Source organism: Streptomyces sp. NPDC041713, from assembly GCF_055591085.1.
Genome location: NZ_JBVIZY010000001.1, coordinates 114,578 through 172,248, shown reverse-complemented (window position 1 = coordinate 172,248; position 57,671 = coordinate 114,578). Strand labels below are relative to the sequence as shown.

Genomic DNA, 57,671 nt, shown 5'->3' with positions numbered 1-57,671 from the left:
GGGAGCCGCCGAACTCCTGCACGGAGAGCGCGGCGGTCAGGCCCGCGAAGGCGAGGCGGTCGGCGAGCGGCCAGTCCGCGAGCGTCCCGGTGACGAAGCCCGCGACGAAGACGTCCCCCGCCCCGGTGGGGTCGAGCGCCTCGACCGCGATGGCCGGGACCTCGGCGGTCTCGCCGGTCCTGCGGTCCACCGCGTAGGCGCCCTCGGCGCCCAGCGTCACCACGGCCAGCGGCACGTGTTCGGTGAGGGCGCGGGCGGCGGCGCGCGGGCAGGAGGTGCGGGTGTAGCGCATCGCCTCCTCCGCGTTGGGCAGGAACGCCTCGCAGTGGCGCAGGTCGGGCAGGGCCGCGAGGTCCCAGCGGCCGGTGTCGTCCCAGCCGACGTCGGCGAAGATCCGCGTCCCGCTCCGGGCGGCCTGCGCGATCCACGGGGCGGCGCCGGCGCCGGGGGTGAGGGAGGCGACGGCGGCGCGGGCGCGGGGCGGGCACGCGGGGGCGCCGCCGTCCGGCGCGTCGGCGTCCGGCGGGGGCTCGTGGCCGTGGCTCACCATGGTGCGCTCGCCCTCGTACGCCATGGAGACCGTCACCGGCGAGTGCCAGCCGGGCACGGTCCGTGACGGGGTGAGGTCGATGCCCTCACCCTGTTCGAGGGCGTCCCAGCAGTACTCCCCGTAGTGGTCGTCCCCGAAGGCCGCGGCGAGCGAGGTGTGCAGGCCGAGCCGGGCGAGCGCGGTCGCCATGTTCGCGACGCCGCCGGGGCTCGACCCCATGCCGCGCGCCCAGGACTCGGTCCCGCGCACCGGCGCGGAGTCGAGGCCGGTGAAGATGATGTCGAGGAAGACCGTGCCGGTGAGGTAGACGTCGCAGTCCGGATCACCGGCTCTGCGGGCCGCCTTCAGCGGGTCGATGGTGGGCTGTACGGGTACGACCATGCAGGCAACGTAACGGACGGGCGCTACCAGCGCGGCACGGCAGGGGTCTCCCACGCGGGGTCGGCCACCCGCATCGCCGCCGCGTCGTCCCGCTCCCGCATCGCCCGGAACTCCGCGTCGAGCCAGCGCGCGTGCAGGGCGGCGAGCCGCTCCCGGTCGAGCTCGACGCCGAGGCCCGGCGTGTCGGTGACGGCCACCCGGCCGCCGTCGAACCGCAGCCGCTCGGTCAGGACGTCCTCGCTCTGCCAGGGGTAGTGCGAGTCGCAGGCGTGGCGCAGGCCGGGCACGGTGGCCGCCACGTGGGTCATCGCGGCCAGGCTGATCCCCAGGTGGGTGTTGGAGTGCATGGAGAGGTCGACCCCGAAGGTGCGGCAGAGCGCGGCCAGTTCACGGGTGCGCCGCAGCCCGCCCCAGTAGTGGTGGTCGCAGAGCACCACCTGGACGGCCTTCTTCGCGAAGGCCTCCGGTATCTCCTCGAAGGTCGTCACGCACATGTTCGTGGCGAGCGGCACGCGCGTGCCCGCGGCGACCTCCGCCATCGCGGGCGTGCCGAGCGCCGGGTCCTCCAGGTACTCCAGTACGTCGCCGAGTTCGGCCGCGACCTTCAGCGAGGTCGCCGTGGACCAGGCGCCGTTGGGGTCGAGCCGCAGCGGCAGGCCGGGGAACGCGTCGGCGAGGGCGCGGATCGCGGCGATCTCCTCGTCGGGCGGGAAGACGCCGCCCTTGAGCTTGAACGAGGTGAAGCCGTACCGCTCGGTGAAGAGCCGGGCCTGGGCGACGACCCCGGCCGGGTCGAGCGCGGCGCCCCACCCGTCATCCGGCTCGCCCGCGGCGCCCGCGGCGTGGTCGGCCCACCCGTAGGAGGCGGGGTGGTCGGCCCACTTGTAGAAGAGGTAGGCGCTGTACTCCACGGCGTCGCGCACCTTGCCGCCGAGCAGCGCGTGCACGGGCAGTCCGAGCGCCTTGCCGAGCGCGTCGTGGCACGCCACCTCGAACCCGGAGACGACGGAGAGCCGCAGCTTGTCCGCGGTCAGCACGCCGCGCAGCCCGCCGACGTCCAGGGAGTCGTCGACCCGTGCGGCGTCGACGGCCAGCTCGTCCGCGAGCGTGAACAGCCCGTTCATATCGCTGACTTCGCGCCCGACGAGCCGCTCGGCGAAGGGCCGCGCCAGGTCCAGGTACCCGGTGTCGCCGTACGTCTCCCCGACACCCGTCACCCCGCCGGCCGTGACCACCTCGATGATCAGCCGGGGTGTGTAGGGCTGGTGCACGCCCTGGGTGTTGAGGAGCGGCGGATCGGCGACGAGGACGGGGGTGAGACGGACGTCTTCGATGACGAGACTGCCGGAGCGCTGTCCATACATGAGAACGGAGACTAGATACGCGAACACGTGCCGTCAATGGGACAGTTCCCCGAGCCCTGACAGGGGGCTCGGGGAACTGCGAGAGGGGGCGCTACAGCTCGGCCTCGATCAGGTCGGCGGCCCTGGCGGCCCCGCCCTCCGCACGGACCTCCGCCCGCAACTCGGCGCACGTGCGCGCGACTTCGGGGTCAGAGGTCAGCGCGAGCAGCGCGTCCCGCAACACGCCCGCCGTCGCGGACCCCGTGTCGACACGGCGGGCGACCCCCAACTCCACGAGCCGGTCCGCGTTCATCGGCTGCTCCGCGCCCTGCGGCACGGCGATCATCGGCACCCCGTGGAAGAGGCCCTCGGAGCTGCTGCCCATGCCCGCGTGGGTGACGAACGCGTCGGCCTGCTCCAGGACCGCCAATTGCGGCGCCCAGGAGCAGACTTCGATGTTCCCCGGCAGGCCGGGGCCGAGCTCCGCGGGATCCACGTGCTTGCCGATCTGCAGCACCACGTGCCAGCCGGGGAGGTTCCCGAAGGCGGCCACGCACTGGCGGTAGAACTCCGGCTGCGCGGTGTACGAGGAGCCGAGCGAGACGAAGAGGATCTTGTCCGCGCCCGCCGGGCGGGTCCAGCTCTGCTGCCGGGCGCGGTCGCCGAGGCAGGGCCCGACGAAGTCGATCCGGTCGGGGTCGACGGTGTCGGCGTGCGGCTGCATGGCCCGCGGGACGGTGGCGATGCCCCGCGGCGGTACGCCGGAGAACTCCCCGACGTCCAGCGTGGTGGCCCCGCACCCGGCGAGCCACTTCTTGAACCGCGCCTCCAGGGCGTCGGCGCCCGGCAGTTGGGCGAGGGCCGCGCCCACGTCCTCCTGATAGCCGCCCCAGGCCACGAAGGTGGGCGACAGCTGGACGAGCGGCCTGCCCTGCGCCTCGGCGAGCGCACGGGCGACGTAGGCGCCGATGTCGTACAGGTACAGGTCGGCGGGGTCGTCGTCGAACGCCGCGTGGAGCTGCGGAAGCACCGCCATCGCGTCGTCGAGGAAGAGCGAACTGGCCGCGATCGGGTCCTCGGGCCAGATGTTGTCGCGGAACGGGAGCGTCGAGTCGCAGGCGACGAGTTCGGCGCCGGTGGGCTCGATCAGGGCGGCGGTCGCCGGGTCGTTGGCGTAACTGACCCGGTGGCCGCGCGCCACCAGCTCACGGATGACCTCGAGACCGGGCAGCACATGGCTGACCATCGGGACGCCGATCATGGCGATGTGGGCACGGTGACGGGCAAGTCGACGGGATGACATGGGAGTTCCTTCGCGTATGGAGAGCTACGGATGCGGACACGACGGCCCGCCGCCACGGCCCCGGGGCGCGCGAGGGCACGCGGGGCGGGCGGGGGCCGATGAGCCGTGTCAGCCGTAGATCTGCGCGATGGTGTCCATGGGCGGGACCGTAACCCGGCATCCGGCCGTCAGTCGAACGAATAAGCCTCGACCTCGGCGAGGTACCGCGCCCGCAGCGCCTCGTCCGCGGCGTCCCGGTCGAGGAACGCGGCCTCGAAGGAGTTCCGCGCGAGCGTGCGCAGCCGCTCCTGGTCGAGCCCGAGGGCCTCGCGCACGGCGTGGAAGTTGTCCTCCGCGTAGCCGCCGAAGTAGGCCGGGTCGTCGGAGTTGACCGTGCACATGAGGCCCGCGTCCAGCATCTGCGGCAGCGGGTGGTCCTCCAGAACGTCGATGGTGCGCAGCCGGACGTTCGAGAGGGGGCAGAGCGTGAGCGGGACGCGGTCGCGGACCAGGCGCTCCACGAGGTCCGGGTCCTCCATGCAGCGCAGGCCGTGGTCGATGCGCTCGACCCGCAGCACGTCGAGGGCCTCCGTGATGTACGCGGGCGGTCCCTCCTCGCCGGCGTGCGCGACGAGGCGCAGGCCGCGGGCGGCGGCGGCCGCGTACACCTCCTTGAACTTGGCGGGCGGGTGGCCGACCTCGGCCGAGTCCAGGCCGATGCCGATGATCCGGTGGAGGTGGGGTTCGGCGGCCGTCAGGGTCTCCAGGGCGGAGTCGGCGGACTGGTCGCGCAGGAAGCACATGATGAGCCGCGTGGAGACGCCGTGCCGCTCCTCGCTGCGGTCCAGGGCTCGGGAGAGCCCCTCGATGACGGTGGCGATCGGGACGCCGCGCGCCGTGTGCGCCTGCGGGTCGAAGAAGATCTCCGCGTGGCGCACGCCCTGGGCGGCGGCGCGGGCGAGGTAGGCGTCGGCGAGTTCCTCGAAGTCGGCCTCGGTGCGCAGCACGGCCATCAGCCGGTAGTAGAGGTTGAGGAAGCTCTGCAGATCGTCGAAGAGGTAGGCCTTGCGGAGCTCTTCGGTGTCGGCGTAGGGGAGTTCGACGCCGTTGCGTGCGGCGAGGGCGAAGGCCAGCTCGGGTTCGAGGGTGCCTTCGATGTGCAGGTGGAGTTCGGCCTTGGGGATCGGCATGGTGCGGTCTCGCTCAGTTCGGGGAGGGGTGGTTCAGGTCCGCTTGGGCAGCGGGACGCGCAACAGGTCGCGGGCGACGGTGAGTTCACCGTCGAAGCCGGCGGCGCGGGCCTGCTGTTCGTAGGCGGTCGGGTCGGGGTAACGCTGGCTGAAATGCGTCAGGACGAGGTGGCGCACGCCCGCGTCGATCGCCACCCGGGCGGCCTGACCGGCCGTCAAGTGCCCGTGGTCGGTGGCGAGTCGTTCGTCCTCGTCGAGGAAGGTCGACTCGATGACGAGCATGTCGCAGCCCTCGGCGAGCGCGTGCACGCCGTCGCAGAGCCGGGTGTCCATCACGAAGGCGAACCGCTGCCCGCGCCGCACCTCGCTGACCTCGTCGAGGGTGACGCCGCCGAGGCGGCCCTCCTTCTGGAGCCGTCCGACGTCGGGGCCCTTGATGCCGTGCGCGGCGAGCCGCTCGGGCAGCATCCGGCGCCCGTCGGGCTCGGTGACGCGGTAGCCGAAGGACTCGACCGGGTGCGAGAGCCTCATCGCGTCGAGGGTGTACGAGGCGGTGGTGGCCAGCGGCCCGTCCTCGGCCACCGGCACCTCACCGAGCCGCACGGTCTCGCGGTAGGCCGTCGCGTACCGCAGCCGGTCGAAGAAGTGCTGCCCCGACGCCGGGTAGTGGGCGGTGACGGGGTGCGGGACGCGGTCGAGGTTGATGCGCTGGATCACTCCGGCCAGGCCCAGACTGTGGTCGCCGTGGAAGTGCGTGACGCAGATCCGGTGCAGGTCGTGGGCGGCGACCCCGGCGCGCAGCATCTGCCGCTGGGTGCCCTCGCCGGGGTCGAACATGATGCCCTGGCCGTCCCAGAGCAGCACGTAGCCGTTGTGGTTGCGGTGCCGGGTGGGGACCTGGCTGGCGGTGCCGAGCACCACCAGTTCGCGTACGGACAAGGAGTGCGGCCCCGCTATCCGGGGGGCCACTGGAGGCCGCGGCCGCCCAGGACGTGCGCGTGCGCGTGGAAGACGGTCTGGCCGGCGCCGGTGCCGGTGTTGAAGACGATGCGGTAGCTCTCCGCCTTCTCCTCGGCGGCGACGACGCCCGCCTCGCGGAGCACGTCCGCGGCGATCTGCGGTTCGGCGGCGGCCAGCGACGCGGCGTCCGGGTGGTGCACCTTGGGGATCACCAGGACGTGGGTCGGCGCCTGCGGGTTGATGTCGCGGAAGGCGAGGGTCGTCTCGGTCTCCCGGACGACGGTCGCCGGCACCTCACCCGCGACGATCTTGCAGAACAGGCAGTCGCTTTGCGCTTCGCCCGCCATGGGCCGCCTCCTAGCTGGACATGAGCACGATGGGAAAGATCAGTACCTTCGGCATGCTATCGGCCCGGGCAGGGGCGCCCTGGTCCGGGCACGGACACCCCCGGCCCGGCGCGTGGTCCGGGCACGGGCGCCCCTGGCCCGGGTAAGTACGGGCGCACGGCGCGAGGTCACTCCGCCTCCGGCAGGGCCGGCGCCGTCTTCGCCGGGTTCTCCGCCAGCGCGGCGAGGGCCAGCCGGATCGCCTCGTCCAGCTGCGGGTCACGGCCCGCCGCGTGGTCGTCGGGGGTGGTGACGACCTCGACGTCGGGGTCGACGCCGTGGTTCTCGACGCCCCACCCCTGTCCCTCCAGCCAGAACGCGTACTTCGGCTGCGTCACCAGGGTCCCGTCGACCAGGTGGTAGCGGCTGTCGATGCCGACGACCCCGCCCCAGGTGCGGGTGCCCACGACGGGGCCGATGCCGAGCGCCTTGATCGCGGCGTTGACGATGTCGCCGTCGGAGCCGGAGAACTCGTTGGCGACGGCGACGACCGGGCCGCGCGGCGCGTCCATCGGGTAGCTGGAGGGGCGCGCGCCGCGGGGCGAGTCCCAGCCGACGACACGGCGCGCCAGCTTCTCCACGACGAGCTGGGAGGTGTGGCCGCCGCGGTTCTCCCGTACGTCCACGACCAGGCCCTCGCGGGCGACCTCGACGCGCAGGTCGCGGTGGATCTGCGCCCAGCCGGGCGCCTGCATGTCGGGCACGTGGAGGTAGCCGAGCCGGCCCTCGGAGCGTTCGTGGACGTAGGCCCGCCGGTCGGCCACCCAGGCGTGGTAGCGCAGCGGCTCCTCGTCGTCGACGGGGATCACCACGGCGTGCCGCGGATCGCCGCCCCCGGAGGGCGAGATGGTCAGCTCGACGGGCTTGCCCGCGGTGCCGACGAGCAGCGGTCCCGGGCCCACGACGGTGTCGACGGGACGGCCGTCGACCTCGATGACCGCGTCGCCGGGGCGGACCGCGACGCCGGGCGCGGCGAGCGGGGAGCGCGCCGCCGGGTCGGAGGTCTCCGAGGGCAGGATCCGGTCGATGCGCCACAGACCGTCCTCGCCGCGCGTCAGGTCCGCGCCGAGCAGCCCCTGGCGGTGCGCGCCGCCGTGGCCGCCCGGCACGACGTACGCGTGGGAGGTGCCGAGCTCGCCGTGCACCTCCCACAGCAGGTCGACGAGGTCGTCGTGGGTGGCGACGCGGGCCAGGACGGGGCGGTAGCGCTCCAGGACGCCGTCCCAGTCGACGCCGCCCATGTCGGGCCGCCAGAAGTTGTCCCGCATGAGGCGGCCCGTCTCCTCGTACATCTGGCGCCACTCGGCGGCCGGATCGACCAGGTGCCGGACCCGGGAGAGGTCGACGGTGATGTTCGAGTCGCTGTCGTCGTCGCCGGAGGCGCGCCGGTCGCTCGGCACGACCTTCAGCTTGCCGTCGGTCCGCAGCAGCACCCGCTTGCCGTCGCCGGTGACCGCGAAGTGGTCGGCGTCCGCGGCGAGTTCCTCGATGCGGTGCCGGCCGAGGTCGTACCGTTCGAGCGCGGTCTTCGGGTCCGGGTCGTGCGGGGTGGCGCGGGAGGCGCCGAGGACACCGCGCACCGGGTGGCGCAGCCAGAGCAGGCCGTCCTTGGCGGCGCGCAGGGTGCTGTAGCGGGCGGCCTCGACGGGGAAGGGCACGATGCGGTCGGCGAGCCCGTCGAGGTCGATGCGGGTGACGGGCGCGCCCTCGCTGTCGGGGGTCTCGGCGCCCGCGCCGTCCTGCGCCTCGAAGGGCCTGCCGTGCCGCTGCGGTCCGAAGGGCGAGGGGGTGGCCGCGGCCAGGGTCATCAGGTGCGGCCGTGAGCCGCCGACGAAGGCGAGGTCGAAGACGTGCTCGTCGTAGACCGGGTCGAAGGCGCGGGCGGAGAGGAACGCCAGGTGTTTGCCGTCGAGGGTGAACGCCGGGGCGTAGTCGCGGAAGCGCAGCGGGGTGGCCTCGGAGACCGACAGGTCGGCGGTGTTGGCGAGCTTGAGCTGGCGCAGCGGCTCCGGCCCCGGGTGCGACCAGGCGAGCCACGCGGAGTCGGGCGAGAAGACGAGCCCGGAGGCGTCGCCGTGCTCGCTGCGGTCGACCTCGCGGACCTCGCCGGTCTCCCGCTCGACGAGCAGCACCCGGCCGTCGTGCGAGGCGACGGCGGCGCGGGAGCCGTCGGGCGCCATGGCCAGCGAGAGGACCCGGCCGAGCTGTCCCGCGGCGAGCCTGCGGGGCGTGGCGCCGGGCGCGGGCCCGGTGGCCGGCGCGAACTCCAGGGCCTCGTCGCCCTCGGCGTCCGTCACCCACACGACGTGTTCCTCGCCCTGCACCCGGAAGGTGCGGGGCAGCCGGGCGCGCACGCCGGGCTCGGCGGCGAGCGCGCGGGCGGGTCCCTCGCGGTGGGTCACCCAGTGCACGGAGCCGCGCAGGGAGACGGCGCTGCCGCGTCCGGTGTGGTCGGGCACGGCGGCGCCGAACGTGCGGGCGGCGGAGATCCGGTGCGGCTGCAGGTCGGTGCGCTGTCCGCCGAGCCGGATGTCCAGCGGCCGCGGTTCGGCGTCCACCAGGTCGTCCAGGAGCCAGAGTCGGCCGGCGGACGCGTACACGACGCGGGTGCCGTCGGTGGCCGCGTGGCGCGCGTAGAACCCGTCGACGCCGCTGTGCCTGCGCAGGTCCGAGCCGTCGGGCAGCGAGGAGTAGACCGCGCCGACGCCCTCGTGGTCACTGAGGAAGGCGATGCGCTCGCCGACCCAGAGCGGGTACTCCATGTTCCCGTCGAGCTCTTCGTGGACGCGTACGAAGGGGGCGTCACCGTCGTCCCCTTCGTCACCGGGCCGCCGGATCCACAGTTTGCCCGCGGTGCCGCCCCGGTACCGCTTCCACCAGGCGGCCTCGCGCCCCATCGGCGCGGAGAGCAGCAGGACCTGCCCGTCGGGGCCGTGTGCGACGTCGCCGACGATGCCGTACGGCAGGGTGGCCGCGGGTCCGCCGTCGAGCGGGACGGCCCGCGCCCAGGTGCGGCGCAGCGAGGCCTGGCCCGCCGAACTGACCGCGAGGACCCGCCCGTCGGGGGTCCAGCCGCGCACGGCGGTCTTCCCGCTCCCCCAGTACGTCAGCCGCTCGGAACGGCCGCCATCCAGGGGCGCGACGTGCACCTCGGGGGCTCCGTCGCGGGTGGAGGTCCAGGCGACGGTCGTGCCGTCCGGGGATATCCGGGGGTGGTCCACGGGCATGTTGTCGGCGCTGACCCGCCAGGCGCGGCCGCCGTCGAGGGGGGCGACCCAGACGTCGTCCTCGGCCGTGAAGGCGGCCAACTCGCCGTGGATGTGCGGGAATCGGAGATACGCGGTGGTGTGCGCTGCCTCTGTCACACCGTCCAGCCTAGGCAGCGTCGGCCTGCCCCGACAGCGGTTTCGATCACTTGCCCGACACCGCGCCCGGTGCGGCCCACCCCCGCCACCGGCTCATTTGCCGGGCAGGCAGGTGCAGGTGGGCCGGGGCGGCGGGTCCGCGGTGACGGTCACGGTGACGGTGGTGGTGGGGGCGGGCCGGGGCTGCTCGTGGGAGGGCGGCGGGCGGTGGGTGAGGGTCGGCCGGGGCGGGGTCGGCCGGGACGGCTTGGTCCCGCCGCCCCCGCCGTTGTCACCGTCGCCCTCGGCGCAGTTGCCCAGCACGTCGACGCGGAACCACTGCTTGCCGTCGATCCAGGCCGTGAGGTCGCCGCGGACGCAGTCGCCGTCGACGAGCGAGCGCACCGTGCCCTTGAGGGTGATCTTCTTGCCGTCGTCGGTCTCGCCCTGGCAGTCGACGCGGATCGCGGTGCCGCGGGCGGACTTCCGGTTCCCCGGCGTCACCTTGCCGTCGAACCGGCCGGTGCAGCTGAGCCAGGCCACCCCGGTGTGCTGCCGCTCCAGCGCTCTGGTGGCCACCTGGTCGGTGGTGAACGCGACCGCCGAGGTGTTCATCCCGCCGTCGACCGGATCGCACGCGGTCATGCCGAGCGCGGCGGCGGTCGCGAGAGCGGCCGCGATCCCCAGCCGCCGCGCGCGGACCGGCCGTGACGGTGAGCGGTACGCCGATCGGTGTCGTATGCGCCTCAATGCCCCCATGTGCGGCAGGGTGCCACCGCGGGCGGCGGGGCGGTAGACCGGTTTGCGTCCGATGCGCCCGAGGCTTCCCGGGGCCCGGAGGCCTTCGGCGGGCCCGCTTCCTCAGGAACGCAGCAGCTGCCACTCCTGGAGCTCCACCACGTTCCCCTCGGGGTCCTTGAGATGGGCCACCCGCATGCGCTCGGTCATGGGGGCAGGGCCGTGCGCGAGGACGCCCCCGCGCTCGACGATCCGCGCGCAGTACGCGTCCAGGTCGTCGACCCGCAGCACCACCAGCGAGCGGTGCCCGGACGCCTGCTCGGCCAGTTCGCCGAGGAGTCCGGCCATCATCGAGCGGTCCTGCAGCGCGATGCCCGCGGAACCCACGGCCGGGCTGAACTTCTCGTACGGGCCCTCCTCGGCGCCCGACTGGGGCTTGAGGCCGAGGACGTGGGCGTAGAAGCGGTAACAGGCGGGGAAGTCCGTGACGAGCAGCCGGACTTGGGCGAGTTCCAACGTGGCCTCCAAGGTGGCCGTCAGCCTTCAAGGGGTGGGGTCAGGACCAGCGGCCCGTCCGCCCGAGCAGCAGCGCGGTCGCCGCCGTCCCTGCCGTCGACGTGCGCAGCACACTGCGTCCCAGACGGTACGGCTTCGCGCCCGCGTCCGCGAACGCCGCCAACTCGTCCGGCGAGACGCCCCCTTCGGGGCCGACGACCAGCACGATGTGTCCGGCGGCGGGGAGTTGGGCGGTGGCCAGCGGTTCGCTGCCCTCCTCGTGCAGGACGGCCGCGAAGTCGGCGTCCGCGAGGAGGGCGGCGACCTGCTTGGTCGAGGCGGCGTCGGCCACCTCGGGGAAGCGGACACGGCGCGACTGCTTGCCCGCCTCGCGCGCGGTGGCCCGCCACTTGGCGAGGGCCTTGAGCCCGCGGTCGCCCTTCCACTGCGTGATGCAGCGCGCGGCGGTCCACGGGACGACGGCGTCGACGCCGGTCTCCGTCATGGTCTCCACGGCCAGTTCACCCCGGTCGCCCTTGGGCAGGGCCTGCACGACGGTGATGCGCGGCGACTCCTCGGGCTCCTCCGACACGGCGTCCATGGACAGTACGAGCCGGTCCTTGCCCTCCGTGCCGATGACCTCGCACCGGGCCCACCGCCCGGCCCCGTCGGTCAGAACGACGTACTCACCGGCGCGCAGCCGCTTCACGGAGACGGCGTGCCGGCCCTCGGGCCCGTCCAGTACGTACCGTCCGTCGCCGCCCGGGGTGACGTCCTCGACGACGAAGACGGGCGCGGTCATGCCGCACCGCCCGGCGTGCCCTGAGTGCCCGGAGTGCCCGGGGTTCCAGGGATGCCGGAAGCGTCGCCCGCCGACGCGGCCCTGGCCTCGGCGAGTTCGGCGGCGAGCACCTCCACGAGCTGTCCGGCGGGCAGCTCCCTGGCGAGCCGGTGGCCCTGCCCGGCCCAGAGCGCCATGGCCTGGGCGTCCCCGGCCTTCGCCGCGGCCTTGCGCAGACCGCTGGTGAGGTGGTGGACCTGCGGGTAGGCGGCGGGGGCGTACGGGCCGTGCTCGCGCATGAAGCGGTTGACGAGGCCGCGGGCGGGCCGGCCGGAGAAGGCGCGGGTCAGCTCCGTGCGGACGAACAAGGGGTTGGTCAGGGCCTGCTTGTGCAGCGGGTTGGCGCCCGACTCGGGGGTGACCAGGAAGGCGGTGCCGAGCTGCGCGGCGTCCGCGCCGGCCGCGAGCACCGCGGCGATCTGCGCGCCGCGCATCAGGCCGCCCGCCGCGACGATGGGGATCTGCACGGTCTCGCGGACCTGGGTGATGAGGGAGAGCAGCCCGATCCCGGCGCCGTCCGTCTCGGGGTTGTCCCGGTGCGTCCCCTGGTGGCCGCCCGCCTCGATGCCCTGCACGCAGACGGCGTCGGCGCCGGCCCACTGGGCGGTCTGGGCCTCCTCGGCCGTGGTGACGGTGACGACGGTCTGGGTGCCGACCCGGGCGAAGGCGTCGAGGACGTCGCGGGTGGGGCAGCCGAAGGTGAAGGAGACCAGCGGCACGGGGTCGTCGAGCAGGATCGCGAGCTTGGCGTCGTAGCCGTCGTCGCGTCCGCTGTCGGGGTCGCCGAGCTCCGTCTCGTACCAGGTCGCCTCGCCGGCGAGCTGGCTGCGGTAGACCTCGACGGCGGCGGCGTCCGCGGTGTCGGGCTGCGGCATGAACAGGTTGACGCCGAAGGGCCGCGAGGTCAGCCCCCGCACCTGTTTGATCTCCTGGTACATCCCGTCGGCGGTCTTGTACCCGGCGGCGAGGAACCCGAGCCCACCGGCCTCGGCGACGGCGGCGGCCAGCTGCGGCCCACTGGCGCCGCCCGCCATGGGCGCCTGCACGATCGGGTGGCGGCAGAGATCGGTCGGTGCGGAGCTCATGCACGCATCGTGCCACGCGCTCTCGGTCGCACCGAATCGCGTACCCCACGCCGGGCGTGCGCCGCCTCGTCTGCCCCCTGGCCCGCGTCCGGCGGGTGTGGGCCGTACCGGGTTGCTCGCGCAGTTCCCCGCGCCCCCTGGCGGGGCGCGCAGCGGCCCGTTCAGGGGCGCGGGGAACTGCGCGCCAAGCCCCCACCACCCGCAGAGAACCGACAAAGCCCCCAGCAACGGAACGAACCGTCGCCGGGGGCCGAAGTCACCGCTCCAGGCGCTACCGCCCGTTGAACGCATCCTTGAGGCGAGAGAAAAGCCCCTGCTGCCCCGGCTGGAACTGCCCCGTGGGCCGTTCCTCCCCCCGCAGCTGCGCCAGCTCCCGCAGCACCCGCTCCTGCTCGGGATCGAGCTTGGTCGGCGTGAGGACCTCGACGTGCACGATGAGGTCACCGCGACCGCCGCCGCGCAGGTGCGTGATGCCGCGGCCGTGCAGCGGGACCGACTGGCCGGACTGCGTGCCCGGCCGGATGTCGATCTCCTCCATGCCGTCCAGCGTCTTCAGCGGCACCTTCGTGCCGAGCGCCGCCGCCGTCATCGGGATGGTCACCGTGCAGTGCAGATCGTCGCCGCGCCGCTGGAAGACCTCGTGCGGCAGCTCGTGGATCTCCACGTACAGGTCGCCCGCGGGGCCGCCGCCGGGGCCGACCTCGCCCTCGCCCGCGAGCTGGATCCGGGTGCCGTTGTCGACACCGGCCGGGATCTTCACGGTGAGCGTCCGCCGCGACCGGATGCGGCCGTCGCCGGCGCACTCGGGGCACGGGGTGGGCACGACCGTGCCGAAGCCCTGGCACTGCGGGCAGGGCCGCGAGGTCATGACCTGGCCGAGGAAGGACCGCGTGACCTGCGACACCTCACCGCGACCGCGGCACATGTCACACGTCTGGGCGGACGTCCCCGGCGCGGCACCCTCACCGCTGCAGGTCGTACAGACCACGGCCGTGTCGACCTGGATGTCCTTGGTGGTGCCGAAGGCCGCCTCGTCGAGGTCGATCTCCAGGCGGATCATGGCGTCCTGGCCGCGGCGCGTGCGCGAGCGGGGCCCGCGCTGCGACGCCGTACCGAAGAACGCGTCCATGATGTCGGAGAAGTTGCCGAAGCCACCGGCGCCGAAGCCGCCCGCGCCTCCGCCGCCGCCCGCCTGGGACAGCGGATCCCCGCCGAGGTCGTAGACCTGCTTCTTCTGCGGGTCCGACAACACCTCGTACGCGGCGTTGATCTCCTTGAAGCGCTCCTGAGTCTTCGGGTCCGGATTCACGTCCGGGTGAAGCTCACGCGCCAGCCTGCGGAAGGCCTTCTTGATTTCGTCCTGGGAAGCGTCGCGGCGCACGCCGAGTACGGCGTAGTAGTCCGTGGCCACTTACGACTCCGCCAGGATCTGTCCGACGTAACGTGCCACTGCGCGTACTGCTCCCATCGTTCCCGGATAGTCCATGCGGGTCGGTCCGACCACGCCGAGTTTGGCGACTGCCTCGCTCCCCGAACCGTAGCCGACCGAGACCACGGACGTGGAGCTGAGTCCCTCATGGGCGTTCTCGTGACCGATCCGTACGGCCATACCCGAATCCTGTACCTCACCAAGCAACTTGAGGAGCACGACCTGCTCCTCCAGTGCCTCCAGCACGGGCCGGATGGTGAGGGGAAAGTCATGTCCGAAGCGGGTGAGATTGGCGGTGCCGCCGATCATCAACCGCTCCTCTGTCTCCTCCACGAGCGTCTCGAGGAGGGTGGCGAGGACCGTCGACACGGTGCCGCGGTCCTCGGTCTCGAAGGCCTCGGGCAGATCCTGCACGAGCTGCGGCACGTCCGTGAAGCGGCGGCCCGCCACCCGGCTGTTGAGCCGCGCCCGCAGATCCGCGAGCGCGCTTTCGCCGAACGGCGCCGGGCAGTCGATCATCCGCTGCTCGACCCGGCCGGTGTCCGTGATCAGTACGAGCATCAGCCGCGCGGGAGCCAGCGAGAGCAACTCCACGTGCCGCACCGTGGACCGCGTGAGCGAGGGGTACTGCACGACGGCGACCTGCCGCGTCAACTGCGCGAGCAGCCGCACCGTGCGCCCCACCACGTCGTCGAGGTCGACGGCGCCGTCGAGGAAGTTCTGGATGGCCCGGCGCTCGGGCGCGGTCATCGGCTTCACACCGGCGAGCTTGTCGACGAACAGGCGGTAGCCCTTGTCCGTCGGGATGCGCCCGGCACTGGTGTGCGGCTGGGCGATGAACCCCTCCTCCTCCAGCGCCGCCATGTCGTTGCGGACGGTGGCCGGGGAGACCCCCAGACGGTGCCGCTCGGTGAGCGCCTTGGAGCCGACGGGCTCCTCCGTCCCGACATAGTCATGGACGATGGCGCGCAGCACTTCGAGCCTGCGTTCATTGAGCATCGCGCACACCTCCAGCTGTCTGCGTCGTCCACGGTCCGCGACGGGCTCCGGTGTCCCCCGGGCCCCCGCCTGGCACTCCCCGCGGGTGAGTGCCAGTCTTCCAAAGGGTCAGTGTACGGGCGTGGGGTACGGCCCCGGCAAGGGCGGCCCCCGGTGTCCTGCCGGAGAGGGCCGGTGCGGATAGCGTCACCGTATGGACGTGAGGCCGGCATGGGAAGCGGCGGGCTGGGAACGGCTGGCGCCGCGGGTGGGGCGGCGCCGCCTGCCCGTCTGGGACTGCACGGCGGGGCTGGTCGTCGGCGACGACGCGGCGCTCATGATCGAGGCGGGGTCGAGCCTGGCCGAGGGCGCGGCCCTGCGCACCGGTGCCCGCCGCGTCCTCGGCGGCACCCGCCGGGTGACCCATCTCGCACTCACCCACCCGCACTTCGACCACGTGCTCGGCGCGGCGGCCTTCGCGGGGGTGCGGGTGTACGGGGCGGTGGGCGTCGAGACGGTCCTCACCGAGCGGCGCGACGAGCTGCGCGCGGACGCGGTGCGGCACGGGCTCGACGCGGAGGCGGCGGCCGAGGCGGCCGACCTCCTGGTCCGCCCGCACCACCTGGTGTGCGGGGAGTGGACGCTCGACCTGGGCGGCGTCCAGGTGCTGCTCGCGAACGTCGGCCCCGGGCACACCGCCCACGACCTGGCGGTCCTGGTGCCGGGCACCGACGGCGGGCGGGAGGTGGTCTTCTGCGGGGACCTCGTCGAGGAGTCGGGCGAACCGCAGGCGGGTCCGGACGCGGCGCCGCGGCACTGGCCGGCGGCGCTGGACCGGCTCCTCGACCTCGGCGGGGAGGACGCGGTGTACGTGCCGGGGCATGGTGCCGCGGTGAATGCGGCCTTTGTCCGTGCGCAGCGCGACACGCTGGCGGGGCGCTTCGGCGTGTCGTGACCCGGACGGCCGCGACTCTTCCTATCGTCGGCAGAATGCGCCAGTACTCCGCCGATCTCACGCCCCCCTGGAAGAAGCCGAAGCCCGTACCGGAGGTGGCGGCGGACGCCGGCCTCGTGGTCGAGGAGCTGACCACGGGTTTCTGCGGGGCGGTGATCCGGTGCGAGAAGACGGCGCAGGGGCCGACGGTGACGCTGGAGGACCGCTTCGGCAAGCACCGCGTCTTTCCCATGGAGCCGCGGGGGTTCCTCCTGGAGGGCCGCCCGGTGACGCTGGTCCGCCCCGCGGCGGGTTCACCTTCCTCGCCCTCGCCCCGTCCCTCCCGTACGGCCTCCGGGTCGGTGGCCGTGCCCGGGGCGCGGGCCCGGGTCGCGCGGGCGGGGCGCATCTACGTGGAGGGGCGGCACGACGCGGAGCTGGTGGAACGGGTCTGGGGCGACGACCTGCGCATCGAGGGCGTGGTCGTGGAGTACCTGGAGGGCATCGACGACCTGCCCGCGATCGTCGCGGAGTTCGCACCGGGGCCGGACGCGCGCCTCGGCGTCCTCGTGGACCACCTGGTCCCCGGATCCAAGGAGTCCCGCATCGCGGCGGAGGTCACGAGCGCGCACGCGCTGGTGGTGGGGCACCCCTACATCGACGTCTGGGAGGCGGTGAAGCCGGCGTCGGTCGGCATCGCGGAGTGGCCCAGGGTCCCGCGGGGCCAGGACTGGAAGACCGGCGTGTGCCGGGCGCTCGGCTGGCCGGAGAACACGGGGGCGGCGTGGCAGCGGATCCTGGGCTCGGTGCGCAGCTACAAGGACCTGGAGCCGGCGCTTCTGGGCCGCGTGGAGGAACTGATCGACTTCGTGACGTTGGCGTAGGGGGTTGGGCGGGTTCTGGCGGGGGCGCCTTGGGCGGGCGCCTGCGCCTTCGCTTCGTCGTTGGGTGCGGGGCCGCGGGGGTATGTGCGTACTCGCCACCCACTATTCGCCACGCCTCACGAACAACATTGCTACAGCGCGCTCGGTGCTCCGTGCGCACATACCCCCACGCCCCCTCCCGAGCGCGAGCGGGCGCGCCCCGGGGGGGGGGACTCGCGTGCGGGTGCGGCCCGGTGGGGTGGCGCGCGAACCCACCCACCCCGACCCACTCCAACCGGACAGCGCGAGGTGACCCCACCCACCCGAGCCCCACTCCCGCCAGACATCGCAACGTGAAACCCACCCACCCGGTGCACCGACCCCAACCGGACGTCGCGACGAACCCCCACCCACCCGGGCCCACTCCAACCGAACCCCGCGACGTAAGAACCCACCCACCCAGCCCCCGCACCCAGCCCCCGCCCCAACCAAACCCCGCGCCGCGCAAACCCAACCAGTCCCACTCCAACCGGACAGCGCGAGGTGAGCCCCCCGCCCGCCCCTACTCCAACCCGGCGGTGCGGGGTGAACGGGTGGGTGGGTGGGAGGTATCCGCCGCGGAGCGGCGGGGCTGTTTGTGCCGTTGGAGGGGGCCGGGGGGAGCCCAACCCCCACCCGCCCCGGCGCCGGGCGCCTGACTTGGGGTGCGGGAGGCCCAGGGGCCAGGGTCAGTCCACCAGGTCCCGTACCACCGCGTCCGCCAGCAAACGGCCCCGCAGGGTGAGGACCGCGCGGCCCTCCGCGTACGGGGTGCGTTCCAGGAGGCCCTCCTCCAGCGCCCGGCGCGAGGCGGAGAGCCCCTCCTCCTTGAGGAGTGACAGGGGGCAGCCCTCCCGGAGCCGCAGCTCAAGGAGGATGCGCTCCACCCGCCGGTCCTCCGCGGAGAGGAGTTCCCGCCCGGCCCCGGGCGACCCACCCCCCGCCAGCGCCCCCGCGTACGCCCCGGGATGCTTGACGTTCCACCACCGCACGCCCCCCACATGGCTGTGGGCGCCAGGACCGGCCCCCCACCAGTCCGCGCCCCGCCAGTACAGCTCGTTGTGCAGGCAGCGGCCCGCCTCGGACGTGGCCCAGTTGGACACCTCGTACCAGGAGAAGCCCGCACCCCCGAGCACCTCGTCGGCGATCAGGTACCGGTCCGCGTGCACGTCGTCGTCGGTCATCGGCACCTCCCCGCGCCGGATTCGCCGCGCCAGCTGCGTGCCCTCCTCCACGATCAGCGCGTAGGCGCTCACGTGGTCCGGGCCCGCGCCGATCGCCGCGTCGAGCGAGGCGCGCCAGTCGTCGTCGGTCTCCCCCGGCGTGCCGTAGATCAGGTCGAGGTTCACGTGCTCGAAGCCCGCCGCCCGCGCCTCGGCCACGCACGCCTCGGGCCGCCCCGGCGTGTGCGTGCGGTCGAGGATCTTCAGGACGTGCTGCTTCGCGCTCTGCATGCCGAAGGAGATCCGGTTGAAGCCGCCCTCCCGCAGCTCCGCCAGGTACGCCGCGTCGACCGACTCGGGGTTCGCCTCCGTGGTGATCTCCGCGTCGTCCGCGAGCCCGAACTCGTCCCGTACGGCACCCAGCATCCGTACGAGATCGCCCGCGGCGAGCAGCGTCGGCGTACCGCCCCCGACGAAGACGGTGCGGACCGGCCGCGGGTCGTCGCCGAGGACCTTGCGGGCGAGCCGCACCTCGTCGGTCAGGGTGTCCGCGTAGTTGTCGCGGGAGGCGAGCACTCCGCCGGAGCCGCGCAGCTCGGTCGCGGTGTAGGTGTTGAAGTCGCAGTAGCCGCAGCGCGTGGCGCAGTACGGGACGTGCAGGTAGAAGCCGAGGGGGCGGGAGGCCGCGCCGGCCAGGGCGGACGCGGGGAGCGACCCGTCCTCGGGCATGGGCTCGCCATCGGGCAGTGCGGAAGGCATACCTTCGATTGTCCCGCACGGCGGGCGGCGGCGGACCCGCTCACCCCGCCCGCAGCACCAGCAGCGCCAGGTCGTCGTCCGGCGGCCGGTCGGAGAACTCGTGCACGAGCCGCCGGATCCGCTCCGCCACCAGCACCGCGTCGAGCCCCGCGCAGCCGGCCAGCGCCTGCGCCAGGCCGTTGTCGTCGTCGAACAGGAGCCCTCCCGAGCGTCGCTCGGTCACCCCGTCCGTGACGCACAGGAGCGTCTCGCCGACCCGCAGCTCGAAGGTCTCGCTCGTGTACGTCTCGTCGTCGAGCACCCCGAGCAGCATCTGCGGGGTGGCCGCCTCCCGCACCCCGCCGCCGGGTGACATGAGCAGCGGCAACGGATGCCCGGCGCACGCGATGGTGCAGCGCACGCCCCCTTCGTACGGAACGAGCTCCCCGTACAGGAGCGAGAGGAAGCGCGAGGTGGGCCCGTCGGGGGAGATGCCCTGGCCGCCCGCCACCGCGACGACCGCCGCCGCCGCGTCCGCCGCCTCCGTCGCGTCGTCGAGGAGCAGCTGGTTGAGCCGGTCCATGACCTCCGCGACCTGGTAGCCCTCGCGGGCGAGCAGCCGCAGCCAGGGGCGGGCGAGGCCGATGACGACGGCCGCCTCGGGTCCCTTGCCCTGCACGTCGCCGAGGGCGAAGCACCAGCGGCCCTCGCCCGCCTGGAACACGTCGTAGAAGTCGCCGCCGGGGCCACCCTTGTCGCGCGGTTCGTAGACCACGCCGCTCTCCACGCCGGGGATCTCCGCGACCTTGCTGGGCAGCAGCCCGCGCTGCAGCACCTGGCTGATGTTGGCCTGGCGCTGGTAGCGGCGCGCGGTGCTGATGGCGAGCGCCACGCGGCGGGCGAAGTCCTCGATGAGGCCGGTGACCTCGTCGGCGAACCGGACGAGCCCGGCCCGGCCGATCACGAGCGTGCCGAGCGCGCGGCCGCCCGCGACCAGGCGGTAGGCCAGCGCCGCGCCCGCGCTCCCGCCGGGCAGGACCTCGCCGGGCCAGGGCACGGGGAAGGCGCCGGAGCCCGCCGCCTCGGGCAGCCGGGGCGGCTCCTTCTCCAGGACGCGGCGCAGCTCCTCCATGCGGTGTTCGCTGCTGTGCCAGACACGGGCGAGCCGCGCGCCGGACGCCCCGGTCGCCGTATGGCCCGCGCCTTCCGACGCGTCCTCGAGCCACACCGCGCACCAGTCCGCGAGCCGCGGCACGAGCAGCTGTCCGGCGAGTGCGGCCACGAGGTTCTCGTCGAACTGGCCGGCCAGCAGGTCGGACGCCTCGGCGAGGAAGGTGAGCGCGCCGCGGTTGACCCACTCCGTGTCGTGCGGGGCGTGCTTGGGCAGCGGCGCGAGGATCTCGGCGGCGCGCAGTCCGCGCTGCAGGGCCTGCTCGCTCGCGTACGACTCGATCTCGTGGACGGCCTGGACGCCGTCGAGGGGCAGCCGGGCCCAGACGGTCTTGGTGCCCGCGCGGTAGGTGATGCCCCAGGACTCGGAGAGCGTGGCGACGAGTTGCAGACCGCGCCCGTACTCGGGGGTGCCGGGCGACTGCGGGCGCTGCTCGCTGCGCACGGCGCGGGAGGGGTGGTGGTCGGAGACCTCGATGACGAGGGTCTCCGTGCTCTCGCCCGGCACCGCGTCGTCGAGGCGGCACAGCAGTTCGACGGCCGTGCCCGCGTGCACGACGGCGTTCGTCACCAACTCGCTGACCAGCAGCACCGAGTCGTCGGCGAGGCAGTCGGTGAAGCCCCTGGCGGCGGGCAGCCCGAGCTCGGTCCAGTCGGCGAGCGCCGCTCGTACGAACTTGCGTGCGGCGGCCGGCGCGAGAGGGTTCCCGGGCAGCGACGTACGCACCACCACCGGCGGTCCGGCACGACCCGGCGCCGGGGCGGAGGAACGATATTCGGTCTCCCGTTGCATCGGAATGGACCCCACGGTTCGGCTCCTGAGCAGTTCGGGCGATTACGCCTCAGGCAACACCGACAGGGTGACAGACTGACCATGCCCATAAGCACCGAGTCACTGAAGTGGGCCGTTATGAGTGAGAACAGTGCTATGCCTGTGCTGGGGGAAGACCGCGTCACGGTCCCCGCGCAGAGCGTCGGGTCCGGTCAGGATTCGGCCATGTGTCAGCTGCGCCCGCTTCTCGCTGCCATGCGCGCCGCGCGGGACGGGGACTTCACCAAGGTCGACCCGGTCGGCGACGGCATCACCGCCGAGCTGTACGCGACGTTCAACGAGATGCTCGACCGTTCGCTGCACTTCGACGGCGAACTGGTGCGCGTGCGGCGGGAGATCATACGTCACGGCCGGCTGGACGAGCGGTTCGCCGCGAGCCCGGGGCAGGGCCGGTGGGCGGCGCGCGTGTCGGAGGTCAACACCCTGCTCGACGCGCTGGTCGCCCCGGCGGCGAACGCGACGCGCGTACTGAACGCGGTGGCGGGCGGCGACCTCACCCAGCGCGTCGACCTGCACGACGGCACCCGGGAGCTGCGGGGCGATCTGCGGCGCCTGGGCCGCGCCGTCAACACGATGGTCGACCAGCTGTCCCTCTTCACGGGGGAAGTCACCCGGGTCGCCCGCGAGGTCGGCACGGAGGGGCGGCTCGGCGGGCGGGCCAAGGTGCGCGGGCTCTCCGGCAGTTGGCGGGACGTCACCGAGGCCGTCAACACGATGGCGTCCCGGCTCACCGCCCAGGTGCGCGACATCGCCCTGGTCACCACGGCGGTGGCGCAGGGCGACCTGACCCGTACGGTCACCGTCGAGGCCACCGGCGAGCTCCTCGAACTGAAGCTGACCGTCAACACCATGGTGGAGCAGCTCTCCGCGTTCGCCGCCGAGGTGACCCGGGTGGCCCGCGAGGTGGGTACGGAGGGGCAGCTGGGCGGCCGGGCGCAGGCGCGCGGGGTGTCGGGCGTGTGGAAGGACCTCACCGACAACGTCAACTTCATGGCCTCGAACCTCACCTCGCAGGTCCGCAACATCGCCCAGGTCACCACCGCCGTGGCCAACGGCGACCTGAGCCAGAAGATCACCGTCGACGCCCGGGGCGAGATCCTGGAGCTGAAGTCGACGGTGAACACGATGGTCGACCAGTTGTCCGCCTTCGCCGACGAGGTCACCCGCGTCGCCCGCGAGGTCGGCACCGAGGGCAACCTCGGAGGGCGCGCGCAGGTGCGGGGCGTGTCCGGGGTCTGGAAGGACCTCACGGACAACGTCAACTTCATGGCGGACAACCTCACCTCGCAGGTGCGGAACATCGCGCTCGTCTCGACGGCCGTCGCCCAGGGCGACCTCGGCAAGAAGATCACGGTCGAGGCGAAGGGCGAGATCCTGGAGCTGAAGTCGACGATCAACACGATGGTCGACCAGCTGTCCGCCTTCGCCGACGAGGTCACCCGCGTCGCCCGCGAGGTCGGCACCGAGGGCAACCTCGGCGGCCAGGCCCAGGTCCGCGGGGTGTCGGGCGTGTGGAAGGACCTCACCGACAACGTCAACTTCATGGCGTCGAACCTCACTTCCCAGGTCCGCAACATCGCCCAGGTCACCACGGCCGTCGCCAACGGCGACCTGTCCAAGATGATCACGGTCACCGCGCGCGGCGAGATCCTGGAGCTGAAGGACACCGTCAACACGATGGTGGAGCAGTTGCGCGCCTTCGCCGACGAGGTGACCCGGGTGGCCCGCGAGGTCGGCACGGACGGCCGGCTCGGCGGCCGCGCGCAGGTCCTCGGCGTGTCGGGCGTGTGGAAGGACCTCACCGACAACGTCAACTACATGGCGGACAACCTCACCGGCCAGGTCCGCAACATCGCGCAGGTCGCGACCGCGGTGGCGCAGGGCGACCTGTCCAAGAAGATCGACGTGGACGCGCGCGGCGAGATCCTGGAGCTGAAGACCACCATCAACACCATGGTGGACACGCTCTCCTCGTTCTCCTCCGAGGTCACCCGGGTGGCCCGCGAGGTCGGCTCGGAGGGCCAGCTGGGCGGCCAGGCCCGGGTCGAGGGCGTGTACGGCACCTGGAAGCGCCTGACGACGAACGTGAACGAGCTCGCGCTGAACCTCACCACCCAGGTCCGCGCCATCGCCGAGGTGGCCTCCGCGGTGGCGCAGGGCGACATGACCCGCGCCATCACCGTCGAGACGCGCGGCGAGGTCACCGACCTCAAGGACAACATCAACCTCATGGTCTCCAACCTCCGCGAGACCACCCGCGCCAAGGACTGGCTGGAGTCCAACCTCGCCCGCCTGGCCGGTCTGATGCAGGGCCACCGCGACCTGATGGAGGTAGCCGACCTGATCCTGCGCGAGCTGACCCCGCTGGTGAACGCGCAGTACGGCGCCTTCTTCCTCGCCGACCCGGACACCGCGGAGACCCCGGCGCCCACCCAGGTCACCGCCAAGGGCCTCGCGTTCATCGCGGGGTACGGCGCGGCGCAGGGCTCGGTCGTGGACACCGGCGGGATGCCCGCGCAGGGGCTGGTGCGCCAGGCGGCGCTGGAGAAGAAGCGGATCCTCGTCGAGGAGGTGCCGCCCGACTACATCAAGATCCATTCGGGTCTCGGCGACGCGGCGCCGGCCACGGTCGTCATCATCCCGATCCTCTTCGAGGACAAGCTGCTCGGCGTCATCGAGCTGGCGACGTTCTCCCGCTTCTCCGACGTCCACCTGGCCTTCTTCGACCAGTTCGTGAACACCATCGGCGTCGCGATCAACACCATCATCGCCAACTCCCGTACGGAGTCGCTGCTCGGCGAGTCGCAGCGGCTCGCCATCCAGCTCCAGGAGCGCTCGGACGAACTGCAGCGCCAGCAGGCGGAGTTGCGCCGCTCCAACGCCGAGCTGGAGGAGAAGGCCGCCCTGCTCGCCACCAGCTCCCAGTACAAGTCGGAGTTCCTGGCGAACATGTCGCACGAGCTGCGCACCCCGCTCAACTCCCTGCTCATCCTGGCCCGGCTGCTCTCCGACAACCCCGACAACCACCTCTCCGACCAGGAGGTGCAGTTCGCGACGACGATCCACCGCTCGGGCTCGGACCTGCTGCAGCTCATCAACGACATCCTGGACCTGTCGAAGATCGAGGCGGGCCGGATGGACGTACGGCCCAAGAAGCTCCCGCTCATCAAGGTCCTCGACTACGTCCACGCGACGTTCCGCCCGCTCACCCTCGACCGCGGCCTCGCCTTCGACGTGTCGGTGGGCGAGGACGTGCCGCGCGAGATGTTCTCCGACGAGCAGCGCCTGCAGCAGATCCTGCGCAACCTCCTGTCCAACGCGGTGAAGTTCACCTCGGCCGGCAGCGTCGAGCTGCGGGTCAGCCGGGTCAAGGAGAGCGCGGGCGACCGGATGCTGCACGACAACGACGACCTGCTCTGCTTCGCGGTCCGCGACACCGGGATCGGCATCCCCGCCGAGCAACTCCCGGTGATCTTCGAGGCGTTCCAGCAGGCCGACGGCACCACCAACCGCAAGTACGGCGGCACCGGCCTCGGCCTCTCCATCAGCCGGGAGATCGCGGGCCTGCTCGGCGGGCGCATCACCGCGGAGAGCCGCCCCGGCCACGGTTCGACCTTCTCGCTGTACGTGCCGGTGGTGCACCCGGGCCACGGCGCGGCCGCCATCGCGTACGCGGCCTCGCACACCCAGCTCCTGCCCGAGCCGGTGGAAGAGGCCGTCCAGCGCCCGCACAGCACGCTCGAACCGGACGACAGCTGGCCCACCCCCACCAAGCTGGAGGAGTGGAGGCAAGGACGCCCGGGCCGCGTACTCCCGGGCCGCAGAGTCCTCATCGTCGACGACGACATCCGCAACGTCTTCGCGCTCACGCATGTGCTCAGCCGCGTCGGCATGCCCGTCCTGTACGCGGAGAACGGCCGCGAGGGCATCGAGACGCTGGAGCGCAACCCGGACGTCGACCTCGTCCTGATGGACATCATGATGCCGGAGATGGACGGCTACGAGACGATGGCCGCGATCCGCCGCAGCCCCCGCTGGCAGGGCCTGCCCATCGTCGCCCTCACCGCCAAGGCGATGCCCGGCGACCGCGAGAAGGCCATCGCGCAGGGCGCCACCGACTACGTACCGAAACCCGTGGACGTGGACCAGCTCCTCGGTGTCGTCTGCGCCCTCCTGGACCCCGAGGGCACGGCCGGCGACACCGGGGAGGCCACCTCCCCCGACCCAGAATCCACCGCCGCGGAACAGCCGGGCACGCCGAAGGGGCAGGCTGTTCCGCCGGCACCCGAGTGAGGCACCGTCACCATGAGCGCTGAGGCCACGACCGACAACCGCGCAAGCATCCTCCTCGTCGACGACATGGAGGACAATTTGATGGCACTCGAAGCTGTCCTCGGATCCCTGAACGAGCCCTTGGTCCGCGCCCGTTCCGGCGAGGAGGCCATGAAGGCGATCCTGCGGCAACGCTTCGCCGTGATCCTGCTCGACGTCCGCATGCCCGGCATGGACGGCTTCGAGACCGCCTCCAACATCAAGCGGCTCGACCAGACGAAGGACGTGCCCATCATCTTCCTGACGGGCACCGACAACGACGCGGGCTACGCCTTCCGCGGTTACGCGACGGGCGCCGCCGACTACCTCACCAAGCCCTTCGACCCGTGGGTGCTGCGCGCCAAGGTCACCGTCTTCCTCGAACTGCACCGCAAGAACCGGCAGTTGGAGCGGATCCTGGCCAGGGAGCAGCGCCAGTTCGACGAGCTGGCCGCCCGCCTGACGGCCATCGAGACCCATATGGCGGCCAGCAGCCTCAAGGACGTCCTCGAACTGCGCCACCACGTCACGCACATGGAGGAGCTGGTGCAGGAGATGCGCCGCGGGCGGGACGTCTAGAGAGCACGACGGCCCGCTCGCGGCGGCGCGGGATCACACCGCGGGATCACACCGCGGGCTCAGGCCTCGCGCGACCCGGCGTACATCTCGTCGATCAGGTGCCGGTACTCCCGCTCGACGACCGGGCGCTTGAGCTTCAGGCTGGGCGTGAGCTCGCCGTGCTCGACGTCGAGGTCGCGCGGAAGCAGCCGGAACTTCTTGATGGTCTGCCAGCGCTGCAGGCCTTCGTTGAGCTCCTTCACATAGCCCTCGACGAGGGCGACCGTGGCCGGGGCCGCGCACACCTCGGCGTACGACTTGCCCTCCAGGCCGTTCTCCTTGGCCCAGTCGAGGATGGCGGGCTCGTCGAGGGAGATCAGCGCGGTGCAGAAGTTCCGGTCGGCGCCGTGCACCAGGATGTTGGAGACGTACGGACACACGCCCTTGAACTGGCCCTCGACCTCGGCGGGCGCGATGTACTTGCCGCCGGACGTCTTGATCAGGTCCTTCTTGCGGTCGGTGATCCGCAGATAGCCGTCGACGGACAGCTCGCCGATGTCCCCGGTGTGGAACCAGCCGTCGGACTCCAGGACCTCGGCCGTCTTGTCCGGCAGACCGTGGTAGCCCTCCATGATGCCGGGGCCGCGCAGCAGGATCTCGCCGTCCTCGGCGATCCGCACTTCAGTGCCGGGCAGCGGCTTGCCGACCGTGCCGGTGCGGTAGGCCTCGCCCGGGTTCACGAAGGAGGCCGCGGAGGACTCCGTCAGGCCGTACCCCTCCAGGATGTGGATGCCGGCGCCCGCGAAGAAGTAGCCGATCTCGGGCGCGAGCGCGGCGGAGCCGGAGACGGCGGCGCGCAGCCGCCCGCCGAAGGCCTCGCGCAGCTTGGAGTAGACGAGCGCGTCGGCCGTCTTGTGCTTGGCGCGCAGCCCGAAGGGCACGGACGCGGTGCCGGTCCTGCGGAAGTTGTCCTGGCTGACCTTCGCGTACTCCCGGGAGACCTCGGCGGCCCACTGGAAGATCTTGTACTTGGCCGCGCCGCCGGCCCGCGCCTTGGCGGCCACGCCGTTGTAGACCTTCTCGAAGATGCGGGGCACGGCGGCCATGTACGTCGGCTGCACGACCGGCAGATTCTCGATGATCTTGTCGACCCGGCCGTCGACGGCGGTGACGTGTCCGAGCTCGATCTGCCCGGAGGTCAGCACCTTGCCGAAGACGTGGGCGAGCGGCAGCCACAGGTACTGCACGTCGTCGGGGCCGAGCAGGCCGGTCGAGGCGATGGCCTTGGCCATGTACGACCAGTTGTCGTGCGGCAGACGCACGCCCTTTGGCTTGCCGGTGGTGCCGGAGGTGTAGATGAGCGTGGCGAGCTGGTCGGCGGTGATCGCCGCGATGCGCTCCTTGACCAGGCCCGGGTTCTTCTCCAGGTGCGCCGCGCCGCGCGCCTCCAGGTCGGCGAGGGTCAGCACCCAGCCCTCGGGGTCGCCGTCGACGGGCTCCGCACCCGCCGCGTCGAGCACGACGACGTGCCGCAGGTCGGGCAGCTCGGCGCGCTTCTCGCGGGCCTTGGCGAGCTGCGCGGCGTCCTCGGCGACCAGCACCCGGCTGCCGGAGTCGGCCAGGATGAACGCCGACTCCCCGGCGTTGGTCTGCGGGTAGATCGTCGTGGTGGCGGCGCCGGCGCACATGATGCCGAGGTCGGCGAGGATCCACTCGACGCGGGTGGAGGAGGCCAGGGCGACCCGGTCCTCGGCCCGCAGGCCGAGCTCGATCAGGCCCGCCGCGATGGCGTGCACGCGGTCGGCGGCCTGCGCCCAGCTGAGCGCCTTCCACTCGTCGGGCCCCTCGCCGGAGGACGCGGGGACCGGATAGCGGTAGGCCTCGGCGTCCGGCGTGGCCGCCACGCGCTCCAGGAAGAGGTGCGCCACGGAGGGCGGTCGGTTCTCGATCAAGGTCTGTGTGTCGCTCACGACATCCTCCGGGCCCACGACAGTGCGGCGAACTGGCTGGCGGCTGCTTCTTACATCCCTCAGGGCTACTTGTTTAACTTGCGAGTAACCTACGAGTGGTGATCAGAGTAGAGCCCGGACGCCCGACGCGTAAGGGGCTACTGGATGTCACTTCCCACAGACACACATACGGAACGAGCAGGCCCGCCGGAACGTGCCGCGGGCCCGGTGCGCATGTGCACCGGGCCCGCGTGGCAGCGGCTCGACCGCGCCCCGACGACTACTTCTTGGCCTTGCCGCCGCCGTTGTCGTCGCTGGAGAGCACCGCGATGAAGGCTTCCTGCGGCACCTCGACGGAGCCGACCATCTTCATCCGCTTCTTGCCCTCCTTCTGCTTCTCGAGCAGCTTGCGCTTACGGGAGATGTCACCGCCGTAGCACTTGGCGAGGACGTCCTTGCGGATGGCGCGGATGGTCTCGCGGGCGATGACCCGGGAGCCGATCGCGGCCTGGACGGGCACCTCGAAGGCCTGCCGCGGGATGAGCTCGCGCAGCTTGGCGACGAGCCGCACGCCGTACGCGTACGCCTGGTCCTTGTGCGTCACCGCGGAGAACGCGTCGACCTTGTCGCCGTGCAGCAGGATGTCGACCTTGACGAGCTGCGCGGACTGCTCACCGGTGGGCTCGTAGTCCAGCGAGGCGTAACCGCGCGTCTTGGACTTCAGCTGGTCGAAGAAGTCGAAGACGATCTCGGCGAGCGGCAGCGTGTAGCGGATCTCGACGCGGTCCTCGGAGAGGTAGTCCATGCCGAGCAGGACGCCGCGCCGGTTCTGGCACAGCTCCATGATCGAGCCGATGAACTCGCTGGGCGCGAGGATCGTGGCGCGCACGACCGGCTCGTACACCTCGTCGATCTTGCCCTCGGGGAATTCACTCGGGTTGGTGACCGTGTGCTCGGTGCCGTCCTCCATGATCACGCGGTAGACCACGTTGGGGGCGGTGGCGATCAGGTCGAGCCCGAACTCGCGCTCAAGACGCTCACGGATCACGTCGAGGTGAAGCAGCCCCAGGAAGCCCACGCGGAAACCGAAGCCGAGGGCGGCCGAGGTCTCCGGCTCGTAGACCAGGGCGGCGTCGTTGAGCTGCAGCTTGTCCAGGGCCTCGCGCAGGTCCGGGTACTCCGAGCCGTCCAGCGGGTACAGGCCCGAGAACACCATCGGCTTCGGGTCCTTGTAGCCGCCGAGCGCCTCGGTCGCGCCCTTGTTCAGGGAGGTGATCGTGTCACCGACCTTGGACTGCCGGACGTCCTTCACGCCGGTGATGATGTAGCCCACCTCACCGACGCCGATGCCGTCGGCCGGGGTCATCTCCGGCGAGGAGACACCGATCTCCAGGAGCTCGTGCGTGGCGCCGGTGGACATCATCCGGATCCGCTCGCGCTTGTTGAGCTGGCCGTCGACGACACGTACGTACGTCACGACGCCGCGGTAGGAGTCGTAGACCGAGTCGAAGATCATCGCGCGGGCGGGGGCGTCCGCGACGCCGACCGGCGGCGGGATCTCGGCGACGACCTTGTCGAGCAGCGCCTCGACGCCCATGCCGGTCTTGGCGGAGACCTTCAGCACGTCCTCCGGCTCACAGCCGATGAGGTTGGCGAGCTCCTCGGAGAACTTCTCCGGCTGGGCGGCCGGCAGGTCGATCTTGTTCAGTACGGGGACGATCTTGAGGTCGTTCTCCATCGCCAGGTAGAGGTTGGCGAGAGTCTGCGCCTCGATGCCCTGGGCCGCGTCGACCAGGAGGACCGTGCCCTCACAGGCCGCGAGCGAACGTGAGACTTCATACGTGAAGTCCACGTGGCCCGGGGTGTCGATCATGTTGAGGATGTGGGTACTGCCCTGATCCGGCCCCTCGGTCGGGGCCCAGGGCAGACGCACCGCCTGGGACTTGATCGTGATGCCGCGCTCGCGCTCGATGTCCATGCGGTCGAGGTACTGGGCACGCATCTGCCGCTGCTCCACCACACCGGTGAGCTGCAGCATGCGGTCGGCGAGCGTGGACTTGCCGTGGTCGATGTGCGCGATGATGCAGAAATTGCGAATCAGCGCCGGGTCCGTACGGCTCGGCTCGGGCACATTCTTAGGGGTCGCGGGCACGCAGGGTCCTGTCTCTTGAGGCGCCTGTCGCCTCGGGTCGGATCTATACGTAGCCTCCATCGTCCCATGGGCGGGGCACTGCGCTCGGTTTGGGCCGGTGGGAGGGGTGCGGCCGGCGTCCGGCTGGGGGTGCTGGCGGGGTGCGGCCGGGCTCCGGCGCTCGGTTTGGGCCGGTCGGAGGGCGACTGGTACCGTGGGCAGCTGTGTCTCGTAGCCCTCTCAAGCGTCGAGGCGCGTGTCATAACACTCATCTGCAGTACCTCTGCAGTACCTGAACCTGAAAAGGCTCTTTCGTGGCGAACATCAAGTCCCAGATCAAGCGGATCAAGACCAACGAGAAGGCGCGTCAGCGCAACAAGGCGGTCAAGTCTTCCCTGAAGACCGCGATCCGCAAGGCCCGCGAGGCCGTTGCCGCCGGTGACGCCCAGAAGGCTGCCGAGCTCACGCGTGAGGCCACGCGCCAGCTCGACAAGGCCGTCTCCAAGGGTGTCATCCACAAGAACCAGGCCGCCAACAAGAAGTCGGCGCTTGCGACGAAGGCCGCGTCCCTCAAGGGCTGAAGCCTCTGCCCCGGTTCGCCGGGGTGCTGATCAACGCTGATCAATCCTTCCGCGAGGGTAATTCGAGCCCTCTACCTCGAATCGCGGACAGACCACGCAGTACGCCACGCTGCGACGATGCCCCCGGCCCACTCCGGGGGCATTGCTGTGTCTGGGGGTGGGGTGGGGGTGGGCTGCGGTGGGGGTGTGGCATTCGATGGGGGCGCGCTGGGGCCGGGGGCGCGGCCCGAGGGCTGCTGGGGCCGGGGGCTGCTGGGGCCGGGAGCTGCTGGGGCCGGGGCCCGTGCCGGCCGTGGTCGGCGGGGCGCTGTTTGTGTTCCGGGGTGTGCCGCTCGGTGCGGGGCGCGCCCGGTGCCGGTCGGGGGGCGCGTGTTTGTGTTCCGGGGTGTGCCGCTCGTGCGGGGCCGCTCGGCGCCGGTCAGGGGCGCGGGGAACTGCGCGACAAGCCACGAGGCAGCCGCAGACGAAAATCCCACCCACCCCCGGAGGGCCCCGCCCCGGAGGGGGCCCGTACCTCAGGGCCCCGCACCAAAGGGCTTAGCCCCGCCGGGCCCGCGCGGCCCGCGCAATGGCGACGACGGCCTTCTCGAGGGCGTACTCGGGATCGTCCCCGCCCCCCTTGACCCCCGCGTCAGCCGCCGCCACCGCGGTGAGCGCGGCCGCCACCCCGTCCGGGGTCCACCCCCGCATCTGCTGACGCACACGGTCGATCTTCCAGGGCGGCATACCCAGCTCACGGGCGAGATCGGCGGGGCGCCCACCACGCGCGGAGGAGAGCTTGCCGATCGCCCGGACCCCCTGCGCGAGGGCGCTGGTGATCATGACGGGGGCGACCCCGGTCGACAGGGACCACCGCAGGGCCTCCAGCGCCTCGGCGGCCCGGCCCTCGACGGCCCGGTCGGCCACGGTGAAGCTGGAGGCCTCCGCCCGGCCCGTGTAGTACCGCCCCACGACCTCTTCGTCGATCGTGCCCTCGACGTCCGCCACGAGCTGCGACACCGCCGAGGCAAGCTCGCGCAGATCGCTGCCGATGGAGTCGACCAGGGCCTGGCAGGCCTCCGGCGTCGCCGAACGCCCGAGCACCCGGAATTCGCCGCGCACGAACGAGAGCCGGTCCGCCGGCTTGGTCATCTTCGGGCAGGCGACCTCGCGGGCCCCGGCCTTGCGCGCCGCGTCGAGCAGAGCCTTGCCCTTGGCGCCGCCCGCGTGCAACAGGACGAGCGTGATCTCCTCGACCGGCGCCCCCAGGTACGCCTTGACGTCCTTCACCGAGTCCGCCGACAGATCCTGCGCGCCCCGCAGCACGACGACCTTGCGCTCGGCGAAGAGCGACGGGCTGGTCAGCTCGGCGAGGGTGCCGGGCTGCAGCTGGTCGGAGGTGAGGTCGCGCACGTCCGTGTCCGCGTCGGCGGCGCGGGCGGCCGCGACCACCTGCTGCACGGCGCGGTCGAGGAGCAGGTCCTCCTGCCCCACGGCGAGCGTGAGGGGAGCGAGCGGATCGTCGTTTGCTGTCTTCCTGGCCATCGCGGTCCAGCATCCCACGCGCCACTGACAGCCCCTCCCGGGCGGGCCCCGGGCGGGGCGTCCTCGCCTCCGGGCCGTATCGCAGAATGGAGCCGTGACCGACGTACGACATGTCCTGGTACTGCCCGACCGCGACGCCGCGGAAGTGGTGGCCGAAGAGCTCCCCGACCGTTTCGGCGTGGCCGACGAACCCCAGCTAGTCCGCGACGCCCTGGCCGGCGAGGACGACGCCGAGGACGCCCAGTGGCTGGTCGTGGTCGAGGACCCCGACTCCCGGCTCGACCCCACGGCCCTCGACGCCCTGGCCGCCGAACACGAGGGCTGGCTGGAAACCCCGTAGCGAGGCCTCCGCCGAGGAGCGCGGCGCCTCCGTCCAAGAGCGCGACGCCTCCGCCTTGGAGCGCGGCGCCTCCGTCCAGGGGCGGGGTGTCGCGCAGGCCGAGACGCTCAGGTCTTCGGGATGATCTGGATGTCCAGGTCGATCGTGATGCTGTGTCCGACGGCCGCGATGCCGCGCGCGAGCATCGTCTGCCAGGTGATCGTGAAGTCGTCGCGGTGCAGTTCCGTGGTGGCCCGGCAGGCGACGCGCGTCTCCCCCTCCAGCCCCTTGCCGACCCCGAGGTACTCCGCGTCGAGCGTGACCGTCCGCGTCACCCCGTGCAACGTCAGCCCGCCCGATATCGCCCAGCGGCTGCCGCCCTTGTGCACGAAGCGGTCGCTGTAGAACTCCATCGTCGGGAAGCGCCCCACGTCCAGGAAGTCGCCGGACCGCAGATGGTCGTCGCGCATCTGGACCGCGGTGTCGATGGACGCCGCGTCGATGACGACGTGCATCGCGGAGTCCTCCATCCGCTCCCCCACCCGTATCGCACCCGCGAAGGTGTTGAACCGGCCGCGGATACGCGCGAGCCCGATGTGGCGCGCGGTGAAGCCGACCGCCGAGTGCAGCGGGTCGATCTCCCACTCCCCGGGCTCGGGCAGCGTCGGCGGAGTGGCGACCTGGAGCATGACGTCACCGATGGAGGCGTGCGCGTTCTCCCCCACGGTGGCGCTCGCCCGGTACGGGGTGAACCCGTCCGCCGACACCGCGAGCCGGTAGTCCCCCGCAGGAACGGCCGTCACGAACGACCCGAACGGATCCGTGCTCCCGCTGACCACCTTGCGCCCCATGGCGTCACTGACCGCGAACTCCGCGTTCCGCACCGGCTCGTTGACCGGGTCGAGCACCCGGCAACTGAGCACCCCCGCCTTCGACGGCACCGTCAGCGCCGACAAGGGCCCCGTCCGTCCGGCCCGATTCATACGGTTTCCCAGCCAACGGCCGAACACCCTGCGACACATCCCCGCGTTACTTGACAACACCTGCGCACTGCAACGAAAGGGCATTCGATCACCGTTGCGGCTTTAGGCGCAACACGGACCCAGATCAAGGGAATGCGGACGATGCGCTGGAACTGTCGCGTCTACCCCGAATTGACCGTCTGCGATACACGTCTTCCCAGGTCAGAGCGGGGTTCCCGGCGGTAGCCGGCCGGCGCGGGCGTCGGCCGCGGTGCCACGGAGAGCGATGCTGCGGAGGAGCGCTTCCGCGGAGGAGCGGTGCCGCGGAGGAGCGTCAGGGCGGCCGCGTGGCCACCTCCAGCCGCGCCCTTGTCCGCGCCCCCGTCCGCGTCCCCGCCCGTTTCCCCGAACGCGCCCCCGACCCCATCACCGCGATCGCCCCATCCCTGTCCGTGCGCAACACCTCCGCTCCCGCAGCCCGCAGCGCCGCGACCGTCACCGGCGACGGATGCCCGTACGAGTTGTCGGCACCGCAAGAAATCAGCGCCAGCTGCGGCGCCACCCTGCGCAGAAGCTCCGGATCTTGGTGGGCCGAACCGTGATGCGCCACCTTGAGCACGTCGACAGAGCCGAGCCACGCGGCAGCCGGCGAGCGCAACAGAGCCCGTTGGGCGGGCGGTTCGAGGTCGCCGAGGAGCAACAGGCTCAGCCCACCCGTCCGCACGAGCACAGTGACACTCGCGTCGTTCGGCCCCTCAGGCCTCGGCACCGGCGCCGCAGCCGGGCCTATGGGCAGGTCAGCGGTGGGGCCAGTGGATGGATCCGTGGATGGGTCCATGGATGGATCCGTGGATGGGTCCGTGGCCGGATCAGAGGACGGACCCGGCGGCCAGAGGACCTGCCAGTCCAGGGGGCCCGCTCGGCGCCGCTCCCCCACCGCCGCCCGGACCACCGGCACACGCGCCGCCGCCGCCTGATCGCGTACGAACTCCACCTGCTCCGGCGGCTCCTGGAACCCCGTCGTCTCGATCTCCCCCACCTCTCGCCCTCGCAACACCCCCGGCAGCCCCGCGACATGATCGGCGTGAAAGTGCGTGAGCAGCACCAGCGGCACCCGTGTGACCCCGAGTGAACGCAGGCACCGGTCGGCCGCGACCGGGTCGGGTCCCGCGTCGACGACCACCCCGGCCCCGTCCCCTGCCGCCAACACCAGGGCGTCTCCCTGCCCGACGTCGCACATCGCCATCCGCCACCCTGGCGGCGGCCAGCCCGCGATCACCCGGGTGACCGGCGGCGGCTGGACGACCACCAGGAAGAGCAGCACGGCGCAGGCCACGATCAGCCACGGATGCCGCACGATCCTGCGCCCCGCCAGGACGAGCGCCACCGTCGCGAGCGCCAACAGGAACCCGCCACGCCAGCCGTCCGGCCAGTCGACCCCGCTCCCCGGCAACGCCGCCCCCGTACGGGCGATCCCCGCGATCCACTCGACCGGCCAACTCGCGCACCACGCAAGCGCCTCGGCGACGGGCATCGCGACCGGCGCCGCAGCCAGGGCCGCGAAGCCCAACACCGTGGCCGGCGCCACGGCGAACTCGGCGAGGAGATTGCACGGCACCGCCACCAGACTCACCCGCGCCGCCAGGACGGCGACCACCGGCGCACACACCGCCTGCGCCGCGGCCGCGGCGGCCAGCGCGTCGGCCAACCGTGACGGCACACCCCGCGCGCGCAGCGCGTCACCCCAACGCGGCGCGAGGGTGAGCAACGCCCCGGTGGCGAGAACGGACAACAGGAAGCCGTAACTCCGCGCCAGCCACGGGTCGTACAGGACCAGCAGCAGGACCGCCGTGGCCAGCGCGGGAATCAGGGACCTGCGCCGCCCGGTCGCGATGGCGAGAAGCACGATCAGTCCGCAGGCCGCGGCCCGCAGCACGCTCGGATCGGGTCTGCAGACGATGACGAAGCCGAGCGTGAGCACCCCGCCGAGCAATGCGGTCGTGCGGAGCGGGATCCCCAATTTGGGGGCCAACCCGCGCCGTTCCACCCGCTGGGCGGTGCCCTGCGGCCCGATGAGCAGGACCAGGACGATCGTGAGGTTCGCCCCGCTGACGGCGAGCAAATGTGTGAGGTCGGTCGCCCGGAAGGCCTGGTCCAGCTCGGCCGGCACGCGCGACGTGTCCCCGATGACGAGGCCGGGGAGCAGCGCGCGCGCATCGGCCGGCAGCCCGTCCGTGGCCTCGCGCAACCCGCCCCGCAACGCCCCGGCCACCCGTTGCGCCCCGGACGGCCCCCCGATCACGCGCGGCGTCCGCGCCCCCTCCCCCGACACCCGGAGGACGGCGGCCACCTTGTCCCCTTCCGGCAGGGGCGGGGCCAGCCTCGCCTCCACCCGCAGCCTGGTGGACGGCAGCAGCCTGAGCCAGGTGTCACCGGCCCCGGCCCGCTTCCGCTCCGCCTCCGTGCGTACGACGACGAGGACCGGTGCGCGCGTCGCGGTCGTCGTGCCGTCCGTCCCCGTGACGCGGACGACCTCGGCGTTCAGGACGACGGAAGGCGGCATCGTGTGCGCGCTCGCGACGCGGGGTCGGGTGCGCCGGGGATCGGACGTCACCTTCAACTCGGCTTCCACCCGCGCGTACTCACGTGCCAGCCCGGGGATCGGACCCCGGCGCAGGTCCGCGCCGTGCAGCGCCGCCGAAGCCGCGGCCCCGGCGATGCAGAGGAGCACGGCTGCCGCCGAAAGTCTTCCCCATCGCCGCCGGCCCCCGGCCGCGGTCCACGTCACCAAGAGAGCGCCGGACACCAGGAGGCATCCCACCACAGCGCCGATCACCCACCGGGGTGGGGCGTCCAGCAGCAGAGCGGCCGCTCCCCATGCCGCGAGCGCGGGTGGCACCAGCCGGAGGTCGACCGGGCCCTCCTGCCGCGGGTGCGCGGCGCCGAGGCGGTGGCCGGAGGCGAGGTGAACTGCCGCGCGCGTCATGGCCGTACGAGATCCTGGAGATCCGCGAAGCGGCGGTCGCCGATGCCGTTGACCTCGCGGAGCTCCTCGATGGAGCGGAAACCGCCGTGCTCCGCGCGGTAGTCGAGAATGTGCTGCGCCAACACGGGTCCGACGCCGGGTAGTTCGTCGAGCTGCTCCGCCGTCGCCGTGTTCAGACCAATGGGGCCCGTGGTCACGCCTCCGACTCCTCCTGCCGCGCCGCTTCCCGCGCCGCCGGGCGCCCCGGCTCCCGTGCCGGCCCCGGCAGCCGGCGCCGGTACACCCACGGCCACCTGCTCGCCGTCCACGAGGAACCGCGCGCGGTTGAGGCCGTCCGTCTCCGCGCCGGGCTTGACGCCGCCCGCGGCCCGTAGGGCATCAGCCACCCGGGATCCGGCCGGCAACCTCTGCACACCTGGTCGGCGGACCTTTCCGCTGACGTCCACGACGATCTTGGCGCCGGGACCACCGGCGGCCGCCGCCGTCTGTCCTGCCTGACCCGCTTGCGGGGACGGCCCCGGCGCGGGAGCGGGCTCCGCGCCCCGCTCGGAGGCGGTGCGCGCCGCACGGACCACCTCGGGCGGCCGGACCGGCTGGGTCCTGCCCGCCCAGAAGTGCTGAGCCGCGAAGGTCGCGGCGATCACCAGGACGGCGACGAGCGCGATCACGCCACGTCGTTCGAGGCCGCACCGCGCCTGCAGCCACACCGGCAGGCGCTCCCGGACGGCGAGCCCGACCCCGGTCCGCCCCCGCCGCGAGCTCGCCCTCGCGTCTGGAGTGGGCTCCTCCTCGCCCGCCGGCGCTTCCGCCACCTCCGCTCCCCGCGCCCACCCGGGGGCGGGCGCCGACGCAGTCTCCCCCTCGCCCCGCACGCTCCGGGCAGGCACCGGCGCCGGCGCCGCATCAGTGTCCGTCCCGTCCAGCCACCGCGTACGCGGTGGCGCCGGTGGTGGCGGCTCGGGCCGCGGCGGCGCTGCTGTCTTCACCTGCGACGACTCGGGCCTCAGCAGCACCTGCGACTTCATCTGCGACGGCTCCCGCCCCGGCCCGGAGGCCAGCCGCCCTTGCCCCTGCGCCTGGGCCTGCGCCTGCCCCTGCCCCTGCCCCTCGACGAAGAGCCTCTCCGCCCGCAGCTTCACCGCATCCGCGCCCATCGCCCCCGCCGGGGGCCGACCGCGCCGCATCCGCTCGCGGGCGTAACGTCGGCTCGTGCGGCCGTCGGACGTAGGGCCGCGCCCCGGCCCGCTCGTCGCTGCAACTGTCCTGTTGAGTGATCGAAGTGTCATGCCGACGACGTTAGACACTGCGGGGAAAACTTGTTGATCTTGGTCAATTCCCGTGGATTACCCAGCAGTTGTGGATAACTCCGTCACCCGCGCGTGTGAACCGCGCCCCGGGAGGCGAACCTCACCGCGGCGACACCACGGCCCCCAGCAACCCCGGCCCCGTGTGCGCCCCGATCACCGCGCCGACCTCGCTCACATGCAGCTCCGCCAGCCCCGGCACCCGTTCCCTGAGCCGCTCGGCGAGCGTCGACGCCCGTTCCGGCGCCGCCAGGTGGTGCACCGCGATGTCGACCTGGCCGGCCCCGGCCCGTTCGACCACGATCTCCTCGAGGCGGGCGATCGCCTTCGACGCCGTCCGTACCTTCTCCAGCATGTCGATGCGGCCGCCGTCCAGCTTCAGCAGCGGCTTCACGGCGAGCGCGGAGCCCAGCAGCGCCTGCGCGGCGCCGATACGGCCGCCCCTGCGCAGATATTCGAGGGTGTCGACGTAGAAGTACGCGGACGTGCCGGACGCCCGCTTCTCCGCCGCCGTCACCGCTTCCTCCACCGAGTCGCCCGCCTCCACGGCCTGCGCCGCCTCCAGGGCACAGAAGCCGAGGGCCATCGCGACCATGCCGGTGTCCACCACCCGTACCGGCACCGGCGCCTCCTTCGCGGCGAGGACCGCGGCGTCGTACGTGCCGGAGAACTCGGCGGAGAGGTGCAGCGAGATGATGGCCGTGGCGCCCGCCTCCGCCGCCTCGCGGTACGTCTGCGCGAAAACCTCGGGACTGGGCCGGGACGTGGTCACCGACTTCCGCCTCTGCAGCGCTTGGGCGAGGGAGCGGGCCGAGATCTCGGACCCCTCTTCCAGCGCCTGGTCCCCCAGGACCACGGTCAGCGGCACCGCGGTGATGCCGTGCCGCTCCATCGTCCCTTGCGGCAGGTAGGCCGTTGAATCCGTGACGATCGCGACATGGCGGGACATGAGCTGGAGATTACCTGTCTGTGCCGCCGGGCGGCAGCCCGGCCCCTGATCACCCGGTTCCAGAGAAAACCGCCCGCAGGGACGGACGGGTGGGCGGATCAGGTCGTGCTTTCGGGCTTGGTCTTCTTCTCCCACGGATAGGTGGGCCTTGAGGCGGGCGGGTTGATCGCGGGGGGCGGTGTGGACGAGTCGGCGGGTCGGGACGGCCCGGCGGTCGACGCGGACGGTCCCGCGGACTGAGTGGTAGGCGGCTCCGTCGTCCAGTGCCGCAGCGCGCCCGCCTCCATGTCGATCTGCGTGCTCAGGTCGTCCAGGTCGTCGCCCGCGAACCGGCGGGCCCGGTCACGCGCCGACCAGCGCAGCGAGTCGGCCGCCTTGGTGATCTGCGTCGTGCGCTCCCGCAGATCGGGGAGGCGTGCGGTCAGCGCGGCCTTGTCCGGGTCGCGCTCCAGGCGTCGGAGCTCGTCGTCCAGCTCGTGGCCGTGGGCGCTGAGCCGCTCGAAGAGACTGAGCGTCTCCTTCAGGGAGGCGTCGTCGACGGCGCCCGCGTGCAGGACGTCCTGCGTGGCGCGCATGGACGAGCGCAACGAGAGCCGCAGCTGGGCCAGTTCGGCGGCCGTGCCGAACTGGCCGAAGCTCTTCGCCCGCAGCGTGGTGTCCTCCACCGTCCGGCGGGCCTCCAGGATGGTGCGGTCCACTCCTCGCTTGGCGGCGCGGACCACCTTCACCGTCGCGTACACCCCGAGCACCAAGAACAGCACGACCAGCAGCGCCACGATTGCGCCCATGGCTCCCATGACGCTCCTCTCCGCATCCCGTCCGGACCATTCGGCTCCTTCCACGGTAAACGGAGAAGGCAGGCCGGGGGTTCCAGCAGAACCCCCAACCTGCCCGTAGGGGAAGACCCCTATGCGCCGGACCGACGGCTACGCCGGAACGATGTTCACCAGCTTCGGCGCCCGCACGATCACCTTGCGGATCCCGGCGCCGTCCAGCGCGGCGACGACCTTCTCGTCGGCCAGCGCGATCTTCTCCAGCTCGGCGTCGGAGATCGACGGGGAGACCTCCAGGCGCGCCTTGACCTTGCCCTTGATCTGCACGACGCAGGTCACGGACTCGTCCACGACGTACGCCGGGTCGGCGACCGGGAAGTCCCGGTGGACCACCGAGTCGGTGTGGCCCAGCTTGCGCCACAGCTCCTCGGCGATGTGCGGGGCCAGCGGCGCGATCAGCAGCACCAGGCGCTCCGCGACGGACCTCGGCACCGCGCCGCCCACCTTCGTCAGGTGGTTGTTCAGCTCGGTGATCTTGGCGATGGCGGTGTTGAACCGCATGCCGTCCAGGTCCTGGCGGACGCCGTCGATCGCCTTGTGCAGGGCGCGCAGGGTGCTCTCGTCGATGTCGCCCTCGACCACGTCGGCGACGGTGACCTCACCGGTCGCCTCGTCGACGATCAGGCGCCACAGCCGCTGCAGCAGGCGGTACTGGCCGACGACCGCGCGGGTGTCCCACGGGCGCGACACGTCCAGGGGGCCCATCGCCATCTCGTACAGGCGCAGGGTGTCCGCGCCGTACTCGTCGCAGATCTCGTCCGGCGTGACGGCGTTCTTCAGGGACTTGCCCATCTTGCCCAGCTCGCGCTTGACCGGCTCGCCCTCGAAGAAGAACTTCCCGTCGCGCTCCTCGACCTCGGTCGCCGGCACCGGGAAGCCGCGGGCGTCCCGGTAGACGTACGCCTGGATCATGCCCTGGTTGTACAGCTTGTGGAACGGCTCGGCCGACGAGATGTGGCCCAGGTCGAACAGGACCTTCGACCAGAAGCGCGCGTACAGCAGGTGCAGCACCGCGTGCTCGGCGCCGCCCACGTACAGGTCGACGCCGCCGGTCGGCTGCCCCTCGCGCGGGCCCATCCAGTACTGCTCGACGTCGGCGTCGACCAGCTGCTCGTCGTTGCGCGGGTCCAGGTAGCGCAGTTCGTACCAGCACGAACCCGCCCAGTTGGGCATGGTGTTGGTCTCGCGGCGGTACTGCTTGGGGCCGTCCCCCAGGTCCAGGGTGACGTTGACCCAGTCCTCGTTGCGCGACAGCGGGGTCTCCGGGGAGGTGTCCGCGTCGTCCGGCTCGAAGGTGCGCGGGGAGTAGTCGTCGACCTCCGGCAGCTCCAGGGGCAGCATCGACTCGGGCAGCGCGTGCGCGACGCCGTCCTCGTCGTAGACGATCGGGAAGGGCTCGCCCCAGTAGCGCTGGCGGCTGAACAGCCAGTCGCGCAGGCGGAAGTTGACGGTGCCCTCGCCGATGCCGCGGGTGGCCAGCCAGCCGGTGATGCGGGCCTTGGCTCCGTCGACGTCCATGCCGTCCAGGGAGATCTCGGGGTTGGCCGAGTCGATCAGCTTCGCGTCGTACGAGGAGAAGGCGTCGTCCCACGTCCTGGGGTCGGTGCCGCGGTCGTCCGAGGGCTCGACCACGCAGCGCATCGGCAGGTTGAACGCGCGGGCGAAGGCGAAGTCGCGGCTGTCGTGCGCCGGGACGGCCATGATCGCGCCGGTGCCGTAGCCCATCAGGACGTAGTCGGCGATGAAGACGGGGACCTGCTCGCCGCTGACCGGGTTGGTGGCGTAGACGCCGGTGAAGACGCCGGTCTTCTCCTTGGCGTCGGCCTGGCGCTCCACGTCGGACTTGGCGGCGGCGAACGCGCGGTACTTGGCGACGGCCTCGGCGGGCGTGGCGTGGCCGCCCGTCCACACCTCGTGGGTGCCCTCGGGCCAGGTCTCGGGGATGACCTTGTCGACCAGGTCGTGCTCGGGCGCCAGAACCATGTAGGTCGCGCCGAACAGGGTGTCCTGGCGGGTGGTGAAGACGGTGATGGCGTCGCCCTCGATGCCCACGGGGAAGCTCACGCGGGCGCCTTCGGAGCGGCCGATCCAGTTGCGCTGCTGCAGCTTGATGGCCTCGGGCCAGTCCAGCGCGTCCAGGTCGTCGAGCAGCCGGTCGGCGTAGGCGGTGATGCGCATGTTCCACTGGCGCAGCTTGGCCTTGAAGACGGGGAAGTTGCCGCGCTCGGAGCGGCCGTCGGCAGTGACCTCCTCGTTGGCCAGGACGGTGCCCAGGCCGGGGCACCAGTTGACGGGCGCGTCGGAGGCGTAGGCCAGGCGGTAGTTCCCCAGGACCTCGGCGCGCTCCGCGGCGTCCAGCTCGCTCCACGCGCGCGTGGAGTCCGGTACGGCGCGCTCACCGCTCTCGAACTGCGCGACCAGGTCGGCGATCGGGCGGGCCTTGGCGGCGTCGGCGTCGTACCAGGAGTTGAAGATCTGGACGAAGATCCACTGGGTCCACTTGTAGTACTCGGGGTCGATCGTCGCGAACGACCGGCGCTTGTCGTGGCCCAGGCCCAGCGCGCGCAGCTGGGCCTTCATGTTCTCGATGTTGGCCTCGGTGGAGACCCGCGGGTGGGTGCCCGTCTGCACGGCGTACTGCTCGGCGGGCAGGCCGAAGGCGTCGAAGCCCAGGGTGTGCAGGACGTTGTGCCCGGTCATGCGCTGGAAGCGCGCGTAGACGTCCGTGGCGATGTACCCCAGGGGGTGGCCGACGTGCAGGCCCGCTCCGGAGGGGTAGGGGAACATGTCCATCACGAACTTCTTGGGCTTGGCCACCAGCGCGGCCTCGGCCTCGGTCCGCGCGGCCAGGTCGCCGTTCGGGTTCGGCGCCTCGTAGGTGCCGTCGGCGTCCCAGAAGTCCTGCCAGCGTGCCTCGATCTCAGCGGCCAGAGCGGCCGTGTAGCGGTGCGGCGCGGCCACCTCGGAGGCGGCAGCAGAATTCGTCTCGCTCATGATCCTCAAAGCTCCATCGATCGTCTCTGCCTGCGGAATTGACCGTGCTGGTCAAACAAAAATGCCCCTCGCACAGGAGGGGACGCCGCGCCGATGCCGACCGCGGTTCACCGGCGGTCGGGACTGATCAGCGCGGCCCGCTAAGCAGAAGGCGTACGGCACGCATGGCGTCAGGGTACCGCAGCGTCCGCGCGGCCCGCGACGAGCTTCCACGGACGCCGCCCGGGACGCCCGAGCCCGGACCGAGCCCCACGTAAGGACGCCGTCCACGGCGGCCGGGCCCGAGCTCTGGCCAAGGGTTACTCCGCGTACCGGCCACTAACGGGGCAACACCAAGATCGTGTCGCGCTTTGATAACAACGCAATAACTCAAACCTCGTACCCACCGGTATGGAGCGACCTAGCATGCGGCGGACCGAACCCTCTCGGAGCCGCCCCCATGAACCCTCTGCACCCGCACCGCAAGAGCCGTTCCCTCCCTCGATCGTCTCCACGTTCGACCGCATCCGGTTCCTTCCCGCTGTCGCGGGCCCTGAGCGCCGGAGCGCTGCTCCTGATACCCGTGCTCGTCTTCGCGGGCAGCGACGCCCTGCGGGCCGCCATCGACTTCACCGCCGGCGTCCTGTCCCTGGTCTCGCTCACCGCCGCCGTCCTGTGGGGCCTGATCGCCACGGACCGCCTCTTCCTGCACTCGCGCCAGCGTCTGCTCGCCCAGGCCGTGCACCGGGCCACCGCGGTGGCCTCCATCGGCTTCCTGCTGCTGCACGGCACCATCAAGGTCGCCCTCGACCATGTGTCGCTGTTCGGCGCCGTGATGCCCTTCGGGCTCGGCGTCACCGGCGGTGCCGGGCTCATCGGCCTCGGCTCGCTCGCGGGCGTGCTGATGCTCGTCACCGGGGTCACCGGCGCCCTGCGCAGCGCCTTCGCCTCTCCCGCGCGGATCGCGTCGCGCTGGCGGGCGCTGCACATGCTGGCCTACCCCGCCTGGTGCTCGGCGCTCGTCCACGGCCTGTACGCGGGCCGGCAGCCGAAGCCCTGGGTCGTCACCCTGTACTGCCTGTGCCTGGTCGCCGTCGCCGGGGCCGTCGCCCTGCGCGCGGCTCCCCTGCCGATCAAGCGGAAGGTCGCCGCGCGGATCCTGGCGCTGCTCGAACCTGCGCCCGACGCGCCGCCCCCGGAGGACCCTCCCGCGCGGGACACCGCTTCCGTACCGCTGCCCGGCACGACCTCCACCGCCCCGGCCACCGACCCCGTCGTCGGCATCTCGGCGGCCTACCGCGCGCTGGCCTCCCACACGGCCTCGCACCCCACCGTCACCGTGCCCCGTCCCGACCCCGACGGCCGCTGGCCCGCCCCCTGCCCGCCACCCCCCGCCGAATCCCCCTACGTCGCGCCGCCGCCCACGTACGACACGGCACCCCAGCCGGTCTACGACCCTGCGTACGACATGCCCCTCGCCCCCGCCCCCGATCCCGTCCTCGATCCCGTGTACGACCACGGCCCCGCCACCGAGCCGCTGCCCCGGCCCTTCCAGGCCCCCAGCTCCGGTGAGCCCTGGAACGCCGCCACCGGAGGCCACCCGTGAACGCGCCGCTGCCCGACGTCCCCGAAGTCCGTGTCGTCGGCCTGCCCCTGCTCACCTCGGGCTTCGACCTCGTCGAACGCCTCGACCTCGGCATGCACCTGAAGGTGCACGGCCCCCTGGAACCGATGGCGGGCGAGCCGCTCGCCCGGCTCGCGGAACACATCTCGCTGCGCGGCCGGGGCGGCGCGGGCTTTCCCTTCGCCCAGAAGCTGCGGGCCGTCGCCGACGCGGCGATACGGCGCGGCGTCCGTCCCGTGGTCGTCGTCAACGGCAGCGAGGACGAGCCCGCCTGCCGCAAGGACACCGTCCTCATCAACCGCGCGCCCCACCTCATCCTGGACGGCGCCCTGCTGGCCGCCGAGGCCCTCGGGGCGCGCACTCTCGTGGTCGGCGTGACGCGCGACTCCACCGAGGCCTCGATGCGCACCGCGCTCGCCGAGCGCGGCCTGGCCGACCGGCGCGGGCCGGCGCTCCGCGCGCGCGTGCAGCGCAATCCGGTGCGCATGGTCACCGGAGAGTCCTCCGCCCTCGTCCGCTCGGCGGACGGCGGCCCGCCGCTGCCGCCGGGCCGCAAGGTGCGCACGGCCGACTCCGGAGTGGGCGGCGCCCCCACCCTGCTCTCCAACGCGGAGACCTTCGCGCAACTCGCCGTCGCCGCCCGGGCCGGCGCCGACCGCTACTGCCGCACCGGCCTGCGCGACGAGCCCGGCACCGTCCTGCTGACCCTCTCCGGAGCGGTCGCGCGGCCGATGGTCGTGGAGGTGCCCACTGGAGTGCCGCTGCAGTACGTGCTCCAGCTCGCCGGCGCCCCCGCGCTCCCCCAGGGCGTCCTCACGGGCGGCTATCACGGCAGATGGCTCGACGGCGTCACGGCGCACGACGCGGTCGTCTCCCGCGTCTCCCTGGACGCCTGCGGCGGTGCGCTCGGCGCGGGCGCCGTCCTGCCGCTCGGCGAGGACACCTGCCCGCTCGGGGAGTCGCTGCGCGTCGCGCACTGGCTGGCCGCCGAGAGCTCGGGCCAGTGCGGCCCCTGCTACCTCGGCCTGCCCGCCGCCGCCCGTGGCCTCGCGGACGTGCTCCAGGGCGGCGGGCCGACCGCCCTCGAAGCGCTGCGCGAGGTGACGCGGGCCGTGAAGCGGCGCGGGGCGTGCAAGCACCCGGACGGCTCGGCGGCCTTCCTGGAGTCGACGATCTCGACGTTCACGGACGACCTCGCGGCCCACGTCCTGGGCGCCGGCTGCGGCCGTCCGGTCGCGGGGGTCCTCCCCCTCCAGGCGGACGTGGCGCAGACCGAAGCGCCCACGGGCCGCAAGCTGGCCGTCGACTGGACCCTCTGCCAGGGCCACGGGCTGTGCGCCGACATCGTCCCGGAGCTCATCCAGCTCGGCCCGGACGGCTTCCCCTCGGTGGCGGAAGCGTCCGTACCGCGGTACTCCGAAGCGCGTGCCGCACGTGCCGTACGCCGCTGTCCCGCCCTCGCGCTGCGCGTCGAGGAACCCCAGCCGCCCACACCGCGGACCGGCCCCGCGCTGCCGGCGGCGCTCCCTCCGGGGCGACGCCGCAGGGCGCTCGGCAGCGGAAGGCAGTGACGCGGTGACGGCAGTGCTGGCAGTGCTCCCCGGCGAGGGCAGGGACACCCGGCCGCGAAGGATGCGAAAGGGACGAGGGACATGAAAAAGCGGGCCACCCGATCCGGGTGGCCCGCTCATATTCTGTGGAGCTAAGGAGAATTGAACTCCTGACCTCCTGCATGCCATGCAGGCGCTCTACCAACTGAGCTATAGCCCCTTGCCTGTCCGCCCGGTTTCCCCGGCGGCTCCGCCAACATTACACGGTCGGACCCGTGCTCCACCAAATCGTTTCCGGTCTGGGTGGATACGGCCGGTACTGTCAGCCTTCGTGACCGTGATCGCGCCCGCCGCCGCCCGCCGCCGTGTGGCTCTGGCCGCCGGGGCCTGCCTGCTCTCCTTCACGGCCTTCTGGCTCGCACAGCGCGCCGCCGACGTCTCGATGATCGACCTGATGGTCTACCGCGCGGAGGGCGCGACCGTGCGCGGCGGCGGCGACCTCTACGCGCTGCGCACCACCGAGGCCCATCTGCCCACCACCTACCCCCCGTTCGCCGCCCTGCTGTTCACGCCGCTGACCCTGCTGACGACGGCGGACATGCGCACCCTCGCGACCCTGGGCAACCTGCTCCTCCTGGTCGGCTTCGCCCATCTCTCCCTGCGCCTGATCCAGAACGACCCGTCCCGCGGCCACCTGCTCCGCGGCGAGCGGCACGCGCGCGTGGAGGGCGCTCTGTGGGCGTCCGCCGCCGTCGTCTGGTGCGAGCCGGTGTGGACGACCCTGCGCTACGGGCAGATCAACCTGCTGCTCGGCGTCCTCGTCCTGTGGGACCTGTCCCGGCGTCCCGGCCACCGCTGGGCGGGCGTGGGCATCGGCGTCGCGGCGGCGATCAAGCTGACGCCGGCGCTCTTCGTGGCGTTCCTGCTCCTCACCGGGGCCGCCGAGGCCGTGCGGCGCGGCCCGTGGCGGCCGCCCGTCCGCCACGCGTGCGTGGCCGCCGTCTCGTTCGCCGGTGCCACCCTTCTCGCGGCCGTCGTCCTGCCGTACGACTCGCGACGGTTCTGGACCCGGATGGTGTTCGAGGCGGGCCGGGTCGGGCTCGCCGAGGACACCGCGAATCAGTCCCTGCGCGGCGTACTCGCCCGGCTCCTGCACACCGGGGAGCCCGGGGCGTGCTGGGCCGTGGCCGCCGCCCTGGCCGGGGCGCTCGGCCTCGCGGTGGCGGTCGTCGCCGCCCTGCGCGGTGAGCGGGCCTGGGCCGCGCTGGCCTGCGCGGTGACGGCGCTCCTGGTGAGCCCGGTGTCGTGGTCGCACCACTGGGTCTGGTGCGTGCCGATGGTGCTGCTCCTGGGGGCGGAGGCGGCGCGCCGGGGCGGCCGGGCGCGGTGGGCGGCCGCCGGGGGCGCTTACCTGGCGTTCTGTTCGTACGCCCTGTGGTGGGTGCCGCATGGAGTGGGGCGGCTCGAACTCGGCCAGAATTATGGCCAGATGGTGCTGTCGGCCCTCTACGTAGTGCTCGGTTCGGGGTTCCTGATCACCGCGGCGAGGCGGTCGCGGACGCCGGACACGCCGACGGGACCGCCGCCGGGACCGAAGATCCCCCGGTCGCGGACGCCGGTCAGGCCGTCGCGAACGAGTAGAACCGTTTGAGGGTGCAGTGCTCGTCCAGCAGCCGTCCGTAGATCGGCTCCCCTTCGAGTTCGCGGTAGGTCTCGATGGGGTCGCCCTTTATGATCAGCGCCCGCGCGCACTCCTCACACCAGTACTGGTAGTCCTGATGGACCGGTTCCATGTCGCGGACGATCGGTGTGCCACTGCCGCACCAGTCGCATTTCCGCCTGTGTGCACCCATCGATCAGCTCCAGCTGTGGCCGCAGGCGGTACACACGTACGAGACCCCGCCGTTGTCACCGAGTACCTGGGCGACGTGGGTCGAGCCGCAGGAAGGGCAGTTGAGGAGCGTGCGCAGCGCGGCCCGTTCTCGTACGGCCGCCGCTCCGGAGAGGTGGTCGACCTCTCCGAGGATGCTCGCAGGCATCGCGCTCTCCCTCCCGTCGGGCTGCGTCTCCTTCCGGCCGTCCGATTCTGCCACGGTCTGAGCGACCCGGTCAGCGACGCATTCGTACCAGTCCGGACACGGCGCCCAGCGCGGCCGCGGCAGCCAGTGCGCAGGCGCATGCCCAGAGCGCGTCACCGGATGTATACGCCCCGGGAGCCCCTCCCGACTCAAGCCGGTTCAGGAAAAGCGCACCGAAGGCGGCGACTCCCGTCAACTGACCGAGCTGGGTGACCGTCGCGAGCAGACCGCTGGCGTCCGCCGCGTCCTCGGCGCGGACCGTGGCGAGCGCCCGGGTCAGGGTCGGGCTGAAGCCGAGCGAGAGGCCCGCGCCCACGCCGACGAGGGCCACGAAGAACAGGAGGCCGCCGTCGCCCCCGTCCCGCAGCAACAGCCCCACGGCACCGGTCGACAGCGCGGTCAGCACGAAACCGCCGGGGATCAGCGCCCGTTGGAGGGGCTGCGGCCAGCGCCGCCACGTCAGCCCGACCAGGCCGAAGACCACGGCGGTCGGCGCGAAGGTGAGGCCCGCCCGCAGCGCGCCGTAGCCGAGACCGCCCTGCATGTGCAGGGTGATGACGAACAGGAAGCCCGCGTTCGCGGCCATCACGGCGATGATCCGGAAGACCGCGAGGCCCATGCCCGGCGACCGCAGCACCCGGGGCGCGATCAGCGGCGCCCCGCCGCGCCGGGACAGCCGCGACTCGTACGTCCAGAACAGCGCGAAGCAGAGCGCGGCGGCGGCCAGCGAGAGCCACGACCACAGCGGCCAGTCCTGCTGCTGCCCGAGCACCAGCGGCACGGTGAAGAGCGAGACGGCGGCGCCGAGCAGCAGCAGGCCGGGCAGGTCGAGCGGCCGTGCCCGCTCCGCCGCCCGCTCCTTGGTGGCGTCGCCGTCGCGCGGCAGGACGCGCACCGCGAGGGCCAGCAGCACGATCCCGACCGGGACGTTGACCAGGAAGACCGGACGCCAGCCGGTGCCGAAGAGGTCGGCGCTGACGAGGACACCGCCGAGCACCTGCCCGGCGGCGGCGCCGGTCGCGAGGACCGCCGCGTACGCCCCGAGCGCCTTCGTCCGCGCCTCGCCGGCGAAGTTGCGCTGGATCAGGCTGAGCACCTGCGGGATGAAGACCGCGGCGCCCGCCCCCTGCACCAGCCGGAAGCCGGTCAACTCCCCGGTGTTTTGGGCGAGTCCGCAGGCCAGCGAGGCCGCGGTGAAGACCGCGAGCCCGGCGAGGAAGACCCGGCGGTGGCCGAGGCGGTCGCCGAGCCGCGCGCCGGTGATCAGGAGCACCGCGTACGTGATGGTGTAACCGGCGATGACCAGCTGCAACCCGGCGCCGGACGCGTGCAGTTCGGCGCGGATCGTGGGCGCCGCCACATTGACGATGAACACGTCGAGCGGCGCCATGAACTGGGCGGCCAGCACGACCGCGAGCAGCCGTCCGGGCCGTTTGTCGGTGCCGGGCGCTTTACTGGATGCGGGAGTCGAACCCGCGGGGGCGGGAGGGGTGGTCGTCGTCATGCCATGAGCGTGCGGGCGATCCGGAACGGGTGACGAGAGCCCGCCGATGCTGGTACTGACAGCACCTGTCAGCGGCCGCGGCGGCGACGGACGATGGGGGACGTGACGACGATGACGACCGCACGTGGAGTGACAGGGACACACGCCGCAGGGACGTCCGAGCCGGAAACGGCACCGCACGCCGAGGGCCGCCCCGGCCCACCGCCGCGACGACGACCCGAGCTGGCCGCCTTCCTGCGCGGGCGCAGGGCCCGGGTGACACCGGCCGACGTGGGCATGGCCCCGGGCCTGCGCCGCCGCACCCCGGGGCTGCGCCGCGAGGAGGTCGCCCAGCTCTCCGGGGTCGGCGTCACCTGGTACACCTGGCTCGAACAGGGCCGTCCGATCAACGCGTCCCCCCAGGTCCTGGACGCCGTGGCGCGCACCCTCCGCCTCGACCAGCCCGAGCGCGAGCATCTGTACCACCTGGCCGAGGTGCCGTACGCCCCGGGCCGCGAGGCCTCCGCGGGGGCGGTGGGCGCGGAGGTGCAGGGCATCATCGACGCCATGGACCCGCGCCCCGCGGTGGTCTACAACGCGCGGTACGACATCCTCGCCACCAACCCCGCCTACCGCGACCTGTTCCTCCTCCCCCAGGCCCCCGGCACCGGCGTCCCGAACGTGCTGTGGTCGCTGTTCACCGTGCCCGCCGAGGAGTGCCCGCTGGTCTTCCGCGACAAGGAGCTGCCGATGATGGTGGCCACCCTGCGCAGTGCGTACGGGCGCCATGTGGGCGAGCCCGTCTGGGAGGGGTTCCTGCGCAGGCTGTCCGCCGCCAGCCCGTACTTCGCCCAGCTGTGGGGCAGCGGTGACGTGATAACGCCGGGGCGGCGCGTGAAGACCTTCCGGCACCGCGTGGTCGGCGAGCTGCGCATGACCTCGGTCTCGCTGAGCGTCGACGGCATGCCGGAGTGCCGGATCGTCGTGTACACACCGGACGACGAGGAGAGCGGCGTCCGCGCGGCGCGGCTGCGCGGGCTCAGGACCGCATCGGCGGCGACCTCGGCCTCAGCCCCCGCAGCTGCCAACACCACCACAGCCGCCACCACCGCCGGACAAGAAAATCCCGCCCCCTGACGGGGACGGGATTCTCGGGATTGTGGAGCTAAGGAGAATTGAACTCCTGACCTCCTGCATGCCATGCAGGCGCTCTACCAACTGAGCTATAGCCCCGTGTGTTCTTCCCGCTCGGCGGGCGAACAAGAAGAACTTTAGCCTGCGACCAGCCGGAATGTGAAATCCGGGTCCGGCCGCCCGCCGGAGCGGGTCCGGGGTGCTCAGTCGTCGTCGCCGAGCACCGGTTCCGGCAGGGTGCCGGCGTTGTGCTCGAGGAGGCGCCAGCCCCGCGCGCCCTGGCCGAGGACCGACCAGCAGCAGTTCGTCAGACCGCCGAGACCCTCCCAGTGGTGGGGTTCCAGACCGAGGAGGCGACCGATCGTGGTGCGGATGGTGCCGCCGTGGCTGACCACCACCAGCGTGCCGTTGGCGGGCAGCTTCTCGGCATGGCGCAGCACGACCGGAGCGGCCCGGTCGGCGACCTCGGTCTCCAGTTCGCCGCCGCCCCTGCGCACGGGCTCGCCGCGCTTCCACGCGGCGTACTGCTCGCCGAAGCGGGCGATGATCTCGTCGTGCGTCAGGCCCTGCCACTCGCCGGCGTACGTCTCCTGGAGGCCCTCCTCGTACGCGACCGGGAGGCCGGTGATCGCGGCGAGCTCACCGGCCGTGGCCGCCGCCCGCCGGAGGTCCGACGCGACGATGGCGTCCGGCTTCAGGGAGGCGAGCAGACGGGCGGCGCGCTTGGCCTGGGCGACGCCCGTCTCGGTCAGCTCGATGTCCGTGGAGCCCTGGAAGCGGCGCTCCAGGTTCCAGGCGGTCTGGCCGTGCCGCCACAGGATGATCCGGCAGCCGCGGTTGGTCACCGCAGCTCACCGTCCAGGTCGGCCTCCTCCGCGGCCTGCTGCTCGGCGTGCTCGGCGCCCTTGCCGCGGGTCGCCTTGGCGTCCTCGGGCAGGTCGATCTCGGGGCAGTCCTTCCACAGGCGCTCGAGGGCGTAGAAGACGCGCTCCTCGCTGTGCTGGACGTGGACCACGATGTCGACGTAGTCGAGGAGGATCCAGCGGGCGTCGCGGTCGCCCTCGCGGCGGACCGGCTTGGCGCCGAGCTGCTTGTTCAGCTGCTCCTCGATCTCGTCGACGATCGACTTGACCTGGCGGTCGTTGGGGGCGGACGCGAGCAGGAAGGCGTCCGTGATCGACAGCACGTCGCTGACGTCGTACGCGATGATGTCGTGCGCGAGCTTGTCGGCCGCCGCCTGGGCGGCGACGGTGATGAGCTCGGTGGAGCGGTCCGTGGCGGTCACAGTTGAGCTTTCCTTCGGGTGGTGGATGCAACCCCAAGGGTCTCACGGACCGCCGACAGCGCCCCAGACGATTTCGTCACCGCCCCCGGCCGTAGTCCTGGCCGAGGACCACGGAGACGTCGGCGTTGGCCTGGGGCGTGCCCTTGCGGACCGCGCCCGCCGGCAGGCCGAGGGTCTTGGCGACCTCGGTGGCCTGCGTCTTCTTGGCCGCGTCGGCGTAGACGACCTGCGAGGTGGCCTGGGCCGTGGAGCCCGCGCCGCCGTCGATGAAGGTGTAGCCGCCGTTGACCAGGGAGACCCGGGCTTCCTGGCCCGCGGCCTTCTTCCCGGAGGCGTTCTTGACGCCGACCCGCACCGCCGCGCCCTTGTCCGGGCTCTTCACCGCGCCGCCGAGGACGTCCTTGACCACGGTGTCGCCGGCCTGCTCGGACAGCGTGCCGTCCGGGCGCACCGGCAGCAGCGTCGTCTTGTAGTCGCCGCCCTTGGCACGGTCGGCGAGCTTGGCGAGGAAGGCGCCGAGGTCCTTCTCCTCCAGGGAGGGGTCGAGGATCTGGGCGAGCGACTGCACGGTGGTCGTGGCCGCCTGCGGATCCGACGAGAGCTTGCGCAGCACGCCCTGCATGACCTGGCCGAAGCGGTCGAGCTGGGCGGACGCGGTCTCGCCGGGCGCGCGGTAGGTGGCGTAGGCGACGGCCATCGGGCCGCTGAGGGTCTGCTGCTCGCCCTTCTTCACGAGGGGCGCCTCGCCCTTCTTCGCCTTGGGGTCGGGCACGTCGGTGTCGGTGGTGACGTCGATGTTCCCGACGAGTTCGACGAGGTTGTTCAGGTACGGGGTGTCGAGCCGCCAGGTGCCCTCCACCTCGGTGCCGAGCACCGTGTCGATGGACTCGCGGGTGCCGGTCGAGCCGTCGTCGTCCACGGACTTGCCGAGCGTCGTCGGCGTCCCGTCGTCGTCCGACACGGAAAGGGAGTTGGGCAGCAGGACGGTGGCGCCCTGCTTCGTGGTGGCGTTGTCGACCAGGAGCGCGGTGGAGGTGCCGCCGCCCTTGGTGTTGTGCAGGTGGACGACGATCACGTCGCGCTTCTGCGCTCCGGAGGCCGCGGCCGCGGCGCCCTCACCGTCCGTCTGGCCCGGCAGCTTGCCCGCGAACCACAGGTAGCCGACGCCGCCCGCGACGACGAGGGCGAGCACCACGACCAGCGCGACGACCCGGGAGCGGCCGCGCCGCTTGGCCTCCTCGCGCCGCTCGGTCCGGCTCTCGGTGAACTTCAGCCAGTCGATGACGTCTTCGGATTCCTCGTCCGGCTCCTCGATGAACGAGAACTGCTCGGTCTTGTACGCGTCCTTGTGCTCACCCTCGGGTTCGCGCTCCGGCGTGGGCTCGGGTTCCGGGGCGGGCTGGGGCGGCACTTGAGCCTGTTGCTGATGCTGCTGGGGTTGCTGCGGTCGCTGCTGCTGGGGTTGCTGCTGCTGCGGAATCCAGCCGGTGTCGTACGAGGTCCCGGCGCTGCCGTACGTGTCGTACGCCCCGGCGCCGCCCACTCCGTAGGCCCCGGTTTCATAGCCCTGCTGCTGGCCGCTCGCGTAGGGGTCGTACCCGTACCCCTGATGTTGCTGCGCCTGCTGTGCCTGCTGCGCCTGCTGCTGCGTCTGCTGCTGAGGCACTTGAGGCTGCACCTGCTGGTACACCGGCCGCCCGTACTCGTCGTACCCGACGACCTGGTACTGGTCGGCGGCATACCCCTCCGCGTACCCGTCCGCGTACTCGCCCGCATACGGGTCGCTGCCCGCATACGGGTCGTACTGTCGGTCGTTCACCGGTGCCCCTCTCGGCTCATTCGCCGCGGTACAGCTCGCGCTTGTCGATATAACGCACCACACCGTCGGGCACCAGATACCAGACCGGGTCTCCCTTGGCGACCCGCGCGCGGCAGTCCGTGGACGAGATGGCCAGGGCCGGCACCTCCACCAGGGAGACACCGCCCTTGGGCAGCCCGGGGTCGGCCAGGGTGTGGCCGGGCCGGGTCACCCCGATGAAGTGCGCGAGGGAGAACAGCTCTTCCGTGTCCCGCCAGGTGAGGATCTGGCCGAGGGCGTCGGCGCCCGTGATGAAGAAGAGGTCCGTGTCGGGGTTGAGGGCACGCAGGTCGCGCAGCGTGTCCGTCGTGTAGGTGGCGCCGCCGCGGTCGAGGTCGATGCGGCTCACCGAGAACTGCGGGTTCTCGGCGGTCGCGATGACCGTCATCAGATAACGGTCCTCCGCGGGCGACACCTGCTTGTCGCTCTTCTGCCACGGCTGGCCGGTCGGCACGAACACCACCTCGTCGAGGTGGAACTGCGCGGCGACCTCACTGGCCGCCACGAGGTGTCCGTGGTGGATCGGATCAAACGTTCCGCCCATGACGCCCAGGCGGCGCTTGCCGTCGCTCACCGGACCGGTCGCTCGGCCGGTCTCCGGACCGGTAGGCATGCCCTGCTCTCCCATGCGTGCAGACCCTACCGGCCCGGCGGACGGACCCTGTTCGCTCAGCGGTCCCGGTTGAAGCGGGTGGTGATCCACAGGAGCAGCAGGAGGACGACGAACGCGCCGCCTCCGGTGAGGAGAGGGCTGAGGCTTTCGTGGTTGCCGCCGTGCTCGCCGCCCTCGGAGGCGAGAGTGACCAGCTGGGCGGCGTTGCTGTGGAGGCTCATCTCAGGCAGGACCTATCCGGAGGTGGGATGGACATAAAGACTTCTGGCCCATCGTAAGCGGGGGGTTCGTTCCGGCTCACGCCGACTCAGCCGTTGCGGTCCTCGGCGCCCTTGTCAGACGCGCTCTTCGCGCGCTCGCCGGAGGCGCTCTCCGGGCCCTCCACGTCCTTGCCGGACGCGCTCTCCGGGCTCTTCGGGCGCTGCACATCCTTGCCGGGCGCGCTCTCCGGGCTCTTCGGGCCCCGCTCCGGCACGTGTTCCGCGCCGCGGACCGAGCCGTTGTCGCTGCTCTGGCGGTACCCGCGCAGCAGGAACCAGCCGACCAGGACGCAGCCGACGACCATGACGATCAGCACGATCCGCAGCAGATTGCCCGGACCCTGCCGCTCCGCGGCCTTGGCCGCCTCGGTGAGCCAGACGGCCCCGGGGTTGTGCTCCATGACGGATGACTCCTTCTGTGCGCTGCCCTGTCACGGTATCTCCGCCTAGGCTGGACTCCACCTCGGGGGCACGAGAGGACGACACATGGGGGATGCGGCATGACCGACGACAACCACCGCGGCGGGGACGCCGGGGGCCACGAACGCGTGCCGGGCCGGCAGCGCAGGCGCTTCCCCGGCATCTCGTCGCGGGCGTACGAGCATCCGGCGGACCGCTCCGCCCTCGTGGCCCTGCGCAGGCTCACCGGCTTCGACACGGTCTTCAAGGCGCTCAGCGGCCTGCTGCCCGAGCGGAGTCTCAGGCTGCTGTTCCTCTCGGACTCGGTACGGGTCTCCGACGCCCAGTTCGCGCACCTCAACACCATGCTGCGGGACGCCTGTTACATCCTGGACCTGGAGAAGGTCCCGCCGATGTACGTGAACCAGGACCCGAACCCGAACGCGATGTGCATCGGCCTCGACGAGCCGATCATCGTGGTGACCACCGGGCTCGTCGAGCTGCTCGACGAGGAGGAGATGCGGGCGGTCGTCGGCCACGAGGTGGGCCACGCGCTCTCCGGCCACTCCGTCTACCGCACGATCCTGCTCTTCCTCACCAATCTCGCGCTGAAGGTCGCGTGGATCCCGCTCGGCAATGTCGCGATCATGGCGATCGTCACGGCGCTGCGCGAGTGGTTCCGCAAGTCCGAGCTGTCGGCGGACCGGGCGGGGCTGCTGGTCGGCCAGGACCTCAGGGCGTCGATGCGCGGCCTGATGAAGCTGGCGGGCGGCAACCACCTGCACGAGATGAACGTGGACGCGTTCCTGGAGCAGGCCGAGGAGTATGAGGCCGGGGGCGACCTGCGCGACTCCGTGCTGAAGATCCTGAACGTGCTGCCGCGCACGCACCCCTTCGCCACGGTCCGGGCCGCCGAACTGAAGAAGTGGGCCGAGTCCCGCGACTTCCAGCGGATCATGGACGGTCACTATCCCCGCCGCGACGAGGACGCGGAGACGTCGGTCTCCGACTCCTTCCGCCAGTCCGCGTCGTCGTACGCGGACGACGTCCGGCACAGCAAGGACCCGCTGATGAAGCTGGTCAACGACATCGCGGGCGGCGCGGGCGACCTGGGCGGCAAGCTGCGCGGCAGGTTCACGGGGCAGGGCGGCGGCAAGCCGGGCGGCGGCACACCCGGCAATGAGGGCGCACCCGGCAACGGTGGCGCGCCGGACGACGACCCCAGGTAACCGCGAGCCTTACGACGCCGACAGCGACGGCTGGGCCGAGGCCGCCAGCGTCCCGCACAGCGCCGTCGCGTCGCCCGTCGCGTACGGATCCGTGCCGGCCGACGGGCCGCCCGCCTTCGCCCGCTCGCCCGCCAGCAGCGGCCGCAGGTGGTTCGCCGTGTCGGCCGCGCAGGCGAGCGGTCCCGCCTGGGTGGCCGAGGTGATCACCTCGGCGCGGTGCATCCGCAGGTCGTCGCGGTCGAAGCGGAAGTGCAGCTCGCGGCGGACGGTGAACAGGGACGCGTCGGCCCGGTCCGCGCCGCCCGCGCGGCCCGCCCCGGCGGCGGGCCGCAGCGCGTACACGAAGGTGTGGTCCGAGGTCACCTCCAGGGTGTCCCGGTCGGTCTCGGTGAGGCGCAGGGTGCCCTCCGCCCTGACCCGCCGGTCGGCGAGCGCGGTCCGCGCCGGGTCGAACCGCACCAGCCAGCCGGTGGCGGCGTGCCGCCCGTCGGCCGCCGGGTGGGCGAAACTGCGGTCGAACTGGCTGAACTGGCCCGGGTCGAGCAGGATCCGCACGGACCGCGGGGAGCCGCCGGTGAGCACGTCGGGGTCGAGCGACGACTCGACGAGGTAGTCCTTCACGGTGATCAGCGCGGCCATCACCTGACTGTCCGAGAAGTGCGAAGTGCGGTGCACGGCAGGGAGGTTGATGCCGCCCGCGCCCGCCCGGAACTGTGCGGCGGGGCTGTGCGCGTACAGGCTCTTGACGCTCTTCGCGCCGGGCACGGCACCCCCGGGCACGAGCGGTATCACCGTCATGCGCAGCGGCTCGGGGCGCCGGGCCACCGGGGACTGGTACGGCTGGCGTACGCCCATGTAGATCGCCGTGCCGAAGGCGACCGCGATCAGGACGACGAGGATCACGAGCTGCCTCGACAGCATCTTGTGCAGTCCGGGGCGGCGGCGCACGGCGCGTGTGTGATCGTCCAGGCGCTCCCGCGCGGAGAACTCCTGGAGCCGGGCAGCCCGGACGAACGACTCGTCGAACACAACGGATCGGTACTCGTCCTCGCCACCCCCGGGAGTGCCGCCCTCGGGCGTCCCCGCCGGTGGTTCTGTTGGCCCGCCCATACCTTCAGGGTAGGTCTCCGGGCCGCCGGGTAAACGCCCTGGTACACGACAACTTCCGACAACTGCTCACGGTGGCGTTCGGCGGCGTGCGGCGGCGGAGCAGCAGGCCGCGCGCGGGTCCCGGTCAGGGCCTGCGGGGCGCCGCGGACATCTCCGGCCGGCCGAACCCGGCCGAGACGGAGGGTCCTGGCGGCTCCTTCTCGGCGCTCTGGCCGACCTCGGTCGATGCGGGCGACGGCACCTCGTCCCTGCGGTCCGACGACGCCCCGCGGTAGACGGCGGTGAAGGCGAGGGCGACCATGCCGATGCCCATCAGGAGGGCGAGCATCCACGCGATGGGCCGGTGCCAGCGGAGCCGGCCCGGGTGGCGGCCGGGGCGGCCGTACCTCTCGTCGAGGGAGTCGTACTCGAAGGCGTCGTCGAGGTCGTCGCGGCCCGCGCCGCCGTCGTCGGGGCCGAAGCCGTCCTCGTAGAGGTCGTCGTCCGCGGCGTCGGCGCCGCGGCCCCGGGTGCGGGCCCGCCGGGCCTCGGCCTCGGAGGCCTCGGCGCGCGCCTGGGCCGCGGCCAACAGCCGCTCCACGGCGGAGGGTTCATGGACCTCCGCGGCGCGCACGAACTCCTCGTCGAAGACCACGGAGGCGAACTCATCGTCCGCACCCCCGTGGTCGCGGTCGTCGTCGGGCTCCCGGCCGTCGGGAGACGACGGCGTGCCCCCCACGTCCTCCGGCACCCCTCCAGAGTAGACCTGGACGGGGCAATTTGGGCAGCAGGAAAGGGAATTCGACCGGGCCGTCCGTCAACCGGACGACGGCTCAGCGCACATGGCCGTCGCCCGTCACGATGTACTTCGTGGAGGTCAGCTCGGGCAGCCCCATCGGACCGCGCGCGTGCAGCTTCTGGGTGGAGATGCCGATCTCCGCGCCGAAG

At 72.3% G+C, this 57,671-nt stretch carries 47 protein-coding genes and 2 tRNA genes (2 of these 49 running past the window's edge); 11 read left to right on the top strand and 38 right to left on the bottom strand.

All coding sequences use genetic code 11. The features are described from left to right. The 13 genes from ACZ6CV_RS00720 to hrcA form a co-directional block, all read right to left on the bottom strand. Positions 1-931 carry the 5' portion of a carbohydrate kinase family protein gene (locus ACZ6CV_RS00720; RefSeq protein ID WP_469248511.1) on the bottom strand. It extends 176 nt beyond the left edge of the window, so only the first 931 of its 1,107 coding nucleotides appear in the window; its start codon is at positions 929-931; its stop codon lies off the left edge, out of view. Positions 932-954: 23 nt separating this feature from the next. Next, positions 955-2,295 (bottom strand): glucarate dehydratase family protein, encoded by a 1,341-nt coding sequence (locus ACZ6CV_RS00715; RefSeq protein WP_469248509.1) that lies wholly within the window; start codon positions 2,293-2,295, stop codon positions 955-957. Positions 2,296-2,386: 91 nt separating this feature from the next. Continuing rightward, the gene (locus tag ACZ6CV_RS00710; RefSeq protein WP_469248507.1) at positions 2,387-3,577 is read right to left on the bottom strand and encodes a macrolide family glycosyltransferase; all 1,191 of its coding nucleotides are present in this window, start codon (positions 3,575-3,577) and stop codon (positions 2,387-2,389) included. Between the two features lie 167 nt (positions 3,578-3,744). Then, positions 3,745-4,746 carry an adenosine deaminase gene (locus ACZ6CV_RS00705; RefSeq protein WP_469248505.1) on the bottom strand — a complete coding sequence of 334 codons (1,002 nt, stop codon included), beginning with the start codon at positions 4,744-4,746 and terminating at the stop codon, positions 3,745-3,747. Positions 4,747-4,779: 33 nt separating this feature from the next. Beyond that, positions 4,780-5,685 carry a ribonuclease Z gene (locus ACZ6CV_RS00700; protein ID WP_469248503.1) on the bottom strand — a complete coding sequence of 302 codons (906 nt, stop codon included), beginning with the start codon at positions 5,683-5,685 and terminating at the stop codon, positions 4,780-4,782. Positions 5,686-5,699: 14 nt separating this feature from the next. Continuing rightward, complete coding sequence (locus tag ACZ6CV_RS00695; RefSeq protein ID WP_469248502.1) at positions 5,700-6,053, bottom strand: histidine triad nucleotide-binding protein; 354 nt, start codon at positions 6,051-6,053, stop codon at positions 5,700-5,702. A 167-nt stretch (positions 6,054-6,220) separates the two neighbouring features. Continuing rightward, a complete protein-coding gene (locus ACZ6CV_RS00690) occupies positions 6,221-9,457 on the bottom strand; it encodes a S41 family peptidase (protein ID WP_469248500.1) in 3,237 nt (1,078 codons plus the stop codon). A gap of 93 nt (positions 9,458-9,550) precedes the next feature. Continuing rightward, positions 9,551-10,195, bottom strand: a complete 645-nt coding sequence (locus ACZ6CV_RS00685; protein WP_469248498.1) for a hypothetical protein — start codon at positions 10,193-10,195, stop codon at positions 9,551-9,553. Between the two features lie 102 nt (positions 10,196-10,297). Further along, entirely contained in the window at positions 10,298-10,690 is a 393-nt protein-coding gene (locus ACZ6CV_RS00680; protein WP_469248497.1) for a VOC family protein, read from the bottom strand. Between the two features lie 40 nt (positions 10,691-10,730). Then, positions 10,731-11,471, bottom strand: a complete 741-nt coding sequence (locus ACZ6CV_RS00675) for a 16S rRNA (uracil(1498)-N(3))-methyltransferase (RefSeq protein ID WP_469248495.1) — start codon at positions 11,469-11,471, stop codon at positions 10,731-10,733. Then, complete coding sequence (locus tag ACZ6CV_RS00670; RefSeq protein WP_469248493.1) at positions 11,468-12,595, bottom strand: nitronate monooxygenase; 1,128 nt, start codon at positions 12,593-12,595, stop codon at positions 11,468-11,470. The genes ACZ6CV_RS00675 and ACZ6CV_RS00670 overlap by 4 nt, the downstream gene beginning before the upstream one ends. Positions 12,596-12,866: 271 nt before the next feature. Then, a complete protein-coding gene (dnaJ, locus tag ACZ6CV_RS00665; protein WP_362369391.1) occupies positions 12,867-14,006 on the bottom strand; it encodes a molecular chaperone DnaJ in 1,140 nt (379 codons plus the stop codon). Beyond that, positions 14,007-15,023 (bottom strand): heat-inducible transcriptional repressor HrcA, encoded by a 1,017-nt coding sequence (gene hrcA / locus ACZ6CV_RS00660; RefSeq protein WP_355808400.1) that lies wholly within the window; start codon positions 15,021-15,023, stop codon positions 14,007-14,009. A gap of 193 nt (positions 15,024-15,216) precedes the next feature. Here hrcA and ACZ6CV_RS00655 point away from each other — a divergent pair, with 193 nt between their 5' ends. Continuing rightward, positions 15,217-15,957, top strand: coding sequence for an MBL fold metallo-hydrolase (locus ACZ6CV_RS00655; protein WP_469248490.1), 741 nt, complete (start codon positions 15,217-15,219; stop codon positions 15,955-15,957). A gap of 35 nt (positions 15,958-15,992) precedes the next feature. Further along, on the top strand, positions 15,993-16,820 hold the full coding sequence (locus ACZ6CV_RS00650; protein ID WP_469248488.1) for a DUF3097 domain-containing protein: 828 nt from the start codon (positions 15,993-15,995) through the stop codon (positions 16,818-16,820). 707 nt (positions 16,821-17,527) lie between these two features. Here the strand turns inward: ACZ6CV_RS00650 and hemW are convergent. Together hemW and ACZ6CV_RS00640 are read right to left on the bottom strand one after the other, a co-directional pair. Further along, entirely contained in the window at positions 17,528-18,760 is a 1,233-nt protein-coding gene (gene hemW / locus ACZ6CV_RS00645; protein ID WP_359328568.1) for a radical SAM family heme chaperone HemW, read from the bottom strand. A 40-nt stretch (positions 18,761-18,800) separates the two neighbouring features. After that, the gene (locus tag ACZ6CV_RS00640; RefSeq protein ID WP_469248486.1) at positions 18,801-20,717 is read right to left on the bottom strand and encodes a SpoIIE family protein phosphatase; all 1,917 of its coding nucleotides are present in this window, start codon (positions 20,715-20,717) and stop codon (positions 18,801-18,803) included. A 219-nt stretch (positions 20,718-20,936) separates the two neighbouring features. Between ACZ6CV_RS00640 and ACZ6CV_RS00635 the strand changes: the two genes are divergently transcribed. Both ACZ6CV_RS00635 and ACZ6CV_RS00630 read left to right on the top strand, forming a co-directional pair. Beyond that, positions 20,937-25,034, top strand: a complete 4,098-nt coding sequence (locus ACZ6CV_RS00635; protein WP_469249576.1) for a HAMP domain-containing protein — start codon at positions 20,937-20,939, stop codon at positions 25,032-25,034. A 12-nt stretch (positions 25,035-25,046) separates the two neighbouring features. Then, complete coding sequence (locus tag ACZ6CV_RS00630; protein ID WP_362369379.1) at positions 25,047-25,631, top strand: response regulator; 585 nt, start codon at positions 25,047-25,049, stop codon at positions 25,629-25,631. Between the two features lie 59 nt (positions 25,632-25,690). Here ACZ6CV_RS00630 and ACZ6CV_RS00625 read toward each other — a convergent pair whose 3' ends face one another. Beyond that, positions 25,691-27,580 carry an AMP-dependent synthetase/ligase gene (locus ACZ6CV_RS00625; RefSeq protein ID WP_469248484.1) on the bottom strand — a complete coding sequence of 630 codons (1,890 nt, stop codon included), beginning with the start codon at positions 27,578-27,580 and terminating at the stop codon, positions 25,691-25,693. Between the two features lie 259 nt (positions 27,581-27,839). Next, a complete protein-coding gene (gene lepA, locus ACZ6CV_RS00620) occupies positions 27,840-29,711 on the bottom strand; it encodes a translation elongation factor 4 (protein WP_469248483.1) in 1,872 nt (623 codons plus the stop codon). 293 nt (positions 29,712-30,004) lie between these two features. Between lepA and rpsT the strand changes: the two genes are divergently transcribed. After that, positions 30,005-30,271: a 30S ribosomal protein S20 gene (rpsT, locus tag ACZ6CV_RS00615; protein WP_030783448.1), complete on the top strand. Its 267-nt coding sequence runs from the start codon at positions 30,005-30,007 to the stop codon at positions 30,269-30,271. A 537-nt stretch (positions 30,272-30,808) separates the two neighbouring features. Here rpsT and holA read toward each other — a convergent pair. Then, positions 30,809-31,795: a DNA polymerase III subunit delta gene (gene holA / locus ACZ6CV_RS00610; RefSeq protein WP_469248481.1), complete on the bottom strand. Its 987-nt coding sequence runs from the start codon at positions 31,793-31,795 to the stop codon at positions 30,809-30,811. 94 nt (positions 31,796-31,889) lie between these two features. On the opposite strand from holA, the gene ACZ6CV_RS00605 reads away from it, so the two are divergent. After that, positions 31,890-32,135, top strand: a complete 246-nt coding sequence (locus ACZ6CV_RS00605) for a hypothetical protein (RefSeq protein ID WP_469248479.1) — start codon at positions 31,890-31,892, stop codon at positions 32,133-32,135. 107 nt (positions 32,136-32,242) lie between these two features. Here the strand turns inward: ACZ6CV_RS00605 and ACZ6CV_RS00600 are convergent, their stop codons facing one another. The 6 genes from ACZ6CV_RS00600 to leuS form a co-directional block, all read right to left on the bottom strand. Further along, entirely contained in the window at positions 32,243-33,124 is an 882-nt protein-coding gene (locus ACZ6CV_RS00600) for a YceI family protein (protein ID WP_469249575.1), read from the bottom strand. Between the two features lie 286 nt (positions 33,125-33,410). Next, on the bottom strand, positions 33,411-36,062 hold the full coding sequence (locus ACZ6CV_RS00595; RefSeq protein WP_469248477.1) for a ComEC/Rec2 family competence protein: 2,652 nt from the start codon (positions 36,060-36,062) through the stop codon (positions 33,411-33,413). Continuing rightward, positions 36,059-36,874: a ComEA family DNA-binding protein gene (locus tag ACZ6CV_RS00590; RefSeq protein WP_469249574.1), complete on the bottom strand. Its 816-nt coding sequence runs from the start codon at positions 36,872-36,874 to the stop codon at positions 36,059-36,061. The genes ACZ6CV_RS00595 and ACZ6CV_RS00590 overlap by 4 nt, the downstream gene beginning before the upstream one ends. Before the next feature lie 595 nt (positions 36,875-37,469). After that, positions 37,470-38,315, bottom strand: coding sequence for a DegV family protein (locus ACZ6CV_RS00585; RefSeq protein ID WP_469248475.1), 846 nt, complete (start codon positions 38,313-38,315; stop codon positions 37,470-37,472). Positions 38,316-38,413: 98 nt separating this feature from the next. Further along, complete coding sequence (locus tag ACZ6CV_RS00580) at positions 38,414-39,112, bottom strand: hypothetical protein (RefSeq protein WP_469248473.1); 699 nt, start codon at positions 39,110-39,112, stop codon at positions 38,414-38,416. Between the two features lie 129 nt (positions 39,113-39,241). Then, positions 39,242-42,142 carry a leucine--tRNA ligase gene (gene leuS, locus ACZ6CV_RS00575; RefSeq protein WP_469248471.1) on the bottom strand — a complete coding sequence of 967 codons (2,901 nt, stop codon included), beginning with the start codon at positions 42,140-42,142 and terminating at the stop codon, positions 39,242-39,244. 439 nt (positions 42,143-42,581) lie between these two features. Here leuS and ACZ6CV_RS00570 point away from each other — a divergent pair, with 439 nt between their 5' ends. Then, positions 42,582-43,727, top strand: coding sequence for a hypothetical protein (locus ACZ6CV_RS00570; RefSeq protein ID WP_469248469.1), 1,146 nt, complete (start codon positions 42,582-42,584; stop codon positions 43,725-43,727). After that, on the top strand, positions 43,724-45,316 hold the full coding sequence (locus ACZ6CV_RS00565; RefSeq protein ID WP_469248467.1) for an NADH-ubiquinone oxidoreductase-F iron-sulfur binding region domain-containing protein: 1,593 nt from the start codon (positions 43,724-43,726) through the stop codon (positions 45,314-45,316). The genes ACZ6CV_RS00570 and ACZ6CV_RS00565 overlap by 4 nt, the downstream gene beginning before the upstream one ends. Before the next feature lie 126 nt (positions 45,317-45,442). Here the strand turns inward: ACZ6CV_RS00565 and ACZ6CV_RS00560 are convergent. Beyond that, positions 45,443-45,515 (bottom strand) — tRNA-Ala (locus tag ACZ6CV_RS00560). Between the two features lie 111 nt (positions 45,516-45,626). Between ACZ6CV_RS00560 and ACZ6CV_RS00555 the strand changes: the two genes are divergently transcribed. After that, entirely contained in the window at positions 45,627-46,946 is a 1,320-nt protein-coding gene (locus ACZ6CV_RS00555; RefSeq protein ID WP_469248465.1) for a glycosyltransferase 87 family protein, read from the top strand. Here ACZ6CV_RS00555 and ACZ6CV_RS00550 read toward each other — a convergent pair. From ACZ6CV_RS00550 to ACZ6CV_RS00540, 3 genes are all read right to left on the bottom strand, one after another. Further along, positions 46,915-47,148: a hypothetical protein gene (locus ACZ6CV_RS00550; protein ID WP_355808351.1), complete on the bottom strand. Its 234-nt coding sequence runs from the start codon at positions 47,146-47,148 to the stop codon at positions 46,915-46,917. The two genes, ACZ6CV_RS00555 and ACZ6CV_RS00550, sit on opposite strands and share 32 nt — an antisense overlap. Before the next feature lie 3 nt (positions 47,149-47,151). Further along, on the bottom strand, positions 47,152-47,334 hold the full coding sequence (locus ACZ6CV_RS00545) for a hypothetical protein (RefSeq protein ID WP_355808348.1): 183 nt from the start codon (positions 47,332-47,334) through the stop codon (positions 47,152-47,154). Between the two features lie 70 nt (positions 47,335-47,404). Beyond that, positions 47,405-48,877, bottom strand: coding sequence for an MFS transporter (locus ACZ6CV_RS00540; protein WP_469248462.1), 1,473 nt, complete (start codon positions 48,875-48,877; stop codon positions 47,405-47,407). Positions 48,878-48,970: 93 nt separating this feature from the next. Between ACZ6CV_RS00540 and ACZ6CV_RS00535 the strand changes: the two genes are divergently transcribed. Beyond that, positions 48,971-49,993 (top strand): helix-turn-helix transcriptional regulator, encoded by a 1,023-nt coding sequence (locus tag ACZ6CV_RS00535; RefSeq protein ID WP_469248460.1) that lies wholly within the window; start codon positions 48,971-48,973, stop codon positions 49,991-49,993. A gap of 23 nt (positions 49,994-50,016) precedes the next feature. Here ACZ6CV_RS00535 and ACZ6CV_RS00530 read toward each other — a convergent pair. The 7 genes from ACZ6CV_RS00530 to ACZ6CV_RS00500 all read right to left on the bottom strand — a co-directional run bounded on the left by ACZ6CV_RS00530 (position 50,017) and on the right by ACZ6CV_RS00500 (position 54,407). Next, positions 50,017-50,089, bottom strand: a tRNA-Ala gene (locus ACZ6CV_RS00530). Positions 50,090-50,193: 104 nt separating this feature from the next. After that, a complete protein-coding gene (locus tag ACZ6CV_RS00525; RefSeq protein WP_362369338.1) occupies positions 50,194-50,835 on the bottom strand; it encodes a histidine phosphatase family protein in 642 nt (213 codons plus the stop codon). Continuing rightward, the gene (gene rsfS / locus ACZ6CV_RS00520; RefSeq protein ID WP_150167662.1) at positions 50,832-51,275 is read right to left on the bottom strand and encodes a ribosome silencing factor; all 444 of its coding nucleotides are present in this window, start codon (positions 51,273-51,275) and stop codon (positions 50,832-50,834) included. Before rsfS ends, ACZ6CV_RS00525 begins: the two co-directional genes overlap by 4 nt. Positions 51,276-51,351: 76 nt before the next feature. After that, positions 51,352-53,094 carry an LCP family protein gene (locus tag ACZ6CV_RS00515; protein WP_469248457.1) on the bottom strand — a complete coding sequence of 581 codons (1,743 nt, stop codon included), beginning with the start codon at positions 53,092-53,094 and terminating at the stop codon, positions 51,352-51,354. 16 nt (positions 53,095-53,110) lie between these two features. Beyond that, positions 53,111-53,761, bottom strand: coding sequence for a nicotinate-nucleotide adenylyltransferase (gene nadD, locus ACZ6CV_RS00510; RefSeq protein WP_355808335.1), 651 nt, complete (start codon positions 53,759-53,761; stop codon positions 53,111-53,113). Between the two features lie 41 nt (positions 53,762-53,802). Continuing rightward, complete coding sequence (locus tag ACZ6CV_RS00505) at positions 53,803-53,967, bottom strand: hypothetical protein (RefSeq protein ID WP_150184080.1); 165 nt, start codon at positions 53,965-53,967, stop codon at positions 53,803-53,805. An 86-nt stretch (positions 53,968-54,053) separates the two neighbouring features. Beyond that, positions 54,054-54,407, bottom strand: coding sequence for a hypothetical protein (locus tag ACZ6CV_RS00500; RefSeq protein WP_469249629.1), 354 nt, complete (start codon positions 54,405-54,407; stop codon positions 54,054-54,056). Between the two features lie 99 nt (positions 54,408-54,506). Here ACZ6CV_RS00500 and ACZ6CV_RS00495 point away from each other — a divergent pair, with 99 nt between their 5' ends. Further along, positions 54,507-55,634, top strand: coding sequence for a M48 family metallopeptidase (locus ACZ6CV_RS00495; protein WP_469248455.1), 1,128 nt, complete (start codon positions 54,507-54,509; stop codon positions 55,632-55,634). 9 nt (positions 55,635-55,643) lie between these two features. On the opposite strand, the gene ACZ6CV_RS00490 is transcribed toward ACZ6CV_RS00495, so the two are convergent. The 3 genes from ACZ6CV_RS00490 to ACZ6CV_RS00480 all read right to left on the bottom strand — a co-directional run. After that, the gene (locus tag ACZ6CV_RS00490) at positions 55,644-56,744 is read right to left on the bottom strand and encodes an SCO2583 family membrane protein (protein ID WP_469248453.1); all 1,101 of its coding nucleotides are present in this window, start codon (positions 56,742-56,744) and stop codon (positions 55,644-55,646) included. A gap of 124 nt (positions 56,745-56,868) precedes the next feature. Beyond that, the gene (locus tag ACZ6CV_RS00485) at positions 56,869-57,474 is read right to left on the bottom strand and encodes an SCO2584 family spore wall biosynthesis protein (RefSeq protein ID WP_469248451.1); all 606 of its coding nucleotides are present in this window, start codon (positions 57,472-57,474) and stop codon (positions 56,869-56,871) included. 82 nt (positions 57,475-57,556) lie between these two features. Continuing rightward, positions 57,557-57,671, bottom strand: the 3' end of a protein-coding gene (locus ACZ6CV_RS00480; protein WP_362369324.1) for a glutamate-5-semialdehyde dehydrogenase. Its footprint extends 1,178 nt past the window's final position; only the last 115 of its 1,293 coding nucleotides appear in the window; its start codon lies beyond the right edge, outside the window — the gene reads right to left on this strand; its stop codon occupies positions 57,557-57,559.

Coding starts and splice junctions, on each gene's coding strand:
- ACZ6CV_RS00715 (WP_469248509.1), bottom strand. CDS start 2,295: ATGTATGGACAGCGCTCCGGCAGTCTCGTCATCGAAGACGTCCGTCTC.
- ACZ6CV_RS00710 (WP_469248507.1), bottom strand. CDS start 3,577: ATGTCATCCCGTCGACTTGCCCGTCACCGTGCCCACATCGCCATGATC.
- ACZ6CV_RS00705 (WP_469248505.1), bottom strand. CDS start 4,746: ATGCCGATCCCCAAGGCCGAACTCCACCTGCACATCGAAGGCACCCTC.
- ACZ6CV_RS00695 (WP_469248502.1), bottom strand. CDS start 6,053: ATGGCGGGCGAAGCGCAAAGCGACTGCCTGTTCTGCAAGATCGTCGCG.
- ACZ6CV_RS00685 (WP_469248498.1), bottom strand. CDS start 10,195: ATGGGGGCATTGAGGCGCATACGACACCGATCGGCGTACCGCTCACCG.
- ACZ6CV_RS00675 (WP_469248495.1), bottom strand. CDS start 11,471: ATGACCGCGCCCGTCTTCGTCGTCGAGGACGTCACCCCGGGCGGCGAC.
- ACZ6CV_RS00670 (WP_469248493.1), bottom strand. CDS start 12,595: ATGAGCTCCGCACCGACCGATCTCTGCCGCCACCCGATCGTGCAGGCG.
- hrcA (WP_355808400.1), bottom strand. CDS start 15,023: ATGCTCAATGAACGCAGGCTCGAAGTGCTGCGCGCCATCGTCCATGAC.
- ACZ6CV_RS00655 (WP_469248490.1), top strand. CDS start 15,217: ATGGACGTGAGGCCGGCATGGGAAGCGGCGGGCTGGGAACGGCTGGCG.
- ACZ6CV_RS00650 (WP_469248488.1), top strand. CDS start 15,993: ATGCGCCAGTACTCCGCCGATCTCACGCCCCCCTGGAAGAAGCCGAAG.
- hemW (WP_359328568.1), bottom strand. CDS start 18,760: ATGCCTTCCGCACTGCCCGATGGCGAGCCCATGCCCGAGGACGGGTCG.
- ACZ6CV_RS00635 (WP_469249576.1), top strand. CDS start 20,937: ATGCGCGCCGCGCGGGACGGGGACTTCACCAAGGTCGACCCGGTCGGC.
- ACZ6CV_RS00630 (WP_362369379.1), top strand. CDS start 25,047: ATGAGCGCTGAGGCCACGACCGACAACCGCGCAAGCATCCTCCTCGTC.
- holA (WP_469248481.1), bottom strand. CDS start 31,795: ATGGCCAGGAAGACAGCAAACGACGATCCGCTCGCTCCCCTCACGCTC.
- ACZ6CV_RS00595 (WP_469248477.1), bottom strand. CDS start 36,062: ATGACGCGCGCGGCAGTTCACCTCGCCTCCGGCCACCGCCTCGGCGCC.
- ACZ6CV_RS00585 (WP_469248475.1), bottom strand. CDS start 38,315: ATGTCCCGCCATGTCGCGATCGTCACGGATTCAACGGCCTACCTGCCG.
- ACZ6CV_RS00580 (WP_469248473.1), bottom strand. CDS start 39,112: ATGGGAGCCATGGGCGCAATCGTGGCGCTGCTGGTCGTGCTGTTCTTG.
- leuS (WP_469248471.1), bottom strand. CDS start 42,142: ATGAGCGAGACGAATTCTGCTGCCGCCTCCGAGGTGGCCGCGCCGCAC.
- ACZ6CV_RS00570 (WP_469248469.1), top strand. CDS start 42,582: ATGAACCCTCTGCACCCGCACCGCAAGAGCCGTTCCCTCCCTCGATCG.
- ACZ6CV_RS00550 (WP_355808351.1), bottom strand. CDS start 47,148: ATGGGTGCACACAGGCGGAAATGCGACTGGTGCGGCAGTGGCACACCG.
- ACZ6CV_RS00545 (WP_355808348.1), bottom strand. CDS start 47,334: ATGCCTGCGAGCATCCTCGGAGAGGTCGACCACCTCTCCGGAGCGGCG.
- ACZ6CV_RS00540 (WP_469248462.1), bottom strand. CDS start 48,877: ATGACGACGACCACCCCTCCCGCCCCCGCGGGTTCGACTCCCGCATCC.
- ACZ6CV_RS00535 (WP_469248460.1), top strand. CDS start 48,971: ATGGGGGACGTGACGACGATGACGACCGCACGTGGAGTGACAGGGACA.
- nadD (WP_355808335.1), bottom strand. CDS start 53,761: ATGGGAGAGCAGGGCATGCCTACCGGTCCGGAGACCGGCCGAGCGACC.
- ACZ6CV_RS00505 (WP_150184080.1), bottom strand. CDS start 53,967: ATGAGCCTCCACAGCAACGCCGCCCAGCTGGTCACTCTCGCCTCCGAG.
- ACZ6CV_RS00500 (WP_469249629.1), bottom strand. CDS start 54,407: ATGGAGCACAACCCCGGGGCCGTCTGGCTCACCGAGGCGGCCAAGGCC.
- ACZ6CV_RS00495 (WP_469248455.1), top strand. CDS start 54,507: ATGACCGACGACAACCACCGCGGCGGGGACGCCGGGGGCCACGAACGC.
- ACZ6CV_RS00490 (WP_469248453.1), bottom strand. CDS start 56,744: ATGGGCGGGCCAACAGAACCACCGGCGGGGACGCCCGAGGGCGGCACT.